This window comes from Prevotella sp. oral taxon 475, from assembly GCF_018127805.1.
Lineage (GTDB): Bacteria > Bacteroidota > Bacteroidia > Bacteroidales > Bacteroidaceae > Prevotella.
Window position 1 is genome coordinate 230686 of the sequence record NZ_CP072334.1, and the last position, 57671, is coordinate 288356.

General features: G+C 52.2%; 41 protein-coding genes. 25 read left to right on the forward strand and 16 right to left on the reverse strand.

All coding sequences use genetic code 11. The features are described from left to right. Nucleotides 1-227: 227 nt before the first annotated feature. The 7 genes from J5A66_RS00880 to J5A66_RS00910 all read left to right on the forward strand — a co-directional run bounded on the left by J5A66_RS00880 (nucleotide 228) and on the right by J5A66_RS00910 (nucleotide 12661). On the forward strand, nucleotides 228-1211 hold the full coding sequence (locus J5A66_RS00880) for a hypothetical protein (RefSeq protein WP_211790616.1): 984 nt from the start codon (nucleotides 228-230) through the stop codon (nucleotides 1209-1211). Nucleotides 1212-1374: 163 nt separating this feature from the next. Next, nucleotides 1375-4743 (forward strand): SusC/RagA family TonB-linked outer membrane protein, encoded by a 3369-nt coding sequence (locus tag J5A66_RS00885; protein WP_211790617.1) that lies wholly within the window; start codon nucleotides 1375-1377, stop codon nucleotides 4741-4743. 9 nt (nucleotides 4744-4752) lie between these two features. Next, complete coding sequence (locus J5A66_RS00890) at nucleotides 4753-6228, forward strand: RagB/SusD family nutrient uptake outer membrane protein (protein ID WP_211790618.1); 1476 nt, start codon at nucleotides 4753-4755, stop codon at nucleotides 6226-6228. A 14-nt stretch (nucleotides 6229-6242) separates the two neighbouring features. Continuing rightward, on the forward strand, nucleotides 6243-7517 hold the full coding sequence (locus J5A66_RS00895; protein ID WP_249109989.1) for a DUF4843 domain-containing protein: 1275 nt from the start codon (nucleotides 6243-6245) through the stop codon (nucleotides 7515-7517). Nucleotides 7518-7707: 190 nt separating this feature from the next. Beyond that, nucleotides 7708-9402, forward strand: coding sequence for a PKD-like family lipoprotein (locus tag J5A66_RS00900; protein ID WP_211790620.1), 1695 nt, complete (start codon nucleotides 7708-7710; stop codon nucleotides 9400-9402). 1 nt (nucleotide 9403) lies between these two features. Next, nucleotides 9404-10504, forward strand: a complete 1101-nt coding sequence (locus J5A66_RS00905) for a TlpA disulfide reductase family protein (protein ID WP_211790621.1) — start codon at nucleotides 9404-9406, stop codon at nucleotides 10502-10504. A gap of 90 nt (nucleotides 10505-10594) precedes the next feature. Continuing rightward, nucleotides 10595-12661 (forward strand): TlpA disulfide reductase family protein, encoded by a 2067-nt coding sequence (locus J5A66_RS00910; protein WP_211790622.1) that lies wholly within the window; start codon nucleotides 10595-10597, stop codon nucleotides 12659-12661. 187 nt (nucleotides 12662-12848) lie between these two features. Here the strand turns inward: J5A66_RS00910 and J5A66_RS00915 are convergent, their stop codons facing one another. Further along, on the reverse strand, nucleotides 12849-13691 hold the full coding sequence (locus J5A66_RS00915; protein WP_211790623.1) for a S1 RNA-binding domain-containing protein: 843 nt from the start codon (nucleotides 13689-13691) through the stop codon (nucleotides 12849-12851). 118 nt (nucleotides 13692-13809) lie between these two features. Between J5A66_RS00915 and J5A66_RS00920 the strand changes: the two genes are divergently transcribed. From J5A66_RS00920 to dprA, 4 genes are all read left to right on the forward strand, one after another. Then, complete coding sequence (locus tag J5A66_RS00920) at nucleotides 13810-15051, forward strand: uracil-xanthine permease family protein (protein WP_211790624.1); 1242 nt, start codon at nucleotides 13810-13812, stop codon at nucleotides 15049-15051. A gap of 305 nt (nucleotides 15052-15356) precedes the next feature. Then, entirely contained in the window at nucleotides 15357-16703 is a 1347-nt protein-coding gene (locus J5A66_RS00925) for a DUF2851 family protein (RefSeq protein WP_211790625.1), read from the forward strand. 22 nt (nucleotides 16704-16725) lie between these two features. Continuing rightward, nucleotides 16726-17124, forward strand: coding sequence for a thioesterase family protein (locus tag J5A66_RS00930; RefSeq protein ID WP_211790626.1), 399 nt, complete (start codon nucleotides 16726-16728; stop codon nucleotides 17122-17124). Nucleotides 17125-17206: 82 nt separating this feature from the next. Continuing rightward, on the forward strand, nucleotides 17207-18334 hold the full coding sequence (dprA, locus tag J5A66_RS00935) for a DNA-processing protein DprA (protein ID WP_211790627.1): 1128 nt from the start codon (nucleotides 17207-17209) through the stop codon (nucleotides 18332-18334). Between the two features lie 3 nt (nucleotides 18335-18337). On the opposite strand, the gene J5A66_RS00940 is transcribed toward dprA, so the two are convergent. The 6 genes from J5A66_RS00940 to J5A66_RS00965 all read right to left on the reverse strand — a co-directional run bounded on the left by J5A66_RS00940 (nucleotide 18338) and on the right by J5A66_RS00965 (nucleotide 26069). Then, nucleotides 18338-20374 (reverse strand): helix-hairpin-helix domain-containing protein, encoded by a 2037-nt coding sequence (locus J5A66_RS00940; RefSeq protein ID WP_211790628.1) that lies wholly within the window; start codon nucleotides 20372-20374, stop codon nucleotides 18338-18340. Nucleotides 20375-20595: 221 nt separating this feature from the next. After that, a complete protein-coding gene (radC, locus tag J5A66_RS00945) occupies nucleotides 20596-21276 on the reverse strand; it encodes a DNA repair protein RadC (RefSeq protein WP_211790629.1) in 681 nt (226 codons plus the stop codon). Nucleotides 21277-21289: 13 nt separating this feature from the next. After that, nucleotides 21290-22339, reverse strand: coding sequence for a glycosyltransferase family 2 protein (locus J5A66_RS00950; protein WP_211790630.1), 1050 nt, complete (start codon nucleotides 22337-22339; stop codon nucleotides 21290-21292). 172 nt (nucleotides 22340-22511) lie between these two features. Next, nucleotides 22512-23078 (reverse strand): elongation factor P, encoded by a 567-nt coding sequence (gene efp, locus J5A66_RS00955; RefSeq protein WP_211790631.1) that lies wholly within the window; start codon nucleotides 23076-23078, stop codon nucleotides 22512-22514. A gap of 172 nt (nucleotides 23079-23250) precedes the next feature. Next, complete coding sequence (locus J5A66_RS00960; RefSeq protein WP_211790632.1) at nucleotides 23251-23925, reverse strand: M15 family metallopeptidase; 675 nt, start codon at nucleotides 23923-23925, stop codon at nucleotides 23251-23253. After that, entirely contained in the window at nucleotides 23922-26069 is a 2148-nt protein-coding gene (locus tag J5A66_RS00965; protein ID WP_211790633.1) for a cation:proton antiporter, read from the reverse strand. The genes J5A66_RS00960 and J5A66_RS00965 overlap by 4 nt, the downstream gene beginning before the upstream one ends. A 144-nt stretch (nucleotides 26070-26213) precedes the next feature. Between J5A66_RS00965 and J5A66_RS00970 the strand changes: the two genes are divergently transcribed. The 4 genes from J5A66_RS00970 to J5A66_RS00985 all read left to right on the forward strand — a co-directional run bounded on the left by J5A66_RS00970 (nucleotide 26214) and on the right by J5A66_RS00985 (nucleotide 31596). Then, a complete protein-coding gene (locus J5A66_RS00970; RefSeq protein ID WP_211790634.1) occupies nucleotides 26214-27212 on the forward strand; it encodes an aspartate-semialdehyde dehydrogenase in 999 nt (332 codons plus the stop codon). 72 nt (nucleotides 27213-27284) lie between these two features. Further along, entirely contained in the window at nucleotides 27285-27938 is a 654-nt protein-coding gene (locus J5A66_RS00975; protein WP_211790635.1) for an ABC transporter ATP-binding protein, read from the forward strand. A gap of 440 nt (nucleotides 27939-28378) precedes the next feature. Then, nucleotides 28379-28603, forward strand: a complete 225-nt coding sequence (locus tag J5A66_RS00980) for a hypothetical protein (protein ID WP_211790636.1) — start codon at nucleotides 28379-28381, stop codon at nucleotides 28601-28603. Nucleotides 28604-28743: 140 nt separating this feature from the next. Next, nucleotides 28744-31596: a fimbrillin family protein gene (locus J5A66_RS00985; RefSeq protein ID WP_211790637.1), complete on the forward strand. Its 2853-nt coding sequence runs from the start codon at nucleotides 28744-28746 to the stop codon at nucleotides 31594-31596. A 522-nt stretch (nucleotides 31597-32118) separates the two neighbouring features. On the opposite strand, the gene J5A66_RS00990 is transcribed toward J5A66_RS00985, so the two are convergent. After that, nucleotides 32119-32265 (reverse strand): hypothetical protein, encoded by a 147-nt coding sequence (locus J5A66_RS00990; RefSeq protein WP_211790638.1) that lies wholly within the window; start codon nucleotides 32263-32265, stop codon nucleotides 32119-32121. Between the two features lie 189 nt (nucleotides 32266-32454). Continuing rightward, nucleotides 32455-34221 carry a GNAT family N-acetyltransferase gene (locus J5A66_RS00995; RefSeq protein ID WP_211790639.1) on the reverse strand — a complete coding sequence of 589 codons (1767 nt, stop codon included), beginning with the start codon at nucleotides 34219-34221 and terminating at the stop codon, nucleotides 32455-32457. 285 nt (nucleotides 34222-34506) lie between these two features. Between J5A66_RS00995 and pta the strand changes: the two genes are divergently transcribed. Both pta and J5A66_RS01005 read left to right on the forward strand, forming a co-directional pair. Beyond that, nucleotides 34507-35529 (forward strand): phosphate acetyltransferase, encoded by a 1023-nt coding sequence (gene pta / locus J5A66_RS01000; protein WP_211790640.1) that lies wholly within the window; start codon nucleotides 34507-34509, stop codon nucleotides 35527-35529. 45 nt (nucleotides 35530-35574) lie between these two features. Beyond that, nucleotides 35575-36777: an acetate kinase gene (locus tag J5A66_RS01005; protein ID WP_211790641.1), complete on the forward strand. Its 1203-nt coding sequence runs from the start codon at nucleotides 35575-35577 to the stop codon at nucleotides 36775-36777. Nucleotides 36778-37316: 539 nt separating this feature from the next. Here J5A66_RS01005 and rnr read toward each other — a convergent pair. Next, nucleotides 37317-39512 carry a ribonuclease R gene (rnr, locus tag J5A66_RS01010; protein WP_211790642.1) on the reverse strand — a complete coding sequence of 732 codons (2196 nt, stop codon included), beginning with the start codon at nucleotides 39510-39512 and terminating at the stop codon, nucleotides 37317-37319. A gap of 675 nt (nucleotides 39513-40187) precedes the next feature. Here rnr and rsmH point away from each other — a divergent pair. The 7 genes from rsmH to J5A66_RS01045 all read left to right on the forward strand — a co-directional run bounded on the left by rsmH (nucleotide 40188) and on the right by J5A66_RS01045 (nucleotide 50025). Continuing rightward, nucleotides 40188-41147, forward strand: coding sequence for a 16S rRNA (cytosine(1402)-N(4))-methyltransferase RsmH (gene rsmH, locus J5A66_RS01015; protein ID WP_211790643.1), 960 nt, complete (start codon nucleotides 40188-40190; stop codon nucleotides 41145-41147). Continuing rightward, complete coding sequence (locus J5A66_RS01020) at nucleotides 41144-41731, forward strand: FtsL-like putative cell division protein (RefSeq protein WP_211790644.1); 588 nt, start codon at nucleotides 41144-41146, stop codon at nucleotides 41729-41731. The genes rsmH and J5A66_RS01020 overlap by 4 nt, the downstream gene beginning before the upstream one ends. Before the next feature lie 84 nt (nucleotides 41732-41815). Next, the gene (locus tag J5A66_RS01025; protein ID WP_211790645.1) at nucleotides 41816-43981 is read left to right on the forward strand and encodes a penicillin-binding protein; all 2166 of its coding nucleotides are present in this window, start codon (nucleotides 41816-41818) and stop codon (nucleotides 43979-43981) included. Nucleotides 43982-44117: 136 nt separating this feature from the next. Continuing rightward, nucleotides 44118-45581 (forward strand): UDP-N-acetylmuramoyl-L-alanyl-D-glutamate--2,6-diaminopimelate ligase, encoded by a 1464-nt coding sequence (locus J5A66_RS01030; protein WP_211790646.1) that lies wholly within the window; start codon nucleotides 44118-44120, stop codon nucleotides 45579-45581. Nucleotides 45582-45929: 348 nt separating this feature from the next. Continuing rightward, entirely contained in the window at nucleotides 45930-47201 is a 1272-nt protein-coding gene (locus J5A66_RS01035; RefSeq protein ID WP_211790647.1) for a phospho-N-acetylmuramoyl-pentapeptide-transferase, read from the forward strand. A 107-nt stretch (nucleotides 47202-47308) separates the two neighbouring features. Continuing rightward, on the forward strand, nucleotides 47309-48640 hold the full coding sequence (murD, locus tag J5A66_RS01040; protein WP_211790648.1) for a UDP-N-acetylmuramoyl-L-alanine--D-glutamate ligase: 1332 nt from the start codon (nucleotides 47309-47311) through the stop codon (nucleotides 48638-48640). A 113-nt stretch (nucleotides 48641-48753) separates the two neighbouring features. Then, nucleotides 48754-50025, forward strand: a complete 1272-nt coding sequence (locus J5A66_RS01045; RefSeq protein WP_211790649.1) for an FtsW/RodA/SpoVE family cell cycle protein — start codon at nucleotides 48754-48756, stop codon at nucleotides 50023-50025. A gap of 80 nt (nucleotides 50026-50105) precedes the next feature. Here J5A66_RS01045 and J5A66_RS01050 read toward each other — a convergent pair whose 3' ends face one another. After that, on the reverse strand, nucleotides 50106-51017 hold the full coding sequence (locus tag J5A66_RS01050; protein WP_211790650.1) for a ComEA family DNA-binding protein: 912 nt from the start codon (nucleotides 51015-51017) through the stop codon (nucleotides 50106-50108). Nucleotides 51018-51301: 284 nt separating this feature from the next. Here J5A66_RS01050 and J5A66_RS01055 point away from each other — a divergent pair, with 284 nt between their 5' ends. After that, nucleotides 51302-51706: a VanZ family protein gene (locus tag J5A66_RS01055; protein ID WP_211790651.1), complete on the forward strand. Its 405-nt coding sequence runs from the start codon at nucleotides 51302-51304 to the stop codon at nucleotides 51704-51706. 106 nt (nucleotides 51707-51812) lie between these two features. Here the strand turns inward: J5A66_RS01055 and J5A66_RS01060 are convergent, their stop codons facing one another. From J5A66_RS01060 to J5A66_RS01080, 5 genes are all read right to left on the reverse strand, one after another. Further along, a complete protein-coding gene (locus J5A66_RS01060) occupies nucleotides 51813-52313 on the reverse strand; it encodes a CYTH domain-containing protein (RefSeq protein WP_211790652.1) in 501 nt (166 codons plus the stop codon). A 317-nt stretch (nucleotides 52314-52630) separates the two neighbouring features. After that, nucleotides 52631-52768, reverse strand: coding sequence for a hypothetical protein (locus J5A66_RS01065; protein ID WP_211790653.1), 138 nt, complete (start codon nucleotides 52766-52768; stop codon nucleotides 52631-52633). A gap of 125 nt (nucleotides 52769-52893) precedes the next feature. Continuing rightward, nucleotides 52894-54012, reverse strand: a complete 1119-nt coding sequence (gene prfB / locus J5A66_RS01070) for a peptide chain release factor 2 (RefSeq protein WP_211790654.1) — start codon at nucleotides 54010-54012, stop codon at nucleotides 52894-52896. A 99-nt stretch (nucleotides 54013-54111) separates the two neighbouring features. Beyond that, on the reverse strand, nucleotides 54112-55917 hold the full coding sequence (locus tag J5A66_RS01075) for a long-chain fatty acid--CoA ligase (RefSeq protein WP_211790655.1): 1806 nt from the start codon (nucleotides 55915-55917) through the stop codon (nucleotides 54112-54114). Nucleotides 55918-56133: 216 nt separating this feature from the next. Next, entirely contained in the window at nucleotides 56134-57345 is a 1212-nt protein-coding gene (locus tag J5A66_RS01080; RefSeq protein WP_211790656.1) for an ROK family transcriptional regulator, read from the reverse strand. Nucleotides 57346-57671: the final 326 nt, after the last annotated feature.

Here is a 57671-nt window from a genome sequence, read left to right on the forward strand (position 1 = left end):
ACACCTGTTTGAAATAGGAAGGGAAATATGTTATACAACATAAAGGCTTGATAATTAATATTTTTTAATACAAAAAGAAAACAACGAATGAATAAACATTGTAATTTTAGCCCGTCGATAAGAAATGCTTCTATTTGTTACCCTTGCAGGCCCTTGCTAAGAAAAGATGTCTGCAATTTGTGCAAAAGCATAATAAATAATCATTTTTCTGAACCCTTAAAACACGAATGATGACAAGAAAAAAGGTGTATCTTCTTTTGGGAATGTTGCTAAGCGGTGCGTTGACAAGCATCGCACAGGTGAAAACCACTTTGAGTGCAGAGGTCTATGGCTACCGTCGCGACATGGTTTATTTCGATTGCGTGCAGTCGCCGTTTTACAATGCGGAGTTTCATACCAACCCCGGCGACGAGCATTTGTATTCTTTCCAAACGCAAACCCCGGTGTGTATGCTCATCAATGGGCAGGCAGATGTGCTGCTCTTGCCGGGAGACAGCATCCATGCTGTGGTGAGATATGACGAGAAACGACTGTCGGAGGTGACGTTCGGCGGTAGTCCTCTGGCGGTGGCAGCTAATCGTTTGCTGCGCAGCATCGTGGAGTTGAAACAGCAGATGCGGTATAAAAACCAGTTGTTGGCCTGCATCGTGGTAGATGTGAAACCCCAACAACGCATTGAAGACTCAAGACAGCTGCTGGCCAAAGTGCAACAAATGGTAGAGAAAGAGAAACAGGCGCTCACACCCACGGCCGCCGATTATATCCTGGCCGGTGCCGAGGCGGCTGCCTATACCTCGTATATGGAATACCCGCAGATGTATGCCGAGACACGAAAAACGCCTGTTAAGGAACAGGGAATAGGAGATTACTGGAAGCTGATGGATGGCGTGAAGCTGCGCAAGAGCGAGGGTGCGTTGTGCCATCCGGAGTATGTGAGCTTCTTGATGCGTTATTGTTTCTACGAAAACGAGAAAAAAGCCGTGGCTAAGGGCCAGGCATACACCGTTCCGCAACAGTTGGAAGAGATGTATAAAGAGCTGGCTTCGTTTTACGATGGAGCCCAGAGAGATGCCGTGCTCTATCAGCTCTTGGTGAACTTTGTGCGCAATGGTAAAGAGTTGGAGCGCGTTACGCCTCTGTATGAGCTGTATAAAACAAAGTATTGTACTGACAAGACGCATCTGAACGTCCTGGACAAACTATTGCAATAGGCCGACATGGAGTGCCGACAGGAAGGCGTTCCAGGTTGCTCTCAGGCCTATTGGATAGGAAATCTATGAACCTTTCGAGCCGATGAACCCAACGATTTGTCTTTCGTTGGTGGAGGTTCGGTATTGAACAATCCGTCAATTTACCCTTCAAAAACCCTTATCAATGGAAAAACAAAACAACTGCTGCAAGAGTTTTGTCGCTTGTCTCGGTGTGCTTTGTGTCTTATGGCTGCTCGTCGGTCAGGCTCATGCACAGAATCAAGGCTTCGACGACTGGAAAAACACGCCCGTGACGCTGCGTGTAAGCAACGAACCACTCGGTGCGGTGCTTGAAAAAGTGGTGAAGAAAGCTGATGCCACCATCGAATTTCAAGAGGTGACACTCGTGGGAATCACCCGTCCTACAACGCTGAATGTGAAAGATGTTCCGCTGGATAAGGTTTTGGGCCAATTGATAGGCGACCAAAACGTGAGGATTCGCTATGAAGGCGGTCGCCATGTGGTGATTGCTGCCTACGAAAAAGAAGCCGACGAGAAGGATATGCTTCGCATTGGCGGTATTGTTACCGATGCTAAGACCCACGAAACACTGGTGGGGGCTACCGTGATGGTGACCGATGGCACGAAGACGGGCGGCACTAAGGGAAGCATCACCGACGTAAACGGTAAGTTTTCACTGCAGGTTCCACGCAAGGCCTCTATCAAAATATCGTATATGGGCTATGAGTCGACATCGCTGCAAATCACCCGTAGCAACCTCAATATGAAGGTGGCACTCAAGGCCGATGGGCAAATGGTGGACGAAGTGGTGGTGACGGGACTGAGCAAACGCAGCAAATCGAGCTTTACAGGCAATTATGTGTCGGTGAAAGGAGAAGACTTGCGCAAGCTGAATCCGAATAATATCCTGAAGAGTTTGCAGTTCTACGATCCCAGTTTTAAGGTGTTAGAAAACAATTCCCGTGGTTCCGACCCCAATGCTCAACCCGAATTCCTCATTCGCGGCGACCAAAACCTGGGTACAACGGCCTCGCTAAACAGCATGGATCTGCTGCTCGACAACGTCTCGAGCAGGCCCAATACACCGCTATTCGTGCTCGATGGATTCATCGTTTCGATGAGTAGGGTGCTTCAACTCGACCCCGAACGCATCGAAAATGTCACCATTCTCAAGGATGCCGCTGCTACGGCGATCTACGGTTCTCGGGCTTCTAACGGCGTAGTGGTCATCGAAACGAGGGTGGCTCCTGATGGTGTGCTGTCGGTTAGCTACAATGGGGGCATTACGGTTCAGGCTCCCGATCTTACCGATTATAAGCTGATGAATGCCCGGGAGAAGCTTCAGATGGAATGGGATGCGGGTGTCTACGATCCCAATAACGCCAAAAGCATGAACCGTTACAACCAACTGCTGCGCAATGTGCTGGCCGGTGTGGATACGTATTGGCTGAGTAAGCCGTTGAGAACGGCCGTGATGCATCGCCATTCGCTGTCGGCTGCGGGCGGAACAGAGGCCTTCCGCTACAGTCTCGACCTGAATGCAGCGTTCAATCCGGGCGTGATGAAAGGGTCGGAACAAAACACCAAGAGTCTAAACTTCAATATGACGTATCGCAAGGAGGATGTAACCATCGGGGCAAGTCTCAACTTGGCGGAGAGCGGAGGACATAACTCGCCTTACGGTTCGTTCTCGGAATATACGCGAGTGAACCCCTATTACCGTCCCACGAACGAGTTTGGAGAGTATCTCAGACAGCTTGATAACCACACAGGATCGGGCAGTGTGCCTATCGCTAACCCGCTTTACAATGCCAATGTGGGCATCAAAGATTTGACCAGTAACACCAATATCACAGCCAATCTCAATCTGGAGTACCGACTGTTGAAGAATCTTCGCATCACCGAAAGTCTGTCTTACCTGCGCGGTATGGCCCGAACGGAAAACTTTCTTCCGGCTAATCATACTTCGTTCTTGCCCGAACTGGACAAGACTTTACGAGGAAGCTACACCAAGAATACGGGAGAAATGATGTCGTGGTCGAGTAATTTGGGCATCAATTACAACCTGGCCATCAAGCAACATCTGCTGAGTGTGTTCGGAAACTGGACGCTTAGCGAAGACAGAAGCAACTATGTGAACCTCTCGGCAAAGGGCTATCCTGACCCACATATGGATGATTTCATCTTCGGAAACAAGATGATGACCAGTCCAAGCGGTTCGGAATCGATCTCCCGTTCGATGGGTTTGATCACGCAATTGTCCTATAGTTACGATAATAAATATTCGGTAGACGTGAACGTCAGCAGTGAAATTACTTCGCGTTATGCCGACCACAGTCTTACGCCTTTTTGGAGTGTGGGAGCCAGATGGAATGCTCATCGCGAGAAATGGCTGGCTGGAAGGGTATCCAACTTAGTGTTCAGAGCCACCTATGGCGTAACGGGTGCACAGAATTCGAGCCCTGCCGACGCAATAGAATACTACACTTTCAGTAGCACAATGCGGCCATATACCTCGTTTTCTACCCTCGGTGCGGTGCTCTCCAGACTCAATAACCCCGACATTAAGTGGACAAAGACCGATAATATGAGCTTGGGTGTAGATGTAGGAATGTGGAAAAATCGCATCAATCTCACCTTTAATTACTATAATAACATCAGCCGACAGCTGCTCACCAACTACGATTTGGCACCATCTACAGGCTTTGAGTCGCAGTATATCAATGCTGGCGAACTGCAAAACCGCGGTTTCGATGCTACATTGAACATCATAGCGTGGCAGAATCTCAGAAAACAATTCTACTGGACGCTGGCTGTGGGGATGAACCACAACCGCAATAAGATTCGTAAAATCTCGGATTATCTACGCAAGATGAACGAAGAACAGCTTCGATCGGCTTCCGCTCCGCTGCCCGTTTATCAAGAAGGCAAGTCGACGACAACCTATTATGCCGTTCGATCTCTTGGCATAGACCCGATGACAGGCAAAGAGGTTTTCCTCACAAAGAATGGAGAAAAGACCTTTGTTTGGAACTCAGCAGACAAGGTTCCGGTAGGAGACACGACACCGAAGGTGAGCGGAACAATCAGTTCTTCGGTGAATTGGCGCGACTTTTCGTGCACGCTCGGCTTCGTTTACAGGTGGGGAGGCATTGTATATAATCAAACCTTGGTAGACAAAATTGAGAACAGCAACATCGCTTACAACCTCGATCGCCGTGCGGCAGAAGACCGTTGGCGTCGTCCGGGGAACGTTGTCAGATATAAAAAGATAGACCTGAACGGTTCGCAAACGCCCGCATCGGATCGCTTTATTATGAAAGACAACGAGCTGAAGTTGGCCAGTCTCAACATCGGTTATCGTTTTAAGCAAACCGAATACAAGCTGTTGAGCCGGCTGAACATCGACGTGCTCTCGCTCAACTTCACCACCAACGACCTTCTTCGCTTCTCGACTGTCAAGATGGAGCGAGGCTTAGGCTATCCCTTCTCGCGTTCTTACTCTCTCTCTTTCTCTGTCATCTTTAAGTAATACAGCCCTATGAAACCATCGAATCTCTATACATTATTATATAGCACCTGCCGAATCGGCGTGTGCACGTTGGTCGTTTGCCTTTCGACAGCTTGTTCGGATTGGTTTGATACCAGTCCCAAGACCGACCTGACAGCCGAGAAACTCTTCTCCACCGAAGCTGGTTTCGAGAGTGCACTCACCGGAATCTACCTCTCGATGGTAGACGGAGGAGCTTATGGAGACAACATGTCGTTCGGCCTACTCGATCAGTTGGCGCAGCAATACGACTATATTCCCGACGGAGCCAACGACCGAGCCGCCATCTACAACTATGCAACGGCCACCTCGGACGGGTTCCGAACCAAGCAGAAAATCGCCCAGTCCTGGCTCAAGCTCTACAACATCATCGCCAATAGCAACAATCTTCTCAAGTGGCTCGACAAGAAAGGAGAATCCGTCGTGCGCAATGTCACCACCCGGAACACCTATCGTGCAGAGGCACTTGCAGTGCGTGCGTATTGTCATTTCGACCTGCTCAGAGCCTGGGGGCCCTGGAACTACCGCTCCGATGCAGCCGCTCCGAAAACGCTCAGCGTGCCTTACAGAACCGTGGCAGACAAATCCAAGCAGCCGCTTCTGCCCGCAAAAGAACTGATTGAGCATGTCTTGGCCGACCTGAAAGAAGCCAAAGAACTGCTCTCTGCCGAGAAAACGCTGCGTTTGGAAGGAAGCCAACGGCAGTATCGCTTCAACTATCACGCCGTGAACGCCCTTCTGGCGCGCGTCTATTGCTATGCCAACGATGCGCCGAACGCCATTGCCTGCGCGCAAGACGTCATCGATCATTGTGGGTTAGAACTCAGTTCCAACAACCTCGACGACCCTATTCTCTTCTCCGAGTGCCTCTGTGCTGTCAACATGTATCAGATGTCGAAAACCCTTTCCTCGCATTGGGCAGACGGAGAGAAGTACACCAGTCAGTACTTCATTCGTTCCGAGCGATTCAACAGCTACTTCGAAGTTTCGGGAAGTCGGCGTGAAGACATGCGCACAAAGAGCACAGCGTTCTACGAACACGCCGCCACGAAGATGGCCCTGTCGCGCAAATACAACACCAATGCCAAGGAAGTGATTCCCCTCATCCGTCTACCCGAGATGTATTACATCCTTTGTGAGATGACCGCCGACCTTAACCAAGCAGCCAAATACTTGAATGCCGTGCGCAATAAACGCGGCTATTCCAAGTCGCTCAACGAGCGATTCACCACCGAAGCCAGTCGTCTCACCACCTTAGACAAAGAGTTTCGCAAAGAGTTTTACGCCGAAGGGCAATACTGGTTCTTTCTGAAACGTCACGGCATCACCGCCCTTCCCTATGCCACCGACATCACCCTGTCGAAAGAACGCTACGTCTTCCCTCTCCCCGATGCCGAAAAAGAATATGGATGGACAGCCTCTCACGATGCGCAGAACGGGTCGAACACGCCGTCCTCCAACCCTTAAAACCGATGGTCAAGATGAAAAATAAAAAGATTTATGTTGCTGCGGCCGCACTGTGCTGCATGCTTTCGTTCTCCTGCAAGGAAGAAACCATAGGGGTATATGCCCCGAATAGCGATGGCGTCTACTTCAGTTATCCCACGAAAGAGGCCCTGAACGCCACCGTCAACTTTGCCGACTCGATACTCACGCAACCCCAAGAGATTGCTGTGACGCTGAAACTGAAACTCATGGGCTATGCTGCCGATCATCCCAGGAAGGTAGTTCTCAAGTCGAGAGCTGTGCAGGGCGTAGCCGAAGCCAAGGTTTTGTTCCCCGAGATCGTGTTCCAGCCCAACGAGTTCGACAAGGAAATTCGCGTCAAGGCCCAGCGTCCTACGCTGGTAGACTCCACCTTCCAGGCCCAGGTATACATTGACAGCGAAGATGCCGAGTCGCAAATCGGACCGGGCATCAAAGACTTTCAAACCTTCACCCTCCACGTCAAAGAGACCTATCGCAAGCCCGAGAGATGGGATCAGATGGCCTTGGGCTATTTAGGGCCTTGGTCGGCAGCGAAGCAAATCTTGATGGTGAGGCTCTCGGGTCGCAATGATTTCTACACCTCGCCCGACTATTACCAGTTTGTTCGTTGGAATTTGGCCGCCATAGACAGTCTTCGTCGCCAGCAAAAAGCCGCCCCGTCGACACCCATCACCATCGACATCCCCTTCACCAACGACAACACCTATGCCCAGCCCTGGTATTGGACATCGCTCCAAACCACCTATTTAGGCACCTATCAGAGTAGCGCTTTCGTGGGGTTGTGCAACGATTTAGACATTACCACCGCCAATGAATACGCGCAATTGGGTGGCGATGAGGCCTCGATGAAGGCCATGAACCTGCGTGCCGTGCACCAGATGATGTTGAAATACAACACCTATTACCAGGACGGATGGCGCGCTGGCAACTCCTATAAAGGCAGTTTCTACATCCCCATGCTGCCCCATACGGCCTACGAGCTGGTGCAACCGCAGGCCTGGAAAGACGAACAGGGTGGCAAAACGATGATCGAAAAGTATTACGGGCCCTATTCGGAGCAGAAATATAAGTTCATGATAGACGTCTGGCTCGAACATAAGGGGGCCGACTTCGTGCTCAATCAGCTCTTCCCCGTGATGAACGAGTGGGGCAATGTGCACTGGGACGACACCCTCGGAGGCGAAGATGCCATCAAAGCCTGCAACCAACTCTTCAGGCAAAAAGCCGCTCTGGGCAGCTATGATTTCAGCTTTCCGACGGTTCCATGAAAGAGTCTGACAATCAGAGGCTTACATAACGCCATGCAAAAGCTTAGCTTTCGCACATCAAAAGCTAAGAAAACGCACGGCGAAAGCTAAGAAAATGCATCGCAAAAGCTAAGAGACGGACAGGCGAAAGCCGAAAGACGCCTCGCCGAATCTCTCTCATCATCATTCATCCACATTAAAATCCATTCTTATGAACCGAAAGACGATATGCCTGCTGGCCCTCGTTGCCGCCCTCTCTTCTTGCTATGAAGATAAGGGGAACTACGATTACAACTTCAGTGGGATGAACTCTATCGACACGTTGGTTTTCTCTCCGGCGGCCGTCGAGATGCTCTCCGGGCCCACGATAGAGTTCACACAGGCCCTCACCGCTGCCGATACGCACAAGCGCATCGAAGTGCAAGTGGGGCAATCGCTGCAAAATAACCTTGAACAACTGGACTTCCGGTGGATCAAAATCTACCAGAAAGACAAGCAAACCATCCGCGATACCCTCACCACCAAGGGTTATCTCGACATCGAACTGCCGGTGGGTGCACCTGCCAGTTTCAGCATCCGTTTACAGGTGTACGATCGGACGACGGGTCTTTCGCGCTACGAGAACTTCACCGTGGCCACCCGTCCTATCTTCAAAAACAGCCTTTTCTTCCTTCACGGCAAGGCGGGCAGTGTGCGTTTGGGCAACATCGAGACCGTGGGTGCTCAGACCAACGTGCGCGGAGACGCCTATCGACTGGTGCATCCCGAAGAGGCCAATCCCTTTACGGATGCCTATCGGCTGATGTTTCAATATGGACTGGTGGCCGAGGGGCGCGATTTTGTCAAGACACACAACTTCATTGCGTTCATCAACAACGGCACAGCGAAGACGTATGACCCCTTCGGACTGAAGCCACGCTTCACGTCTTATAAAGATTTTGTGGTGCCCTTCAGTGCTCAAGGGGCATTTATTCCGGACAAAATGGGCATGGTGGGCGACCCCTCCAACCAGTCGGACTTCTACTATCTTTTAGCCAAAGACGGGCGTTTCATCACCGCCCGCACCATTCCCGCTTTCAAATTCCCGGCCACAGAGGGCTCCGTGGGGGGCTATCAGGTGACGGCTGCCGCCATCACCGCTGCCGAATTTGTGATGTGGGATGCTCGTAACAATCGCTTTCTGCACGTCAACAAAGACGACGGATACGGCATTTGGATGGAAAGACAAGCCTATGAGGCACAGCTCAACAACCCTGTTTTAGATGCGCATGTCGACTTTTCGGGGCTCAAAAACGGACTGTCGCCCGTGGGAAAGAAAGCTCTCTACGGTTTCATTCAGTATCGCGAAAACTATGAGAAGGCCACACCCTACTTCATTTTCTGCGATGCCGCCGAACAAAACTATTATCTCTACCAGCTCACCTCCACCGCATCAAGCGATGGAAAAGATGATGGCGGCAGCAGCGATGCCCCTGCCTACACCATCAAGGGGCAGCGGTTGGAGGGCTTTTCGCCTTCACTCAAGTCCACGATTTTGTATAATACGTGGTTCAGCACCAACTATGTGTTCTACGCTGATGGAGCGGATGTGGTGCGTTACAATGTGAACAATGGCGACAAAACCGTGCTTTACAGCGCTCCCGACGGCTATACCATCTCTTGTTTGAAATTCCGTTCGGACGACATCTTTATCTATTCGGCCGACCTGGGACGCTATCTCACCATCGGAATGAATAAAGGAGCAAACGGTGCCATTGCCGAAATCAAACTCAATACGGCCTCGGACGTGGACGAAAGCTTTGCCGCCACCTTCCACGATACCGACTCCGACGGGCAGAAACTGGGTCCTATCCTCGACGTTCAGTTTGTGCGCGAGTATTCTTATCAACTTCCACCACAACATTAAAATGAGAAAACAGCTTTTCATCTCACTGCTCCTGTTCCTCGTCGGTGTGGCTCATGCCCAGCAGACAGGTAGCATCGAAGGTCGAGTAGAGGGCCTTGCGGAAGGCCAATTGCATCTGTCCGTGCGCATCTCCGAGAGTCGTTGGGACACGCTTTGCACCGTTCCTTTCAACGCTTCGGGCTTTTCAATGCGGAATATCAAGGTCGACGAGCCGCTGCCAGCCTGTCTCTCGGTAGACGGTTATCAAGGAGGCTTCTTCTTTTTTATAGAACCTGGCACCGCCTATCGCGCCTTGTTGCGCGACGGTGAGGGGTGGTTTGTACGCGGAAAGGGGCTTCAAGACCGGCAAATGGCTTATCAACAAACCTGCAAAACCCTCTTGCAGGCCCAGGCAAAGCTGCAACATGTGGCCGACAGTCTTCAAAAAGCATTGCGCTATGGCAGTGCCAGCCGTGTCAACGACACCATTGCACAGCTGCGCAAAGAGCAAGAAAACCTGCGCCAACATTTCCTTTCTGCCAACGATAATCTTCTCTCGGCCCACCTGTTTTTACAGCAGGTTGAGGCCAAGGATGCCCCTTTGGCTGTTTGCCAACAGCTGTATGCACAGTTGGGCGATGGGGCAAAGCAAAGTCGTAGCGGCGTGATCTTGCAGCAACGCATCAACCGATTGTCGATGGTCAGCCAGGGAAGCCAGGCTCCAGACTTCACTTTGCCCACGCTTTCGGGTGGAGAATTCACGCTCAGTAAGATGAAGGGACGGGTGAAAATCGTCGATTTCTGGGCTTCATGGTGCGGTCCTTGCCGGCTCAACAACCCCGTTTTGCGGCAGCTTTACGCCGATTTTCATACGCAGGGGCTTGAAATCGTGAATGTGTCTCTCGATGAAAACCGAGGTCGTTGGGCAGAGGCCGTGAAGAAAGATGGGCTCAGTTGGACGCAGGTTTCTTCTCTGAAAGGTTGGAAAGACGAAGTGGCCAAACGCTATAGTGTCACCGCCATTCCCGCCATCTTTGTGCTCGATGCCGACAATCGCATTGTGGCCACGGGGCTACATGGCGAAAGTCTCAAGTCGTTCGTCACGTCTTTATTCAACAAATAAAACTTGATCGGTGGTGAAGAAGCCCGGCAGTGCGGGGCGATTCTTCACTGCTGGTTTGTGTAAACAGGAAAAAACAACAAACCATTTATAATGAAAAAAAATCTCTTACCTCTCTTTTTGTTCTGCTCTCTCTCTGCCATGGCGCAGCAGGAAGGAGCATTCGTGATTCGCGGAACCATGCAAATCGACTCGCTGCGCTACACTCCGCAGACGGTAAAGAAGGTGTATCTCACGCATGAAGTCAACGGACAGGAAGTCGTTGTCGACTCGGCCGTCGTTTCAGACAAGGGTTTTACCTTCACGGGAAAGGCTCCCGGCGTGCTCGCTCCCTATCATATTTCCGGCTTCGATAATGGTTCGATTCAATTGTTTCTTGAACCGGGAGACATCACCGTCTTACCTTTCAATGCCCGTTTCCCTGTCGGGGCGCGGGTGAAAGGCACGCCGACCAACGACCTTCTCTTGGCTTATCAGGAGCAGGAAGATGCCAATGCTCAGGTGGCCAAAGAACGAATGGAGAAGATGATGGCAGCTTTACCTGCCGAAGTGCGCAACAACGACAAGGCGTTCTATCCCTATCAGCGCGCCACTTATTATGTCAACAGTCTCTCGCATCGCACCTCTGCCATGCAGTTTGTCGACCAACACCTCGATTCTCCGTTGTCTCTCTACATCATTAAGTACGACCTTTTCCGCTTCTTCACCCCCAAAGTGCTCGAAGAACAATATTTAAAGGCCGTGCCCTCTGCCGTTCGCAAGCATCCCATGTATCGCGAACTGGTGAATCTTGTGCGAGCAGCCAACCTTCAAGTGGGTAAACCTGCACCCGATATCGAGGGCCTGACGCCCGACGGAAAGAACCTCAGTCTCTCCGATTTACGGGGGAAATACGTATTGATAGACTTCTGGGCATCGTGGTGTGCACCGTGTCGTCGCGAGTTTCCCGTCATCAAACAAGTGTTGGAAGAAATGCAAGGAAAAGTGCCTTTTGCCGTGTTGAGTTATTCGATAGACAGCAAAAAGCAGGAATGGACGGACTGCATACAGCGCAACGGCCTTGTGCATGCCGATTGGTTGCACATCTCCACCTTGAAAGGATGGGGTTCTCCGGCGGCCAAGCTCTACAATGTGGAGGCCGTTCCGCGGACGGTTCTCATCAGTCCCGAGGGTCAAATCGTAGCTTTCGACTTACGTGGCGAACAGCTCATCAGCACCATGCGGAAGATCGAAAACGGCGAAATGAAGTCTCAAAAGGCCGCCCCGTCATCTACGGCTTCAGCTTCCACCGCCGGACAACAGGGCAAACCGTCGGCCGACCGACAGGCAGAGCAAGCCGATCCGGCTCTTTACCGTCAGTATGTAGCCATCGACCGTGCGTGTGAAGAGCAGATCGAAGCCGCTCTTTCGCAGCTACGCAACACCAAAGGCAGTGCCTATCTCAACACCCTCGACGGGAAAACCGATGTCGAAAGCCTTCGTTGCGCCGCCGAGATTCGGCGAACCGCCATGCGTTTGAAGCTCCTTCTGGAGAACAACGCATCTCCGTTGATGCCCCTTTTGATGGAACGCGACCTGCTTCCGCTCTTCAACAAAGAGTATGGACGGCAGCTTGCAGCCTCTGTGGCACCGCAGATACAGTCGCATCCTTACGCCCGTTCGCTCGACAACAGCGTTAAATCGCTCAACCTGATGCAAGGCAACGACGTGCCTGACATCACTCTTCCATTGTCCGACAAAACCCAAACGCAACTGTACAACTGCCTGGGCAAGTATGTTTTGCTCACGTTCTGGGCCTCCTCCTGTCCCGATTGCCGACGCGAAATGCCCAAGCTGAAACAGCTTTATACCGACTCGCGTCAGTCGAAAGAGAAGTTTGTCATGGTGAGTTTCTCGCTGGATAAGGACGAAAAAGCTTGGCGCAAGGCTTTGAAAGAGATGGGGATCAACCGTGCCGACTGGTTGCAAGCCTGCGATTTTCAGGGCGCAGCCTCGCCGGCAGCCCGTCTTTTCGGAGTGCATGAAGTGCCGATGAACATTCTCATCGATCCCGAAGGAAAAGCCATCTCGTTCACATTGCGAGGCGACGAACTGTTGAGTCGGGTGCGTCAGATCCTCTCCGGCGACTTGTATTACCAAAAAGAGGCACCCCGAAAATAGCTTTTCTCTTGTGCATCCCGCAGACCTGCGGACCTGCAACACACGCTTACCCCACACAGCCTCTTCGCCTTTGCAAAGCAAAAGCTAAGAAAACGCAAGACAAAAGCTAAGAGATGGGGTTGCAAAAACTAAGAAAACGACGTGCGAAAGCTAAGCTTTTGCACGTCGTTTTGTAAGCGGCTGATTCTCAAGAATGTACCAACCGGATACCTTCGGGGGTGATTTCGATCAGCCGTCGGCGGTATAAATCGCCCACAGCCTTCTTATAAACCTTCTTACTCACGTGGAAACGACGTTTGATTTCCTCGGCATCGCTCTTGTCTCCGAGTGCGCAAAAGCCACCGTGAGCCTGGAGATCGTCGTAGAGCACCTTGGCAAAATCGACCGTTTGCTGTCTGCCCAGCGGCTGAAGGCTCACGTCTATCTTGCCGTCTTCCCGCACACCGAGGATGAAACCTTGCATACGGTCGCCAGGATGTACCTCTTTGAACACCTGATTCTGGTAAACCAGTCCCGGATAAGCGTTATCCACGATCACCTTAAAGCCCAAATCCGTTTGTTGCCACACCAATAAGTCCACCTCATCGCCTGTACGATAAGGCGGAAAGTCCTGTAAGAAGAAGCGTTCCACCTTTGCCGAGGCCACCAATCGATAGCTTTCCTCGTCTAAAAAGACGTAGACCGCATACCGTCGACCCATTTCCATGCGCTGTTTTTGTTCTCGGAAGGGGCAGAAGAGGTCTTTCATGAGGCCCCAATCAAGGAAAGCACCATACTCGTTCACCCAAGACACCTCCAGAAAGGCAAACTCTTCCACGCGTGCCAGCGGCTTTTCGGTGGTGGCCACGAGTCTTTCTTCCTGGTCGAGATAGATGAATACGTCCAATTCGTCGCCCGGCAGGCAGCCTTTCGGCACATATTTGGCGGGCAAAAGAATCTCTCCCTCGTCGCCGCCGTCGAGATAGAGTCCGAAATCTACCCTTCTGACAACGGTCAGTCGGTTGTTGTCTCCCAGTTTTATTCTTGTCATTTGAAACCTATTTGTGCATACAAAAATACGTAAAATGCAGCATATTTGTCGTAACTTTGCAAAGAAAACAACTTCAACCGGCCCGTTGTCATGCAGCCAGGGCCTCAAAAACAATTCTATGCAACCCATCCATCTATCCCCCGCCAAGCGCATTGTCGTAGGCGTTCAGTTTCTTTTTGTGGCTTTCGGAGCCACCGTTTTAGTTCCGCTTCTTGTGGGTCTCGATCCCTCTACCGCTCTTCTCACGGCCGGCCTGGGAACCTTCCTCTTTCATTTTGTCACGAAAGGTAAGGTTCCCATTTTCTTAGGGTCGAGCTTTGCCTTTATTGCGCCCATCCTCTCGGCCAGCAAACAGTGGGGTATGCCTGGCACATTGGCGGGCTTGTTGGGCGTTTCGCTGGTTTATTTTACGATGAGTGCGCTGGTGAAATGGCAGGGCCGGCGTTTGCTCAATCGTCTTTTCCCGCCTGTAGTCATCGGTCCGGTGATTATTTTAATCGGTCTTTCGCTCTCGTCGAGTGCTGTCGATATGGCGAAGAGCAACTGGCTACTGGCCTTCATCTCGCTCATTACCGCCATTTTGGTGCTCACTTTGGGGCGCGGACTGCTCAAATTGGTGCCCGTGGTATGTGGCATTGCCGCAGGATATGTTGTTGCCTGGCAGATAGGCGAGGTGGATTTCCGTCCTGTTCTGCAAGCCCCTTGGTTTGCGTTGCCAGCCTCTGTGGCTCATTTTTCTCTGCCGGAGTTCAGTTGGGAGCCGCTTCTCTTCATGATACCGGTGGCCATTGCCCCGGTCATCGAGCACATTGGCGATGTGTATGTGGTAGGAGCCGTAGCCGAAAAAGACTTCACCCAAGACCCCGGATTGCACCGAACGCTTCTGGGCGACGGCTTGGCGTGTTTGGCATCGGCCTTTTTGGCGGGGCCTCCGGTCACCACTTACTCTGAAGTGACTGGTGCAATGAGCATCACCAAGGTGACTTCGCCCGCTGTGATCCGCATTGCTGCAGTTACGGCTATCGTCTTTTCGGTGATCGGCAAATTGAGTGCGCTGCTCAGAAGCATTCCGCAGGCTGTTTTAGGCGGTATTATGCTGTTGCTTTTCGGTACGATCGCCAGTGTGGGACTTCTCAATCTGATGCGCCACAAGGTAGATCTCAATCAGACGCGGAACATCATTATCGTAGCCGTTACCCTGACAATGGGCATCGGCGGTGCGGTGTTGTCTTACGGAAACTTCGCCATCAGCGGCATCGGCTTGTCGGCCATCGTCGGTATCGTGCTGAATCTCTGCCTCCCGCAGGAGGAAAAGAAGGATAAGGAGGGGAGAAGTAAGGAGGATGTAGTAAAGGAGTAAGGAGAAAGTAGGAAAGGAGTAAGAAGGAATAAGGAAAGGAGTAAGTTTGAAAAGCTAAGAAAACGCATGCCAAAAGCTAAGAAAACGGTGTGCAAAAGCTAAGAAAACGCCCTGCAAAAGTTGAGCTTTTGCAGGGCGTTGTGTAAGTAATTGATAATCATCGGTTTATATATACAGTTTTGAAGAGAGGAGACCGACGAGGGAAATGGAAGAAAAGACGGTGCAGACTTTTTGTATCGAATGGTCGGTAAACCTCGGAAGTTCTTCGTAACTTTGCGTTTGTAACCCCTTTTATGCCAACGCCCATGGAACAACTGCTGCACTATGTGTGGAAACATCGGCTCTTTTCTCCACGCCCCCTCTTCACCACCCGGGGCGAACGGGTGGAGGTGGTCGACCCGGGGCTGCCCAATGCTAATGCAGGCCCCGACTTCTTCAACGCCAAAATCAAGATGGGCGGCATCATCTGGGCAGGCAATGTGGAGATTCACGACCTGGCTTCGCAGTGGCATTTGCATGGACACGACCAAGATGAACGCTACAACAACGTGGTGCTTCATGTGGTGGGCAAGGCCGATAGAGAAGTCGTCACGCAGGACGGGAAGACTTTGGCGCAGGTGGTGATGGAGATTCCGCCGGAGGTGCAACGCCATTTCGACGAACTGAGAACGGCCGATCGCTATCCGCCCTGTTACAAAATCGTTCCTCATCTGCCGGCATTGTTGGTGCACAGTTGGCTTTCGGCCTTGCAAACCGAGCGGCTCGAGCAGAAAACCGAAGCGGTGTTGCGGCGTGTAGAACGCTGCGGCGGCTCGTGGGAGGCGGCTTTCTTCGTGACGCTGGCGCGTAACTACGGGTTCGGAATCAACGGCGATGCCTTCGAGCAATGGGCCTACCGCATCCCCTTGTCTTGCGCCGAACGCTACAGAGACCAACCCCAGCAGGTGGAGGCCTTGCTGATGGGGCAGGCAGGTCTACTCGAGGAGGAAGCCATTCCGGTTAAATATCGGCAGGAAGCGGTTCAATCCGAATACTTCGGGCAGCTGAAAACGGCCTATCAACAGATGGCCCGCGAATACAATCTTCAACCCATGCAGGCCCATCTGTGGCTCTTTCTGCGACTCCGCCCGCAAAACTTCCCCCACATCCGCCTCTCTCAGTTGGCACAACTCTATGCTTCGCGACGGGCTTCACTGGAAAAAATCGTGGCGTGCAACGACATCGGGCAGCTGCGTACAGTCCTCTCAACGACTGTTTCGCCCTATTGGCAACGGCATTACGTCTTCGGCGGCGAGAGCAAAGCCAGCAAGAAAGCACTCTCTGTGGCTTCGCGCGATGTGCTGATTCTCAACACCGTGATCCCCGTTCTTTTTGCCTACGGTCGCCATCTGCACCGGGAGGAATGGTGCAACAGGGCTTTTCAGTTGCTGGAAGAGCTGAAAGCCGAGGACAACCACATTGTCAGGATGTGGCAAGCGTGTGGCTTAGCGGTGAGCCATGCCGGCGATACGCAGGCCTTGATACAACTGAAAAATGAATATTGTGACCGAAAGGGTTGCCTGAAATGCCGCATCGGCTATGCTTATCTCAAGAGAAAATCTGGCATGGAAGGCAGCCCGGAGAGGCCTTTGAGGCCGGTTCTGGCTCCCTAAAACAGATGGATTTGAAAAGGAAATGAACTATATTTTTGAAACAGAAATGGATGTTCGCGACTACGAATGCGACATCCAGGGCATTGTCAACAATGCCAATTATTTGCATTATGCCGAACATACGCGGCATCTCTTTTTGCAGAAAACAGGTCTGAGCTTTGCCGGTCTGCACGAAAAAGGGGTGGATGCCGTGGTGGCTCGCATGAATCTGCAATACAAAGTGCCGCTCCGGTGCGACGATGTCTTTGTATCGCGCCTGGCATTGAGCCGAGAAGGCATCCGATATGTGTTCCATCAAGACCTGTTTCGCAAGAGCGACGGTAAGCTGAGCTTTCGAGCCAGCGTGGAATTGGTATGTCTGGTGAACGGAAAACTGGCTCGCAGCGAAGAGATAGACGCTGCCTTCCAACCCTATCTCTAACGCTTCGCTCTGCCGAAAAGGAGGCCTCCCGGCTGCTTCGACAAGGCTTTCGGGCTGTCTCTCTCCTCAAAAGAAATACCTGATGAACGAAAATGAAAAACTGTATGCCATTGCACTGACTCGCCTCAACTACTTCAATCTGGCGGGTTTGGCAGAACTCTATCGTCGATTGGGCTCTGCTACGGCCGTGGTAGAACATCGACAAGACATCCGAGCGGTGTTGCCCAATGCCTCGCCAAGGCTTGTCGAGGCGATGAAAACAATCGATCGGCATCTGCGCCTCGCTGAAACCGAACTGGAATATAATGCCCGCAACGGCATTGAAACGCTCTGTATGGCCGACTCTCGCTATCCGCAGAGACTCAAAGAGTGTGATGATGCACCGCTGGTGCTCTTTTATAAGGGTACGGCCAACCTCAATGCGCCGCGTGTGGTCTGTGTGGTGGGCACACGGCGGTGCACTGTTTATGGGCAAGACCTTGTTCGGCGATTGATGCAAGACCTCCGGTCGCTTTGTCCAGAACTGCTCGTCGTCAGCGGTTTAGCTTATGGCGTGGATATCAATGCCCATCGTTGTGCCTTGCAAAATGGGTTTCCTACGGTGGGGATTCTGGCTCACGGACTGGATGATCTCTATCCTCCGAGACACCGACCAACGGCCGACGAGATGGTGAAAAATGGCGGACTGCTCACCGAATTCCTTACTAATACCAATGCCGATAAGCTGAACTTCGTGCGGAGAAACCGCATCGTGGCAGGTATCTCGGATGCTTGCATCGTGGTAGAGAGTGCTGCGCATGGCGGTGGACTGATCACTGCTTCTATTGCCAACAGCTATGGGCGCGACGTTTTTGCCTTTCCCGGTGCCGTAGGGGCTCCCTATAGCGAGGGTTGCAACCATCTGATACGTGACAATAAGGCCGCCTTGATCACTTCGGCCCTGGACTTTGTTCGGGCTATGAACTGGGAAGACGAACTGAGATGCCGACAGAAGGGACGACTGGCGGTGGAACGGCAACTCTTTCCCGACCTGTCTGCCGAGGAGCAACGCATTGTAGCTACACTTCAAAAACACAACGACTTGCAAATCAATATGCTCTCTGTGCAGGCCGGCATTCCCATTTCGCACCTCACTTCTCTGCTCTTTCAACTCGAAATGAAGGGCGTCATCAAGATGTTGGCTGGCGGGACCTACCACCTTTTGGGGTGATGGTTAGAACTTCCCAACCAATTGTAGGCTGGCATCCATTTTTGTTTTTCCGGTGATTGCAGACGGCGAAGTGGATGATTGCAATGGATGGGCGCGATGGGTGGTGCCTAATTTGGCGGTGAATTGTAGATGCTTGCCGATGTTTGCCCGGGCCATGAGGGTGCATCGCAATCCTTTACCGAAGAAAGAAGGGAAATAAAAACTATAACGCGGACTGCGTTCGTAGAGGTAAATACGGGTGGCGAAGTTGTCGGTATGGAAATATCCGGCCATGGCATCTAATCGCAGCCAGGCGTTTTGCCAGCCGCCACTGGCACTGAGCATCCATCCAAGGTTGGTTTGCTCTTTCCGGGTGCAGGAAAAATCGGTCTGTACCTTGCCAAACCATTGAGGCAGGGTATAGACGAAAACCATTCGTGCCCGATGCTCTGTCTTATTGACTTGTGTTCTCTGGTGTGCTGTCTTTGGAGACTTTCGTTCTGCGTCTTCTTGACGGAATCGGAGTCGGTAGCGAGCTTGTAACGAGAGGCGACCACGGCTGTAAACGGCCGAAAAGAGATGGTCCCAAGAATGGGATGAGGCGGAACAGCGAGGACGAGGAAGGGCGAAGTAGGCGTAATCGGTATAAGCCGAGAGGGCAATAGCGGGCAGAGGCTTCCAGTTGAAGCCGATGTAGAGTCCGCTTTCATTATTCACCTGTCCGCCATCGCTGAAACTCCGGGCGAAAAAGGCGTGATAACGATAGGAATAAAACCGCTGAAGCAGGAGTAAAGATAGCCGTTCGGTGCACTGCCAGCTCAGTTGGTTGAGGGTGGCCAGGGCTTGATGGGCACTCATGGCCGTCTCTCCAGTAATCGAGAAACGTCGACGGATATAGCCGTAATCAAGACTGAGATGATGAAACGACCGACCGGTCGGCGCGTTACGGCGGTAGATCTGTATGGAATCGGGCCGTAGCGGTTGGTCGAATGTAGTGCCCAGGACTGTGAAACCCGCATGGAATCCATTGCTCGAGAAGCCCAGATGTCCACCGAAGACCCGCTCCTCGGCGTTGTGTTTGCGGCTCAGTTCGTGGCGTGTGCGGTGATAGCCCGTTCGGTTGATAGTGCGGATGCCCGTGCTGTCAGCTGTCAGTGTGGCATCGATCTTACGGAAAGAAACAAAGGCGGTGAAGTCTGCACCCGGGAAAAGCTGAAGGGTGGCTGCCGCGCCTTGTAGAAATTGTCCCTCCGATCGTGACGAATGGGCGTGCAAAGAAGAGACCGTGCGACCCAGTGAGACGAGCATGGGGAGTTTCCCCAGCGAGTAACCGTTGTCGATCACCAATCCCATTCCGAAACGAAGTCGGTATCTTCCCACGGCTAAGGTTCGGATTGGACCGAGTTGGCGCAGAAGAAAATAGAAGGCATAGTTGTCGTAACCCATTCTATTGCGATTGGCAAAGAACGGCTCTCCGGCATCCTGCGCGGCGAGAAATCCCACTCTGAAGCGTTGACCCAGATGGAAATCGTAACGTAAAAAGTGGCGACAGTCATAGCCTAAGAATTTCTTCTTCTCGTTTTGCGTCGAAATAATGGGCAGACTGAGAGCCGCAACCACCTCATGACGGCCATACTTCAGTAGATTCTTCAACGAGGGAAACCTATCTCTTTTCTCTTCGCCCAGGTAGACAAAATACTGTAGGAGCAGGCGAGTGTCGGTATCGATCGACTCGATAAGAGCCAATTCGGCCAGTGTTTTCATCGGGGCGTAGTGATAAAGATAGTCGCAGAGGTCTTCGATTTGCTTCTCGGTAAGAAACGGCAATCGCTCCAAATCTTCGCGAGAGGCTGTATTCAGATTGATCGGATGCGCCTGAAGGTCGGCCAGTAGCTCGCAAGTCTCTTGCCAGGCACCGCTCTCCATCTCTTCCGCATTCCCCATTCGGGCATACAGTTCTTGCCACCCCTCGGGAGTTTGGGCGTGTGTAGACAAAGATAATAGGAGGCTAATAACAAACAAAAGCAGTGGATGCAGCTTGTTTGTACATCTTCTTTTCATGATGAGGAGATTCTCTCTCATGGTGGTATTCTTTTCAATTTTGGGTTAGTCTGATTACCGTCTTCACGGCAAAGATAGGTTTTATTCTGCTTTTCGTCAAGTTTTATTCATAGAAAAGCATCTGTTAAGAAGATCGTTCACGAGGAACATGTCAACGAGTTAACAAGAGACTCTGCTTGTTGAATCTCCCTTGTCAACTCGTCTGCCGGTTCACTTGTCAACTAAAGAATCCTTCCCTCCTCACGATAACTATAATACTGCCCGTCGGTGATGATGAGATGGTCGAGAAGATAGATGCGCAGAGTTTCGCAGGCGCGCTGAATGGCTTGCGTGAGGCGATCGTCCTGCGGGCTGGGTGTGGCGTTGTTGCTGGGGTGATTGTGGCAGAGCGCAATGATAGTGGCATGATTGAGCAGGGCCTCTCGCAGGAGGACGCGCACGTCGATGGCCGTCTCGGTGATACCGCCGTGGGAGAGAAGCAGGGGTTTGATGAGTTTGTAGTTGCGGTTGAGTAGAAGAGCCCAGGCCTCTTCTACGTCGAGGTCTTGCAGGCGTGGATGCATATAGTTGTAAATAGCGGTGGCAGAGCCAAGGTCGGCACGTTCTTCGGCGGTTTGGATTTGACGACGCTTGCCCAGTTCGCAGGCTGCAAGGATGAGAGAGGCTTTGGCTGGTCCGATGCCATGATAAGTGGTGAGGTCATGAAGGGTGAGTTTGCCCAGGGTGTTGAGATTGTTATTGCAGTCGGCGAGAATGCGTTTCATGAGGTCAACAGCGTTTTCTTGGTCGGAGCCAGAGCTGATGAGTAGAGCCAGCAGTTCGGCGTTGGTGAGGCGAGAAGCTCCGTAGCGTTCCATCTTCTCTCGTGGGCGGTCTTCAGGGGCCCAGTCGGTAATGTTCATGATTTTTATTCCTCTACTTATAAAACGTTTTCTCGAAGGCTGCAAATTCATCTTTTCCCAAGAGGCAACGTCTCCACCAGGCTGCCAAAAAGCCGAAGCCATAGCCCATGAGCTGAACAAAGGCGGCGACAATGCAAAGCAACGCGATACGAGGGCGGCGATAGACTCGAAGCGAGTCGATGAAGAGAGCACCGGAGTAGAGAACAATCGGTAAGAGGGCACTATTTATAAGCAGGAATCCCACACCGCGCTGCATGCCCTCCTGACCAAAAACCTGTAAGATGGCTCCCCATATCAATGTGAGGAAGAGAAAGATCACGCCCAAAGTAAAAAGCATTGGTAGGAGATGCACAGGTTTGAGCGATTGGGGATGACGTTTGTAGAGGTTGATGCGGGCGATGCCGCTGTTGTAGACTTGACGGAAGAATTTGCGGAAGTCGGTGCGCCGCTTGTGCCACACCCAGGCCTGGGGGAAGAGTCGGCAACGTAGTCCGGCTTGGAAGATGCGAAGGGAGAAGTCGATATCTTCGCCGAAACGCATTTTGGAGAATCCGCCGAGCTGTAGGTAAGCCTCCCGGCGCACACCCATATTGAAGGATCGGGGATAGAATCGGTCAAGCTTCTTCTTGCCGCCACGGATGCCGCCAGTGGTGAAGAAAGCAGTCATGGAGTAGGAGATGGCTTTCTGCGTGTCGGTAAAAGACGGATGAGCATTGTCGGGACCACCGAAAGCATCGGCAGGCAGGCGTTGGAGTTCGGCTTCTACGGCGTCGAGATAACCCTCGGGCAGTACCACGTCGCTATCTAAGATGATGACGTATTTGCCCCGGGCGCGATCTACACCGTAGTTGCGGCTCTGTCCGGGTCCGGAATTCTCCTTCATATAATAATGTAAGGAGAGTCGTGAGGCATACTTCTGGCAGACATCCTGGCAAGGCAGTGTCGACCCGTCTTCAACGACAATCACTTCAAAATCTTGCAGCTTCTGGTGCGTAAGACTTTCCAACAGTTCGTCCACTTCGTCAGGACGATTGAAAACAGGAATGATAAAGGAGTATTTCATAGCGGATGAGGTTTTTAGTTGATCAAGTTAACAAGGAGGCTTGTTCTTTTAAGTTGACGGGGGAACAAGTGGATGAGTGGATAAGGAAATGAGTTGGCGAGTGAACAGGAACATCCACTTGACTAATCTTCTTATCAACTCATCTCCTTGCCTACTCATCCACTGAAAAGACCTACTCTTTTACCCTTTGCAGATAGGAACCGTCGCGGGTGTCTACCTGGATGAGTTCGCCCTCGTTGATAAAGAGTGGAACGCGAACCACGACACCCGTCTCAAGCGTTGCCGGCTTGGTGGCATTGGTAGCGGTATCTCCTTTGATGCCAGGCTCGCTGTGCGTGATGCGGAGCACCGTCTTAACAGGCATCTCGGCGAAGAGCACAGAACCGTCTGTCGTGTCGGTCACCACCTCAACCACGTCGTTCTCCTTCATATATTCCACACCCGTTATGGCCTCTTTGGCAATGGGAGCCTGCTCGAAGGTCTCCTGATTCATAAAGATGAAATCCTCGCCATCTTGATAAAGATATTGATAAGGACGGCGTTCGATGCGTACATCCTCGAGCTTGAAACCCACCTGAAAAGTGCGATCGAGCACGCGCCCGGTGGTTACGTTTTTGAGTTTGGTGCGCATCACAGTGTTCCCCTTGCCGGGTTTCACGTGTTGGAAATCGATACAAGTGAAAATCTGATTGTCAAGACGGATGCAGGTTCCAATCTTGATCTCTTGCGAATTGATCATGAGTTGTCTATTTTTATATATGATATAATTATGTGCAAAGGTAATTATTTAATTCAGAAAACACAACAGCCCATCGCAATTGTTAGGCGACGTGAAAGACTGATTCTCGGCGGTTTTATTTCTAAAAAAGAGGCTTGAAGAGGGAGAGGACGATGCTTCCCTGGCTGACCCGTTATTCTATCACAGAGTAATGGAGTCTAGCCCTCGCGCGAGTGGTGTAGTTGAAGTGCCACCACTCGGTGCGCAACGGTTTGAAGCCCGCCCAGCGCATGACCTGTCGCAGAAGCCGTCGATTGCGTCGAGCGGAGGAGCTAATTTGGTGTTGTGCTACGAGTTGATCTTCGATGTCAATGTGAGCCCGTCGGCCCAGATAGTCAATGCGGGTGCCCATGTCAAGAGTGTCGCCTCGAAGGTCGCAGAGGGTGATGTCTACGGCGAGACCATAGTTGTGTAGTCCGCCGCCGTGTGCGGGATTGCTCACGTAGTTTTGCATCGGAGTGTTTTTCACCTTGTCCCACATACGCTGCTGGATGCGCATAGGACGAGCGGCATCGTAGACCTTGAGGCTTAGGTCGGGACGCAGTTGTTTCAAACGTCGCTGGGCACGCACTAATGCCGCTGCGGCGTGGGGATGGAGGTAGGCCCTGCGTAGATTTGTGTAGAGGGGAAAGCCCACGAAATTGTCGGCGCGAGCGTACATGAGCGAAACGAAGAGGGAGGTGTCGAGTTGTTGCACGTCGATATAACCATGATGTTCCAACTGTTGTTCGATGGGGCTTTTGGAGGGTTGCGCTCGGAGCGAGGACGTGGCCGTCAGTGCGAGGCAGAGAAGAAGAGAGAGAATCATTCTGGGTTGTTGAGCGTGTGAGAAGGAAGATTGGGACGGAGCTTTCGCATCCAGTGGCCCACAGTTTCATAGGCACTGGTCTCCTCCTGGTGTTGCGACTGCGAGAAGGTGAACTCTTCGCTGTTACCGCCATATTGGTCGGGAAAGACAATCATGAGGTTGGCCCCCGAGAAGTGTCGGGTGAGTTCTTCGGGTAGATGATCGAGAGCCGTTTTGTAACTCACTGTTCCCTTGCGGGCGGTGACGACAACGAAGAGATGGTCGGGGGCAATGGTTGCGGCCAGCGTGGGCAGTTCGTTCCAATGCGTCATGGCGATATACTCGGCGCGGAGCGTGGCATGTCGATTGCGAATATACTCGTTGATGAGCGTGAGCGTGTCTTGCCGTCCGTGGAAGAGGATGCGACACTCGAGGTTGTGCACCACTCGGGCCAGGCGTTCCAACCAACGATAAAAGCCGGGTTCGTATTGCGCACGCGAGGGTACGGCCACTTGTATACGACGGATCGTGCTGAGGGGTTGGTTGAGCCGAACCATGAGAATCTGCCGGTTCAGTCCGTTGAACAGGCTTTGATGAAACTGTCCCCAGAATTTGGGCGACACCTCCCGGTGGCTGTGTAGCCCGATGATGATTTCGGAGGCGTGGAACTCGTTGAAGGCATGTTTGATCCCATTGGCGATATTAGCCGCGATGCGCACCTGGGTTTGCATCTTCACGTCGGCCGAGGCTGCATATTTCGACACTTGGTCGAGGAGTTGCTGGCCGCGTTCTTGGTTGGCGCGCATGTTTTCATCGTCGTAGACAAGGTTAAGGGCGATGAGCCCGCGGTTGAGCTTAGGGTTGCGCATCATTAGGGCCAGAGAGACGAGGCGGTTGGCATACTCGGGGTATTTAACGGGCAAGAGAATGCTCTCATCGTCGTGCTCATGTTGGGGAGCGACGGAGAGATTTTTCTGTTGCAGAATAAAAGTCTTTGCAGCATGCTCGGTGACGACAGAGGAGATGATGCATGTGGCAAGAATCATGATGACGACGGCGTTGAGTAGGTTGTCGGTCATGAGAAACCGTCCTGGTGCCACTTCGAGCTGCATCCCCACCATCACGATGGCAATGGCTCCGGCAGCATGCGCCGAGGTAAGGCCGAACATCATGCTGCCCGAGGGGGATGGCATTTTGAAGCCTGCACTCACACTATAGGCAGCGATGGCCTTGCCCGCAGTGCCCACGAGAGTAATGGCGAGCACGGTCCAAAGGATGTCCGTGCCTTGGAAGAGCAAGCGGAGATTGATGAGCATGCCCACGCCGATGAGGAAGTAAGGGATGAAGATGGCGTTGCCGATGAACTCGATGCGGTTCATCAAGGGCGAGAGTCGGGGAATGTAGCGGTTGAGGACGAGCCCGGAGAGAAAGGCTCCAAAGATTCCTTCGAGACCGATGCCGGCCGAAAGGGAGGCACTTAGGAAGAGCACTGCCATGATGAAGATGAATTGCATCACGGCATCGCTATACCGACGGAGGAACCAACGTGTGATTCGCGGTAGGAAGAACATCAGTCCGCCGCAGAAGATCATTACTTTCAGGATAAACCAAAACCAAAAGATCAGCCCGCCCCCTTCGTGATGCGCAGCCACAATCATGGCCAGCATCACCAATGCCAAAAAGAGAGAAATCATCGCCGAACCCACGCTCAGGGCTACGCTGGGATTTCGTTGCAGTCCATACCGCCCCACGATGGGATAAGCGATCAATGTGCTTGAGGCCATCAAGCTGCCCAGCATCAATGCCGCCGCCGGAGAGAGAGACAGCACCCATACACCTAATATATAAATAAGGAGAAAAGGAAGGGCAAAGGTGGTCAGGCCGAATACCAAAAAACGATATTTGTTGCGCTTGAGACTACTGCTATCCATCTCGAGTGCGGCGAGGAACATGATGTAGTAGAGACCTACGCGCCCGAAGAGTTCGAAGGAGTCGTCCCTGTTGAGGATATTCAACCCGTACGGCCCCACGGCAACACCCGCCAAGACCATCCCGATGATGTGCGGAATGCGGAGTTTGCCCATCACAATGGGTGCCAAAAGGATCATCGTCATGACGAGGAAAAAGATGAGGGTGGGATCGGTGATGGGAAAGTTGGGTAGCATCGGCGTGACTTTTGATGACTGCAAAGATGCAAAAAAATATCGATTTGGCAGTAAGTAAGGGTGGAAAGTTGTACATTTGCAACCGATTGGGGGTGAGAGATTCACTCCTTATTGATTTCATCAACACGATAATTCCTCAAAACAATGAAAGTTGCAATCGTAGGCGCAAGCGGAGCGGTGGGACAAGAGTTCCTGCGCATCCTGGAAGAAAGAGCATTCCCGATAGACGAGCTTTTGCTCTTTGGGTCGGAACGTAGTGCTGGTAAGAAGTATGCCTTTAAGGGCAAGGAGCATGAGGTGAGACTGCTGCAACACAACGACGACTTCCGCGGAGTAGACTTCGCTTTCGTATCGGCTGGCGGCAGCACATCGAAAGCATTTGCCGAGACCATCACGAAGCACGGAGCTGTGATGATCGACAATTCCAGTGCATTCCGGATGGACGAGGATGTGCCCCTGGTTGTTCCCGAGTGTAATGCCGAGGATGCACTGGTGCGTCCAAAGGGCATTATCGCCAATCCCAACTGCACGACGATTATGATGGTCGTGGTGTTGCAGCCGCTTGAGCGGTTGTCGCATATTCGCCGTATCCGTGTGGCCAGCTATCAGAGTGCGAGCGGTGCCGGAGCTGCCGCCATGGCCGAGCTGGAAGAACAATACCGGCAACTCGTGGCGGGAGAAAAGCCTACGGTGGAGAAGTTTCCCCATCAATTGGCTTATAACGTGATTCCGCAAATCGATGTCTTCACCGACTCGGACTATACGAAGGAGGAAATGAAAATGTTCAACGAGACGCGGAAGATTATGCATACCGACGCTTGCTGCTCGGCTACCTGTGTACGGGTGAGCTCGCTCCGGTCGCACTCGGAGAGCGTCTGGATAGAGACGCAGCGGCCCATCTCCGTGGAAGAGGCACGGCGCGCCATTGCAGCTGCTCCAGGGTGCACGCTGAAAGACGATCCGGGACAGGGTATCTATCCCATGCCCCTCGAGACAGCCGGGCACGACGATATCTACGTGGGCCGCATCCGCAAAGACTTGGCTTGTGACAACGGACTCACCCTCTGGCTCAGCGGAGACCAAATTCGCAAAGGAGCCGCGCTCAATGCCGTGCAGATTGCCGAATACCTCATCTCGCACTAATCCTCTCCACGTTGCCCCGAGATGCTGAGCCGAATGTATGGCGAGCGGCTCGGGGCGCATTCGTAAAAGACTATGATCACGACAAAAAACATCACGAAGAGTTTCGGTTCGGTGCAGGTACTCAAAGGTATTGACTTACACATCGACAAGGGCGAAATTGTTAGCATCGTGGGTCCCAGCGGAGCCGGGAAGACCACGCTTCTGCAAATCCTCGGTACGCTCGATAGACCCGATGGTGGAGAGGTGAGGGTAGACGGTGTCGACGTGGCGGATCTTTCCACAGGACAGCTCAGCGAATTTCGCAATCGCCATCTCGGTTTCATCTTTCAGTTCCATCAGTTGTTGCCCGAGTTCACCGCCCTCGAAAACATCCTCATTCCGGCCTACATTGCGGGGACGACGAAGAGCCGGGCGCAGGAGCGGGCTCAAGAGTTGCTCCGTTTCCTCGACTTATCGCACCGAGCCCAGCACAAACCTGCTCAACTCTCAGGAGGTGAAAAACAACGAGTGGCCGTGGCGCGGGCGTTGATCAACCATCCGTCGGTGATTCTGGCCGACGAACCTTCGGGCAGTCTTGATTCGAAGAACAAAGCCGAGCTGCACCAGCTCTTCTTCTCTCTGCGTGAGAAGTTCGGGCAGACCTTCGTCATCGTTACACATGATGAAGAGTTGGCTCAACTCACTGACCGCACCATCCATTTGCGCGATGGCTTGGTGGAAAGATGATGAAAAGAGAGCGGAATTTGCCCATATCAAAAGATTGTGCTACCTTTGCCGCCGTGTTTTAGGTCATATCGCAAAGGATATATTATAATAATGTGTAGCGTACATCTCCATACAGGTATAACAACGGGGCAGAAAAGGGCGAACTTTTCTGCATCTTTTAACGCCCATTATTTGGTAGTGTCGCAGGAATTCGCTATCTTACACACACACACACACACACACACACACACACACACACACACACACAATGTTCGCACCTATTGTAGTGTAACACTTTTTAGCTTTCTCTTACGCGCGCGCGAAGCGAGCGCAACCCCCATTAGCAAAGGGCTCTTCGGAGTTCCCTTTGCTTCTCTTTTCGTGCCTGCTACCCGCAGTGATGAAAGAAGAATGAATCGCATTTTTCCCCATATGTTTTATCTATAAATTTTAATTGTGTTATGAAAAGAAATCAAGTCAGCAGTCGAGCCTACAGCTCGCCCCAAATTCAAATCATTTGTTTGCAACAGGAGGTCGGCCTCCTGGCCGCCAGTCCCCAGGTGCAGCCCGGAGGGGGCGGCAGCGGTAACATCGGTGTCAAACCCTTAGACCCCGACGAAGAGGAAGTGGCCGGTGCCAAACCCTGGAGCGGATGGCTCTGGGAAGAGGAGACGATTGAGAAGTAAGTAGTAAAGGTACTAAAGTAGTAAAGTAGTAGCTTCACGCCCTCTCCGCTAACAACCGCGGATCATCACCGTCGATCACAACCGTGTAGCGGTGAGATGTCTTAGAGCAAAGCGCGCTACTCCAATAAAGAATAACAACAATGAAACATTCCTATTCCATTCTTCATCGATGCCTTGCCGCCATGCTGGCCGGCATCGCCTGTCTGTCCATCGGCTCTTGTGCCGACGACAATATCAGTAGCCAACAAGAGCAGGGCGATCTCGGTGCCACCGTCTCCTTCGATGTGAGCACCGCGCAGGAAAACCGACTGTCCCAGCCGCAGAATGCCCCCGCCACGCGTGCCGCCATCGCCGCGCGTCTGAGCACAGAGGGCCTCACCTTAGCAGACCTCGCACCGCGCCGCCACGCCGTCAAAGGCCTGACCGAGGCTTGCATCGTAGAGACCACCCTTGAGGGCGTCACCCCCGTGCTGCCCCAACCCGGCACACGCGCCAACGTCAAGACGGCCATCGACGCCCGCTTCACCTCGTCGGCCTGCCGCAGCAACACCCAAGGCGATACCCAAGGCAAGCCCGAATGGTTCGACAATCGACCCACCAACGCCACCGGTAGCCTCGTCACGCCCCTGCAATGGGCCTGGTCGCAACGCTATGCCCGCTTCTATTCCGTTTTTCCTGAGGCCACCACAGCTAATGGCATCGCCATGACCGACGGCACCCATGCCGGCGCACCCCAGGTGACCTTCCAGGTAAAGGAGAACGTCAAAGACCAGGTCGACCTGATGACGGCTTGCTCGGGCGAGGTGGAGTATACCACACGCCACCAGGCCCCCAACACGAGCCTTGAGTTCCGCCATGCCCTCACGGCCGTACAGTTTGCCGTGGGCCAAGACCTCTCGTGGAACAAACGCATCACCAAGGTAGAGATCAAGAACGCCTATAGCAAGGGTGTCTACACCTTGCCTGCCGACAAGAACACGGACGGAAGCTGGGATGACGGCAGCCTGACCGAGAGGAAAGACTTCGCCCTCGACCTCTCGGCCTCGCCCATCGATGTGAACAAAGCCCCCAACACGGTGTTGATGGGTAACACAGGCGACAACTACACCTTTTATATGATACCGCAGAGCCTGGCCGGCGTCTCTATTGTCATCACGTTGGAGAACACCAGCGGCAGCACCCATCCTAACAACACCATCACGCTGAACTTCACCGGAGGAAAATGGAAACCCGGAACGACGAAGCTCTACAAGCTGAGTCAAACCTCGAGCAACTGGAGCTATGACATCACCGTGACGAAGCGACCCGCCGCGGCAGCTTACAACGAAAACAAGAGCGGTACCTACGGCATCACCAGCATCCGCACGGCACCCGACGGCACCCAGCGGTCGGCTCCCTGGCGGGTGAAGGAGTATAGCTTTGATGGCGGCCTGACGTGGGTGACGACGATCCCTGCGGGCCACTGGTTCAAGGGATTAGACAAGACTGAGGGCGGTACTAACTTTACCACCGTGGGCGAGGAACAAGGTCAGGCCACGTTAGAGACAGGCAACCTTAAAGACCTACTCAAAGAGCGCAACGACGCCCTTAAACTTAACCCTAAAGGCACTTCCTCCGCCTATTACGACCTTTCGATGCACGACATCAAGGGCAACACCCGGGCTGCGCGCAGCACGGCCAACTGCTATGTCATCTCTCATCCGGGCTTCTACAAACTGCCCTTGGTGTATGGCAACGCCATTACCAACGGAACGAGCAATACAGCGTCTTACACCGGCACTCCCACTGTAGTGAAATACAACAATACTGATGTTATTTTACACAACTTTAAAGACCACAACGGTACTAATATTGATAACCCATGGATTGAAAAGACGAACGGCGGGGCTAATAGCGGTATCGACGGTGCTCAGATTGTTTGGGAAGACGAGAAAGATTTGGTCCAGAACCTCGCTATCGATCACGATGCCGCAGGTGATGGTTACCTCCAGTTTGAAGTAAAAGCCGAGCATATCAAAAACGGCAATGCCGTGGTGGCGGTCAAGAAAGGCAATACCATTGTCTGGTCTTGGCACCTATGGTTTGCGCCTGACTATGTGCTCGATCCTATTCCCGTGGTCAACCGCACTACGCCCACAGCCTACACTTATAAATTCTCTACTGAAAACCTCGGTTGGAAATATACCTCTTGGAACGGTTCTGCCTATCAGCAGCCGCGGAGCGTGAAGGTGCGCGTAGAGCAGTTGGGCGGGCCTAAGAAGCAGGCAGAGTTCACCATCACGCAGAATCCCGGCAGCACAAAAGCGGGCAGCAACACGCTCTATCAGTGGGGTCGTAAGGATGCCTTCCCCGGCGGACTGACTGGAAACACGGAGCCAGTGCTCTATCCCTCCGGAACTCACTTATTCAACAAGAACGCGGGCGACAATAACATCTCTATCCCAAGTTTTATCCAGAACCCAGGAAGCTTCTACGTTTGGGGAAGCGGTGCGCATTGGTATCCTCAGAGCTATGGTGATCCCGCGGGTTACTCTTATTACAACCTATGGTCTGCCAACAATACCACTAAGCAGATGCCCAATACCGGTAACGATCTTCCTGTGGTCAAAACGGTTTACGACCCCAGCCCTGTGGGCTTCCACCTGCCTGCCAACAACGCCTTTACGCGGTTCACCACCACGGGACTCAGATCCACTAAAGTAGAAGAGATAAATGTGCAGGGCACGAAGGATTGGAACAATTTCAGTGCCAACTTTGGTTGGAACTTCTGGACAGACGGCAGCAATATCTCCACGGTCTACTTCCCCGCTTCGGGCATGCGCAACAGTGCCAATGGTTCGCCCGCCGGCGTGAGGTTCGGCACTGTCGGTTGGTCGGCCGTTCCGAGCGGCGTGGACGGCGGTCTCTCCCTGAACTTCGGCTCGGGCTACGTGTATCCGCTGGACGATCTCCGTCGGGCTGAGGGCTGCACCGTGCGGCCCGTGACGGAATAAAACACAAAAACGGCCTATAACCATCATCTAAAATAGCAGAGGTGACTTCCCGCACATCGGGAGGTCACCTCTTGCGTATCGGGAGATCACCTCTCATACATCAGGAGATCACCTCCCATGAATCGTGAGGTCATCTGCTATATTCTGAAATCGTATTTGCCACCTATTGGGAACACTGTGTGTAAACAACCCCAACGGGGTTGATCCGTTGGTAGAGCAGGGTTGGCGAGTGAAGCGAGCCTACCCTGTTTAAGCGGCCCCCACCCATAACAACCCCAACGGGGTTGGTCTGTTTTCATAAAAAAGTCCTCTAACTCAGGAGATCAAAATAATCCCTCCAACCCCTTAACTTAAGGGATCTAAACAGACCAAGACCTACGGCCTTGTTTTCTCTTTTCACGCCGTAAACAGGGTAGGCTCGCTTCACTCGCCAACCCTGCTCTACCAACAGACCAACCGCTATGCGGTTGTTGGCGTGAGGGATGTTTGGTATCTATTCTGAATAAGTTGCCAATGGGTTAATCACGATGCGGTAGGGGAGAGACCAAGACCTACGGCCTTGTTTTCTCTTTGTACGTCGTAGACAGGGTAGGCTCGTTTCACTCGCCAACCCTGCTCTACCAACAGACCAACCGCTACGCGGTTGTTAGTGTGAGGGATGTTGGGCATCTGTTCCGAATAGGTTGTTAATAGATCAACCGCTGTGCATTTATTCTGAATCAGTTGTCCAGTTGATGAGTGAATAAGTTGACGAAATAACGAGGCGATTTGCTTTTAAGTTGACGAGTTGGCAGGAAGGAAACTTCCTTCTTCACTCGTCAACTTAAAAACAGTTGGGTGGAACGTTAGAGCAGAACCTCAGTTGAGCATAAGGCACATTTCGGGCTCTTCGGTGGCAAAGAGAAAGTTGGGGAGCTCTTCGATGCGCAGTCGGCGGGCGTTGACATCGGGTTCGTCGGTCTTTTTGACGCGTCCGTTTTTGAGGATGTAATAAGCGTTGTTCATCGGGATGTCGTGGTCGTCTTGCACCCGTAGCACGCAGTGAGCTTCGGGATGGTGTTGCGCATAAAGGCACAGGGCCTTGTGAGCGTTGATGACGCGAATCATGCCCTGTATGGGTTGGGTGGCAGGATGATAGTGGGGGCCGGCCAGTCGGATGTCTTCTTGAACGATGTCGAAGTTATTGCGGGTGTGCAAAAGGACGCAGGACTTGGTGCGTTGCGCTTGATCGAAGTCCTCGAACGATAACCTCTCAATGTCTGCCGGCGGCGGAGTGCAGGTGATTTGGGGGGCATATCCGCAGCGAGCATACCAGGCATAGAGCCATTCTTGGGCTGGGATGAGTTCGGCAAAGACCACCTCTTTGTAATAGAGTGAGAAGTGAGCCTGACGCATCAGATTGTCGGCCACGCCCTGTTGGCGGTAGTCGGGGTGGGTGCTCACGCCGCTGATGTAGGCTGTATGCACCTCGGAGCCGTGGTAGAGTAGGGTGTAAGGAAGGGTTTGCAGGGCGGCTACAACCTGCCGATCGAGCTGACAGACAATGTTATATCGGGGATGATAAACACGGTTGAAGTAGAGATCGATAAACGCATCTGAATCGTTGAAGACGAGTTTCCACAGCGCGCGCGTCTCGCTTTTGATGCGATCCTGGTCCTCGAAGTCGGCCAGGGGATATTTTTCCATCACCACATTCTTCTCAAGAAGGATGTCGGGGTGATAGGATTCCTTGGCTCTTCGCAGACCTTCGTCGCCCAAATCCTCTTCGCGATTGATGTAATAATACTGTTCGGGCAGGTGTTTGACGAACTCCTGGTTGATGATTGCAAAGGCTCCTTCATAGCCCACGTCAGCCTTCTCTACACAAACGTCGAAAGTGGTTTGATTGATGGGACAGCCGAAGCTGAAAGCCACGAGCCGATCGTCTATCCAAATGCTGCCACCTACAAGGCCGATGCGCTCCCAGCGGTTGAAAGCCCGCGTCATCGACCGCAGCTCTTCCGACAGACTTTCGTCTAAGTCGGCCTCGTCGGTATCGTCTTTCGACACCCTGCGCCACTGCTTTTCCAACTCCAAACACTGTGGGATGAGTTCGGGTGTGAGCTCCCGATACTCGTAATTGGGATAAAGACTCTTGAACTTATTGATGTGATTCCGCTTGCTTTGCAACTTCTTTCCCGAGAGGTTCACCAGTTTTTCGCGGGTGTAGATATAGTCGGCAAAGTCGCGATTAGGCTTGATGTCGAACGTGTCGGGGAAGCGTTGTTCCAGCAAATCGCGCATATAATGGCACACACCCATCATCAAGAAGGGATGCCCCATGGCGATAGCGTCGTCTCGAATCTGGCGTATCACGTCGATAGAACACTCGTCGCAGGGTTTCACCTTCCACGTACCGTCGCCCTGGGGCTGTGGTTTGGCCACGGGCATCATGTAAGCCAGGTGGCGGTGATAGTGGAAACGGAAGACGAGATAGTCGTCTACGATGGCGAATTGTGTGTTATAAAGATATTTCCAACTGATGAGATTGGCAAATGAGAGGTCACAGTTTTGCCGTTCGCCCCAAAGCGTATAGCTTTGAATGAGGGGGCGGTCGTCGGTCATCAAGTCTTTAAATTGAATCATAGCTGGGTTCTTGGGGTTGGTGAAACATTCTTTGCTCGCTTTTCGAAAAGGGCGTTCCCGAGTTCATCCGTCTGAAAGACGAGCTCCTGTCGCATCCTTTTCAATAGGAAATAGCAACACTCTCCACACTCGAAGACCGATAAACGCGCAAACTTCTACTACAAAATTATCAACTTTTATCTGATAAACAAAGTCCATGCAGTTTATTTTTCTTACTTTTGCAAAGTAGAAATAGCATTCCGGCTACTTGAAACAACGCATTAAAAACCAATTCAACATCAAAAAATGGACTTATTACAGCAAATCATAGAGCGTGCCAAGAGCGACAAACAACGCATCGTTCTGCCCGAAGCAACGGAAGAACGCACGCTGAGAGCGGCCGACCGCATATTGGCAGACGACATTGCCGACCTCATTCTCATCGGTAATCCTGCCGAAATTCATAAGTTGGCCGAGGCAAGAGGCCTTTCTCATATCGACAAAGCCACCATCATCGACCCGCAGAATAACCCCAGGAGCGAAGAGTATGCTACTCTCTTGGCCGAGTTGCGTAAAAAGAAAGGTATGACTTTGGAGCAAGCTCGCGAACTGGTGAAGAACAATCTCTATCTCGGTTGCATGATTATTAAGACCGAAGGGGCTGACGGACAAATCTCGGGAGCCCTCAGCACCACTGGCGACACCTTACGGCCAGCCCTGCAAATCATCAAGTGTGCGCCGGGCGTGACTTGCGTCAGCGGAGCCATGTTGCTGGTAACCGATCAGAAACAGTATGGCGAGAACGGCGTGATTGTGATGGGCGACGTGGCCGTTACCCCCATGCCCGATGCCGCACAGCTGGCTCAGATCGCCGTATGTACGGCTGTAACGGCGCGCTGCGTGGCCAATTTCGACGACCCGCGTGTAGCTATGCTCAGCTTTTCTACCAAAGGCAGCGCGAGCCACGAGGTAGTAGACAAGGTGGTGGAGGCCACCAGACTGGCTAAAGCCATGGCCCCCGACTTGCGTATCGACGGCGAGTTGCAGGCCGATGCGGCTTTGGTGCCCTCTGTAGGTCAGAAGAAAGCTCCGGGAAGTGCGATCGCTGGCAATGCCAATGTGCTCGTTGTGCCCAACCTCGAGGTAGGAAACATCGGTTACAAACTGGTGCAACGCTTGGGCAACGCTATCGCCATCGGGCCGATTCTGCAAGGCATCGCCCGCCCTGTGAACGATCTTAGCCGTGGCTGCTCTGTGGAAGACATCTATTATATGGTGGCCATCACAGCCTGTCAGGCACAAGATGCCAAGAAATGTCACCATGCCTAACCGCCTACTTCATCGACTTAAGCATTCAATAACTTATCGACGTATATGAAAATCTTAGTATTAAACTGCGGAAGTTCGTCTATTAAGTACAAGCTCTACGACATGAACGACCGCTCAGTGCTTGCCGCCGGCGGCGTAGAACGTATTGGTCTGGACGAGGCTTTCTTGAAAGTGACGTTGCCCAATGGCGAAAAACGTGTCATCATGCACGACATGCCCGACCACAAAGAGGGTGTGAACTTCGTGTTTCAAACCCTGCTCGATAGTGAGATCGGGGCCATCGGCAGTTTGGAAGAGATCGATGCCGTGGGTCATCGCATCGTGCAAGGTGGCGACAAATTCAACGATAGCTGTATCGTTACGCCCGAGGTGGAACAAGGAATAGAAGACCTTTGCGACCTGGCACCCGTCCACAACGCCGGTCATCTGCGCGGAATACGAGCTGTAGACGCGCTGATGCCCACCACGCCGCAGGTCGTTGTCTTCGATAACGCTTTCCACAGCACGATGCCCGAGCATGCTTTCCTTTACGCCGTGCCCTACGAATTCTACGAGAAATACCACGTGCGTCGCTACGGTTTTCATGGCACCAGTCATCGTTATGTGTCGCAACGCGTGTGCGAATATCTGGGGCGCGACATCAAAACCCAGCGCATCATCACCTGCCACATCGGCAATGGAGCCAGCATGGCAGCCATTCAATTCGGCAAATGTGTAGACACCTCGATGGGACTCACCCCGCTTGAAGGATTGATGATGGGTTCGCGGTCGGGCGATATCGACCCCTCGGCTGTTACCTATTTGATGGAAAAGACGGGAAAGAAACCCCAAGAGATGGCCGACTTCCTCAATAAACAGAGCGGTGTGTTGGGTATCACGGGCATTTCGTCGGACATGCGCGAGATCGAAAGTGCTGCTGCAGAGGGCAATCAGCGTGCCCGACTGGCACTCGACATGTACAACTATCGCATCAAAAAGTACATTGGAGCCTATGCTGCGGCTATGGGTGGCGTAGATATCATCGTCTGGACGGCCGGCGTTGGCGAGAATCAGGTGGGTACACGCTTAGAGGCTTGCAGCAATTTAGAGTTCCTCGGCATTAAGATAGATGCCGAAGCCAACAGGGCTCGCGGCAAAGAGACCATCATTTCTACCCCCGATTCGAAGGTCACCGTCTGCGTTATTCCCACCGATGAAGAACTGGTGATCGCCTGCGACACGATGAAACTCGTTGAGAAGAAAAAGTAGGAAGGAGAGAAGGAGTAAGGAGTCAGAGGGGGAGGAATAAGAAGGAAGTAGAGAAGGAGGGAGACAGCACAACCGCAACAAGACGACTCTGTCTGTTCCCAGCTGCTTCTGTTCGGTCTCAAAGTCCGCTCGTCTCCATCTCTATTACGCCAACTTGGATCAAAAATCCCGCAAGAGCAGAACGCTCTTGCGGGATTTTTTATGCTCGATCAAGCCTCCTTCTCTTCCCCCTTCCTTAGCCCAACTTACCCGTTTGATGCAAACTGCAGCAAACAAAGCGCACATCCCATTTCATGGGCAACCGATCTTGGTAGCCTGTTATGAAGAAAATGTTTTACAAACGCCGACTTTTCGTTTTTCCATCTCTTAGCTTTTGGCGTGCAAAAGCTAAGAGAACGCCAGTCAAAAGCTAAGGAAACGCAGGGCGAAAGCTTAGCTTTTGCAACGCAGTTTTCTAACAGGCTGATGATGAGCGAGATAGAAAGACGTTTGAGGGGCGATCTTTACCTGTTTTACTGAGAAAGCAGAGGCCTTCGGAATCAAGGAGCAACGGTAAAGTCGAGCTGCTTTTTCTCGAGGTTGGCGCGTGCCACTTGGATGCGGATCGGGTCGCCCAGTTGGTATTTTTTGTGACGTCTGCGACCCACGAGGCAATAGTTTTTCTCGTCGAAGTCGTAGTAGTCGTCATCCAAATCGCGCATGGGCACCATCCCTTCGCAGTGGTTTTCGTCGATTTCGCAGTAGATGCCATAGCTGGCAATGCCGCTGATGTGAGCGTCATAGACCTCGCCCAGATGCTCGCCCATCAACTCCACCATCTTATATTTAATCGAGTCGCGTTCTGCATTCTGGGCAATCTGTTCCATATCCGAGGCATGTTGGCACAGTTCTTCGTAGTGTTCTTTGTTGGCACTGCGACCACCTGCGGCGTAACGGGTGAGCAGGCGGTGCACCATTGTGTCGGGATAGCGACGGATGGGACTGGTGAAATGCGTGTAATAGTCGAACGCCAGTCCGAAATGCCCGATGTTATGGATGCTGTACCGAGCCTTCATCATGGCGCGTAGAGCCACCGTCTGGATCACATTTTGCTCGCGTTTGCCCTCCACATCGTCCATGAGTTTGTTGAGCGAGCGGGCCGTTTCGCCTTTCGTTCCGGCCGTTTTGAGTTTATAACCGAACTTCACGATAAACTCTCTCAGCGTTTCCAGCTTCTGCGGGTCGGGATTGTCGTGGATGCGATAAGGCAAAGTTTTGGCCGACTGCCCTCTCTTCGTCTTACCGATGCTCTCGGCCACCGTTTTATTGGCCAGCAACATAAACTCCTCGATCAGTTTGTTGGCATCTTTAGAGCGTTTGAAATAAGCACGGATAGGCTTTCCCTTGTCGTCGATATCGAAGTGGAGCTCCTCCCGATCGAACTTCACCGCTCCGTTTTTGAACCGCTTTTCGCGCAACTGTTTGGCCAATCGGTCAAGCATTATCAGGTTCTCGGCATTCTCACCTCTATATCCACCCTTCGGCGCAGGCGGTGCAGGAGTACCCGTTCCGTCGACAACGCCATTGTCTTCCAGCAGCTGTTGCATCTCCTCATAGGCATAACGGCGATCGCTCCGGATAACGGTATGCACGATGCGGAAGGCCTTGATGTCGGCATTTTCGTCCATATTGAAGATGACACTGTAGGCCAACTTCTCTTCATTAGGCCTGAGCGAACAGATGAAATTACAGAGACGCTCGGGCAGCATCGGGATGGTTCGGTCGACCAAATAGACACTTGTGGCGCGCTTCACGGCCTCTTTGTCGATGATACTGCCCTCGGTGACGTAATGACTCACGTCTGCAATGTGTACGCCCACCTGCCAAAGGCCCTTGTCGAGTTGGCGGATGGAGAGCGCATCGTCGAAGTCTTTGGCATCCTTAGGGTCGATGGTGCAAGTAAAAACCTCGCGAAAGTCTTCGCGCTCGGCCAAGTCTTGCTCGGTGATGTCGCCCGAAATCTTCTCCGCGGCCTCTTCAACGGCTTTTGGATAAGTGTAAGGCAAGCCGTATTGGGCCAGAATGGTGTTCATCTCCACATCGTTATCGCCTGTCGGTCCCAGCACATCTACCACCTCGCCAAGCAGGTTTTTGTGGTCGGCATCGGGCCATTGGGTAATTTTCACCACGGCTTTGTCGCCCGATTGGCCGCCTTTGAGTCGGCGTTTAGGGATGATGATGTCGTGCACATAGAGGCTTTCGGGCGTCACGAGGAAGGCCATATCGCGTTCCACCCGCAACCGTCCTACCACTTGATCCTTAGCGCGCTGAAGGATCTCGATGACCTGTGCCTCCTTCATGTGTCGCTGTCGACGGGCCAGAAGCTGCACCCGCACGCGGTCGCCGTTGAGTGCCCAGGCCGAATTACGTTCGCTCACGAAGACGGGCGTAGAGCCATCGTCGGGCAGGAACGAGTTTTTGCCGTTGGCTTTCCTCACAAAACGCCCCTCGAGCACCTGGCTCATCTGGTTGAGACGATAGGAACTGTCGCTGACCTTGGTCAAGAAATCGTCCCAGGCCATCTCTTCCATCACATCGATGGCCAGCATTTTGAGCGGATGCGTATCGAACTTGAGTTGCTTAAAAATCTCTTTGAAGCTGAATGTCTTTCCCGGCTGCGTGCTGAAGAAGTCGTGCAGGCGTTCTGCCACCTGTCGCTTCGTCATCCGCTTGCCGCCTTTTTTACCTTTTGCCATAACGTTTTTAGTTGCTAACCCGCCCACAAAAAGCCCTCTCACCCTGGCGTTTTGGTCCATAGAGACGTAGAAAGGCAACCTCGCAAGGCGAGCCATCCCAACAAGGGTAGACGTCTTTGAAGGTGGGTTGATTCTCTCGCAAAGTAACGAAAATTATGTGATAAAACCGCATCGCCCCGTGTTTAAAAAGCAAAAAGAGGCCCCTATGCGGGGTTGTGAATGGTTTGAATTAACGGATTCCTCCCCTCCTTACCCCTTACTACTTCTCTCTTTACTCCCTATTACTTCCCTCCTTACTACTTATTACTTTCCTCCTTACTACTCCTTCTCTTAGCTTTCGCATGGCATTCTCTTAGTTTTTAGCTTGCGTTTTCTTAGCTTTTGCACCTCATTTTCTTAGCTTTTGAAACTCGGCTGGTAAACGATTGATATTCAACAAGATGGAACGGCGATCAAAGTCGGTGCTTTGAAGGGAGAGAAAGAAGCGTATACGCTGCGTGTGAGTTATTCTTAGGCGAGGTCAATCGAAGAAGATGGAGACGGAAAACACCGGCAGAGCGCATGCGGTTTCAGGGCATTCTGCAAGAAAATTGTGCAGAAAGGTAGGGAGCAATGGGGAAATTTGCGTAACTTTGGCGGTGGTATGTCTATAAAAAATAAGGAAAAAGAACGCCGATGAACACGGAGACGACGAAGACGGCAGAGGGCTATCACGTGCCGGTGCTGCTCGGTGAGAGCGTCGACGGCCTTCATATCACCCCTGGTGGCATCTATGTAGACGTCACATTCGGCGGCGGTGGGCATTCGCGAGAGATACTTTCGCGGATGGACAGCTCGGCGCATCTGTTCGGATTCGATCAAGATGCCGATGCTGAAAACAACCTGCAAAGACCTGGAACGGATGGAAGTGCACCGCTGAAGGAAGACAAACGACTGACGTTTGTGCGCTCCAACTTCAGATATTTGCGCAACTGGATGCGCTATTATGGGGTGGAAGAGGTGGACGGAGTGCTGGCAGACCTGGGTGTTTCGTCGCATCACTTCGACGATGAGACCCGCGGATTCTCTTTCCGCTTTGAGGCTCCGCTGGACATGCGCATGAACAAACGTGCTGCCAAGACGGCGGCCGATGTGGTGAACGGATATGAGGAGGAACGTCTTTCGGATGTGTTCTACCTCTATGGAGAGCTGAAAAACGCGCGGCGACTGGCGTCTGCCTTGGTCAAAGCTCGTCAGGGGCAGCCGATCCTCACCACAACCGACCTGCTGAAGGCCGTGGAACCGCTCTTCCACCGCGAGCGGGAGAAGAAGGATATGGCCAAACTCTTTCAGGCATTACGCATCGAGGTGAACCGCGAAATGGACGCCTTGAAAGAGCTTTTGCAAGGAGCGGCGGCGTGTTTGAAGAAAGGCGGGCGCCTCTCGGTGATCACTTATCACAGCTTGGAAGACCGTATCGTGAAAAATTTCATGAAGACGGGCAATGTGGAAGGGAAGCGGCAACAAGACTTTTTCGGACGCATCGAGACGCCTTTTGCTCTAATTAATAATAAGGTGATCGTGCCTTCGACTGCCGAACAGGAGGAAAATCCGCGCAGCCGAAGTGCTAAACTAAGAATAGCTGAAAAGAAATGAGGCCACAAGAGAAGGAAGGGGATGAGACTTACCGACTGACGGTGGAGCCGATTCCGAACACGGAGATGCCCGAGAAAACCACGAACCGGGCGGCGGGTAGAACCGATTCGCCTACCGAGAAGGCTGCCGTAAAGGGCCCGAGCGGGGCAAAGACAGAACCGAAAACTGCGGCGACGCCCACGGATATGGGGGCAACAGAAAAGCCTACGCTTAAAGAAATTATCTTAGAACAGGCCACGGAAGACGAGGCTCCGCTCAATCCTTCGCGCACATTGCGCAAGATTCTGGGCGGCGACATCCTCAATACCTCTACCATCCGGCGGCAGATTTGGCTCTTTATGCTCATCACGCTCTTCTTGTTCGTCTATATCTCCAATCGCTACAGTTGCCAAAAACATTTGATAGAAATCGACCAACTGACGAAAGAATTGCAGGACGTGAAGTATAAATCGCTCTCGAGCAATAGTCAGTTTACCGAAAAAAGCCGTGAGAGCAATGTGCTCCGACTGCTGCGCAACAATAAAGACACGACGTTGCGCATGGCCGATCAGCCCCCTTATATGGTGAATGTGCCCGAAGAATAGGGAGGCAAGGAGAAAGGAAGACAGGAAGGAAAGGTGGTCAGTAGGAAGAAAGAAGGAGAAGAGGAAATAAGTGGAAGAAAGAAAATGAGTAAGTTCGACCATAAGAAAATCATGCCGCGCTACAGCTTTATCGCTATTCTGATGACGCTGATAGCCGTTGTCGTGATTGGCAAAACGTTGTATCTCATGACGGCCAAACGCGACTACTGGATGAATGTGGCCGCCCGACAGAAGCGAGACAGCGTGAGCGTGAAGCCCATGCGTGGCAATATTCTTAGCTGCGACGAACAGTTGATGGCTTCGTCTCTGCCCGAATTTAAACTCTATATGGACTTCAACGCGCTGCACGAGGCCAAAAACGACTCGCTCTGGGAGGAGAAACTCGACTCGATTTGCCAGGGGTTGCATGCCATTTTCCCGGAGAAGTCGGCTGCATCGTTCAGACGTCACCTCGAAGAAGGGCGCAACCGGCAAAGCCGCCATTGGGCGTTGTGGAACAAACGGGTAGACTACAACACATATTCGGAGGTGAGGCAGTTGCCTGTTTTTAGTCTGTCGAAATATAAAAGCGGCTTCCACACCGAGGAGTTCAACGCCCGACAACGGCCGTACGGGTCGTTGGCAGGTCGCACGGTGGGCGATATGTTCGGGGCAAAAGATACGGCCCGCTGCGGATTGGAGCTGTCTTACGACTCGATTCTGAGAGGCAGCAACGGACTGATTCACCGCCGAAAGGTGCTCAACAGGTTTCTCGACATCATGGATACGCCGCCCATCGATGGGGCGGACATCGTCACCACCATCGATGTGGGCATGCAAGACCTGGCCGAACGGGCCGTTATCGAACAGTTGAAAGAAATTAACGGAAACGTGGGCGTGGCCATCGTGATGGAGGTTTCCACGGGAGACGTGAAGGCTATTGTGAACATGCAGAAGTGTGTGGATGGCGAATACCGCGAAATCAAGAACCATGCCGTGAGCGACTTGTTAGAGCCTGGATCGGTGTTCAAGGTGGCTTCCATCATGACGGCTTTGGACGACGGATTCGTAGACACAACTTACATGGTGAATACGGGCGGCGGAACCTGGCCAATGTACGGACGAGAGATGCGCGACCACAACTGGCGGCGCGGCGGATATGGCGTGATTTCGCTGCCACGGACGCTGGAAGTGAGTTCTAACATCGGGGTGAGTCGCATCATCGACCAGTTCTATCACAACGACCCGGAGAAGTTTGTGCGTGGCATTTACCGCCGAGGCTTGGCCCTGGACTTCAGAATTCCGCTCGTGGGCTCTTCCTCGGCGAAGATTCGAATGCCACGAAAGGCTCCCAACGGGCAGTGGCTCAACTGGAGCAATACGGCCCTTCCGTGGATGAGCATCGGCTATGAAACGCAGATTCCGCCCATCTCCACGCTCGCCTTTTATAACGCCATTGCCAACAACGGCTGCATGATGCGTCCGCGATTTGTGAAAAAGGTGATGAAGAACGGCGAGACGCTCATGGAGTTTCCACCCGAGGTGATGAAAGGTTATGAGCAGATTTGCAAGCCGAAAACGCTCAAAGAGATACAGACAATCTTGGAACATGTGGTGAGTCAGGGCCTGGGAAAGAAGGCCGGTTCGGCTTCTTTCAAAGTGTCGGGAAAGACCGGTACGGCGCAGATGTCGAAGGGAGCAGCGGGATATAAGTCGGGTACGACCGACTATCTGCTCAGCTTTGCCGGTTATTTTCCTTCGGAGGCACCGCGCTATAGCTGTATCGTCTGCATACAGAAGTCGGGCTTGCCGGCTTCGGGCGGCGGGATGTGCGGTCCGGTGTTTCATCAGATAGCCGAGGGAATCATGGCCCAAAATCTGAAACTCGATGTGCGCGACGCTCGCGATTCGACTTCGATTCTCTCTCCCGAGGTGAAAAATGGCAATATCCTTGCGGCCGACTACGTGCTCACACACTTGGGTATCGGCACTCGGGCGGAGTGGACCGGCTCGTATGCCACGGGACATCCGGTGTGGGGACGGGCAGAGCGTGCTAAGGATGAGACCGTTCTGCTGCGGCGCGCCAAGCAGTTCATCCGTTCGCAAATGCCCAATGTGGTGGGTATGGGAGCACGCGATGCGGTGTTCCTCATCGAGAGTCGTGGCGTGAAAACCCGTCTCTCGGGACGCGGAAAGGTGATGCGACAGAGTATCGTTCCTGGAACAAAACTGAAGAAAGGTATGCGGTGCGAACTGGAATTGAGTAGTTAGCAGGAAAAACTCGTCCCCTCTCCACCTTATCAACTCATCCCTTCATCACCTTGTCCACTGGTCAAACCGTCACCTTGTCCACTCATCCACCTTGTCACCTCGTCAACTGGTCCACTCGTCAACTAAAAAAATAACTATGATACTGCAAGAGATTTTAAAGAATGTCAAGCCGCTTTGCATCATCGGCGATGCAGAGGTGGACGTAACGGGAGTGAATATCGATTCCCGTCGGATAGAGAACGGTCACCTCTTCGTGGCCATCAAAGGTACGCAGGTGGACGGACACCGGTTCATCGGCAAGGCCATCGAACAAGGAGCGCGCGCTGTGCTCTGCGAAGATCTTCCCCAAGAGCGCACCGCCGGTGTAACTTACGTGCAGGTGGAATCCACCGAAGATGCTGTGGGAAAAGTGGCTACGCTCTTCTACGGCGACCCCTCCCGACGACTAAAATTGGTGGGAGTGACCGGCACCAATGGGAAAACGACCGTGGCTACGTTGCTCTTTCACTTGTTTCGCAAGTTCGGTCATCGTTGCGGATTGCTTTCTACCGTCTGCAATTACATCGAAGACGAAGCCATCCCGGCCGACCATACCACCCCCGACGCTATCGCTCTCAATGATCTGTTGCATCGAATGGTGGAGGCCCACTGTGAGTATGTCTTCATGGAATGCAGTTCGCACGCCATTGCGCAGAAGCGAATCGGCGGTCTTGCCTTTGCTGGCGGTATCTTTACCAATCTTACGCGCGATCATTTGGACTACCACAAAACTTTCGAAAACTACCGCAACGCCAAAAAAGCCTTCTTCGATCAGTTGCCCCGTCAGGCCTTTGCCATCGTCAACGCCGACGACAAGAACGGGCAGGTGATGGTGCAGAACACCCGAGCCACGGTAAAAACCTACTCTCTGCGGACGATGGCCGACTTCAGAGCGAAGATTCTCGAGTGCCATTTCGAAGGGATGTATCTCGAAGTGAATGGTGCCGAGGTAGGTGTGCAGTTCATCGGTAAGTTCAACGTGAGCAATCTACTGGCCGTTTACGGTACGGCGGTGATGCTGGGCAAGCAGTCGGCCGACATCTTGCTCCTGATGAGCACACTGCACAGCGTGAGCGGAAGGCTTCAGCCCATTGCCTCGCCCGACGGTTTTACGGCTATCGTCGACTATGCTCACACGCCCGACGCACTGGCCAATGTTCTTTCGGCCATCCATGAAGTACTGGACGGAAAGGGACGCGTTATTACCGTTTGTGGAGCAGGTGGCAATCGCGATAAAGGCAAACGTCCGCTCATGGCGCAAGAGGCTCTTCGGCAGAGCGACCGTGTGGTGATTACCAGCGACAATCCCCGTTTTGAAGACCCCCAAGCCATCATCGCCGACATGCTGGCCGGACTTTCTGCGCAACAAATGAAAAAGGTGCTCACCATCACTGACCGGCGAGAAGCCATCCGGGCAGCCTGTATGATGGCACAACGGGGCGACGTGGTGCTCGTAGCCGGTAAGGGACACGAAGACTATCAGGAAGTGCAGGGCGTGAAGCACCACTTCGACGATCGGGAGGAGATAGAACGCTGCTTCGCTCCCGCTTCGCCAACATAACGAATTGTGAAAGAACTTCGCCCGTACTTTCTGTTAATGACAGAACGGCCGCTGACACCCAGGGAAGCTTCTGAAATGTTCAGAACGGCCGCTGACACCCAGGGATGCTTTCTGAAATGTTCAGAACGGCCGCTGACACCCAGGGATGCTTTCTGAAATGTTCAGAACGGCCGCTGGCACCCAGGGATGCTTTCTGAAATGTTCAGAACGACCGCGGAGACTCCCTGATGCTTCTGCACATTTCAGAACCGACATCTGGAGAGAACGAATAGCAACAAGACATTCGTCTTCACTCCCTTTCACTCCTCCACTCCTTTCACTCCTAAAAAGAAACCATACCTAAAAGAAATGTTATACTATCTCTTCCGATTCTTAGAGCAGTTCAGCATCTCGGGAGCCCATATCTGGGGCTACATCTCGTTCCGCTCATTGCTGGCAATGATTCTATCGCTGGTGATCTCCGCCTGGTTTGGCGAAAAATTCATCCGGTTTCTCAAGCGCAAACAAATCACCGAAGTGCAACGCGATAAAAGCATCGACCCCTTCGGAGTGAACAAAATCGGTGTTCCCTCGATGGGCGGCATCATTATCATCGTGGCCATCCTTGTGCCCGTGTTGTTGTTGGGCCGTCTGCGCAACGTCTATCTGCTGTTGATGATTGCCACGACGGTGTGGTTGGGATTCCTCGGCGGGATGGACGACTTTATCAAAATCTTCCGTCACAACAAAGAAGGCCTCAAAGGGAAATATAAAATCGTGGGACAGGTGGGCCTCGGACTTATCGTGGGACTGGTACTTTGGGCTTCGCCCGACGTGAAAATCAACGAAAACCTCACCGTCAAACGCGAAAATCGCACCGAAATGGTGGTCAAACACAGGAGTCAGGCTCGCAAATCGCTCAAGACCACCATCCCTTTCGTCAAGGGACATAACTTGGATTACTCGCGCCTCACCGCCTTTATGGGCCCCTATAAAACGGCGGCCGGATGGATTCTCTTTGTAGTGATGACCATTGTCGTAGTGACGGCTGTGAGTAACGGGGCCAACCTCAATGACGGAATGGATGGGATGTGCGCCGGCAACTCGGCCATCATCGGCGTAGTGCTGGGCATTCTGGCCTACGTCAGTTCGCATGTGCAGTTTGCCGCCTACCTTAATATTATGTATATCCCCGGCTCTCAGGAACTGGTGGTGTTTTTCTGCGCCTTCATCGGCGCGCTGATCGGTTTTCTATGGTACAATGCCTATCCCGCACAGGTGTTTATGGGCGACACAGGATCGCTCACCATTGGTGGCATTATCGCCGTAGGAGCCATCATCATTCATAAAGAATTGTTGTTGCCCATCCTCTGTGGCATCTTCTTCGTGGAAAGTTTGAGCGTCATCCTTCAGGTGTATTACTACAAATTGGGGAAACGCCACGGCGTGAAACAGCGCATCTTCAAACGCACTCCCATCCACGACAACTTCCGAACACAAGACAGTCAGCTCGATCCCGATTGCCGATACGTCTTTCGGAAGCCCAAAGGAGCCGTGCACGAATCGAAGATTACCATCCGGTTTTGGATCGTTACCATCATCCTTGCCGCACTCACCATTATCACATTGAAAATAAGGTAAGGAGTAAGGGAATCAGTGGTAAGGAGAGAAAGGAGGAGAACCAAACCGATCTTCTTCACTTCTTACCACTTACTCTCTTGCACTTCCCTCCTAAATCCCCAAGAAAGATGAAAAGAATCGTTGTTTTAGGTGCAGCCGAGAGCGGAGTCGGTGCTGCCGTATTGGCTAAGAAACAAGGTTTCGATGTATTCGTTTCGGATATGTCGACCATTCAAGAGAAGTATAAAATGATGCTCGACGAACGGCAGGTAGAGTGGGAAGAAGGACAACACTCGGAAGAAAAAATCCTGACGGCCGACGAAATCATCAAGAGTCCCGGCATTCCCAAAGAAGCTCCCATGGTGCGAAAAGCCGTCGAACGTGGTATTCCCATCATCAGCGAGATCGAATTTGCCGGTCGATATACCGATGCACAGATGGTCTGTATCACCGGAAGCAATGGGAAAACCACCACGACCTCGCTCATCTATCACCTCTTCAAGACGGCCGGTTACGACGTAGGACTGGCCGGAAACATCGGAAACAGCTTGGCTCTGCAAGTGGCCGAGACGCCGCACGCATGGTATGTCATCGAACTGAGCAGCTTTCAGCTCGACGATATGTATCGCTTTCGTGCCAACATCGCCATCTTACTCAATATCACCCCCGACCATCTCGACCGCTACGAACACTGTATGCAGCATTACGTCGATGCCAAAATGCGCATCCTACAGAATCAAACGCCCACCGATAGCTTTATCTTCTGGAACGACGACCCCATCCTTCGTCGCGAACTGGCCAAGCGTTGCGTTCCGTCTGCCGTCTATCCCTTTGCCGAACGGAAAGAACCCGGCTGCACGGCCTATGTCGAAAGCGGGCGTTTGGTTGTAGAAAAGCCCTCCGTCTTCGCCATGCCGCAAGGCGAACTGAGCCTGACCGGCCGACATAATCTCTACAATTCGCTCGCCGCTGCTCAGGCAGCACATCTCGCCGGCATCCCCACAGATGTCATCCGGCGGGGCCTCTCCGACTTTCCCGGCGTGGAACACCGCATGGAACGTGTGGCCATCGTAGACGGTGTGCAGTATATCAACGATTCGAAAGCCACCAATGTCGATGCCTGCCATTATGCACTCGAAGCCATGACCGCGCCCACCGTGCTTATCATTGGTGGCAAAGATAAGGGCAACGACTACGAGCCCATTAAGCCACTCGTACAACAGAAGTGCGCTGCGCTGGTCTATCTCGGAGCCGACAACGCCAAACTTCATGCCACTTTCGATGCCCTGGGCCTCCCCGTTCGCGATACACACAGCATGAAAGCCTGCGTTCAGGCTTGTCGAGAATTGGCTAAGCCCGGCTACACGGTGCTGCTTAGTCCCTGTTGTGCCAGCTTCGACCTCTTTAAAAATATGGAAGACCGAGGCGAACAGTTCAAACAATTGGTAATTGAAAATTGACCATGGAGAATTGACAGTGATGATTTTTCGACGAAACATCGTCAAATCCCCTCTCTCCATTTCCAATATTCCATTTCCAATTCTCAATCCTCAATTCCAATTGTCAATTAAAAATGGCTCTCAACAAAACATTAGGCAACATATTTAAGGGCGACAAAGTGATTTGGATGATCTTTTTCTTCCTCTGCATCATCAGTGCCGTCGAAGTCTTCTCCGCCTCCTCGGCCCTCACCTACAAAGGAGGCAGCTACCTATCGCCCATCTCCAAACACGTAGGCATCCTGTTGTTGGGCATCGTCGCCATGCTTGTCACACTCAACATACAGTGTCGATACTTCAAGATTCTCACGCCCTTTCTCATCTTCTTCTCGCTCATCACACTCATATGGGTGCTTGTAGCAGGGCAGTCCACCAACGGAGCGCAACGTTGGGTCAGTTTGTTGGGCATTCAGTTTCAGCCTTCCGAGATCGCCAAAGGTACCCTTGTACTTGCCGTAGCCCAGATCTTGAGTGCCCTACAAACCGATAAAGGAGCCGACCGCCGAGCTTTCAAATACATCCTCATCGTGGGTGGTATCATCGTCTTTTTTATTATGCTCGAAAATCTCTCCACGGCCATGCTCCTCTGCCTGGTCATCTATATGATGATGATTCTCGGTCGTGTGCCCATTGGGCAACTGGGCAAGCTCTTAGGCATCGTCACCATTGTAGCGACGAGCGGCATCGCGTTCATCCTCATCTTCGGACATGCGCAGAAAACCGAGAACCCCGACCGCGTACTCACCGAGCAAGTGGAGAACAAAAAGAAAGACGAGGGCATTTTCGCAAAAGTCTTTCACCGGGCCGACACGTGGAAATCGCGTATCTACAAGTTTATGAACAGCGAGGAAGTGCCACCCGAGAAGTTCGATTTGGATAAAGACGCGCAGGTGGGACACGCCAATATCGCCATCGCATCGTCTAATATCGTGGGGCGCGGGCCCGGCAATTCGGTCGAGCGCGACTTCCTTTCGCAAGCCTTTTCCGACTTTATCTACGCCGTCATCATCGAAGAGATGGGCATCATTGGAGCCGTTGTCGTAGCCATGCTCTACATCATTCTCCTCTTCCGCACAGGCATTATCGCCAACCGATGCGAAAACACCTTTCCCGCTTTTCTGGCTATGGGACTGGCGTTGCTTCTCGTCACGCAAGCCCTTTTCAATATGTGCGTGGCGGTGGGTTTAGCTCCCGTCACCGGTCAGCCCCTTCCGTTGGTGAGCAAAGGCGGTACCTCTACCATCATCAACTGCGTGTATGTGGGTGCCATACTCAGTGTGAGTCGCTCGGCCAAGAAGAAAACCTCTGATACACCTTCCTCCGCTGTCCATCCGGCAACAGCCTAACGAAACCTATATTGCATCGACAGCCGACGACAAAGATCAGAATCGGTCTTTCCTTTGCTTGAGAAGCGGGAGCGAAAGAATCAGAACTCGACGTAGGGTTCCAGCTGTTTGATTTTCTCAGGGGTGAACTCTTTGAGCAGTTTCAGCTCGTCAAGACTGTGCAGAGGGCCGCGCAAACGTCGATAGTCCACAATGGCCCGCGCCATGTAGAAGTTGATGTAAGGATGGCGTTTCAGTTCGTTCAGGGTGAGTCGATTTAGATTCAGTCGGCGAATTTTGCCCATTTCATCGGTAGAAAGTTGAAAATAGGGTAGGGCGTCGACGGGAAAATCGTCGATTTCGACCAACTGATTCACCTGCGAAAATCCACCCAGTCGGTTGCGATAGAGCACAATCTGACGGGCAAAATAGCTCCCGATGCCCGGCACCTTCTTCAGCATTGACGTGTCGGCAGAGTTCAACAGCACGTGCATACCCTCTTTTATTTTGACGGGAAACTTCACCGTATCACGTACATAAGTCTCTTTTCTCTCTCTTCCGGTAAAGAGTTCGGCCGCCGGACGATAGTCTGCCGAGATTCGGATATAAGGTTCCAACAGCCGATACTGCTTTTGGGTGAGCCCATAAAGTCGGGCAAAGTCTTCCGGTTGACGGAAAACGCCCCCCCTGGCACGATATTTCAGCAAACAACGCACCTGCCATCGCTGCAAGCCCAAGGCCAAAAGCTGCCGAGCATCGGCTGTATTCGGATCGAAGGGGCCCAGTTGAGGCTGTGGCTGAACTTCCTCGTCAAAATCCCATTCCGGAGACTCTTCTCTCGATGAAAAGGGCATTTTTTCTTTCCTTTCCTCCGCTTTTTGAGGTGAAGACGGAGCGATGGGCAAGTTGCGGGCCACGCGGATGCCGACGATCACTGCCGCGATGAAGAGCAAAAGAAAGACGAGTGCTTTGCGGTCTGACTTTGGAAAATAGAAAAACTCTTTGAAAAACATGGCAAAAGGATTGAAGTAGATGATGTGTCAAACAGTTTTGAACTGACCCATGACTGTCTTAGTAAGAGCGGAAGAACGTTGACAAGACAACAGAGACAGGGCGTATGGGGTCCTTTCTGTCGGAGCATTGTTAACCCATTCCTTACTGCAAAAATATAAAAAAATATCTGCTTTTGCAGCGGAAAAGCACGTTTCCCGAGAAGAATCAAAATAAAACAAAGGTATTTTCGTTTTCATCACAGTGAAGTAAAGTCTTTTTTAAGATCTCCTCAACACCTGCAACCATGCGATATATCCATTATTTAGTCAGAACCTATCCCCTTTCCTGCTGTTTAGCAGCAGGCATTTGGGTGCTTTGTTTGATGCCCGTTCCCGAAACGCCGCTCAGTCATGTCACGTTGGCAGACAAGTGGGCGCACATGTCGATGTATGCTGTCATGTGTCTTTTGGCGTGGACGGAATACCTGCGAGGGCACACCGTATTGCGCAAAAAACGCCTTTTCATCGGTGCTTGGTTAGCACCCGTTCTCATGAGTGGGCTCATTGAGATAGCACAAGCCACGTGTACGGGCGGCCGTCGAAGTGGCGACTGGCTGGACTTTGCTGCCAATGCCGCAGGGGCCACCCTGGGTTTACTGATCGGCATCACACTGACCCAGTGGTTGGGTTGGCCTCCTCGAAAGCCTTGATCTCAGGTTCCTCTTTCTCTAAGGAGCAAACAAAAACGCTCACCAACCGCATTCCCTTTGGGAAAACGCGTGTTTGTGCGGTTTGAATCTACAGAAAGGGCCCATTTCATCGATATTCTTTAGGCAGAGAGTCTTTCCATATCCGGAAAGGGTAGCCCAGCAGGTGGGCATTGTAGAACCGTCGGTCACCCGTCACCTCTTTGCCGATGAAATGGGGCTTTTCAAACGTTTCGTCCTCATTATGCAGTTCAACCTCGGCTAACAGCAGGCCCTCGTTGTCGCCATAAAACTCGTCTATCTCGAAGATATGGCTGCCGCTTTTCACCAAATAACGTCGTTTGTCGATCACGCCGCCCCGACAAAGCCGCATCAACTCTTCGGCTTCGTCTAAGGCAATCTCTTTTTCAAACTCATAACGACTCATCCCGCCGTTGGTCGATCGCCCCTTAATGGTGAGAAAAGCCTTCTCGTCGCGTATGCGTATGCGCACGGTAGCCCCCTCGCAGGGGATGTATCCCTGTTTGATGCGACTGCTGCTGTAGGCCGCTTCCTTAAAGGAAGAGCCTTTCTTAACCAAAAATTTACGTTCAATCTCCAGTCCGCTCATCTTCTTCAGTTTGTTTTTCTGTTCCGGGTGGGAGGCAAGTCGTTTTGCCTTTGTACGGCCTTGATATTGGGCATATCCGTCTTCCGCATTCTCGTCTCTTAGCTTTTAGCGTGTAAAAGCTAAGAAAACGCCATGCGAAAGCTCAACTTTTGAAGCGTAAAAGCTTAGCTTTTGGAAATCGTTTTCTAAGTTACTGATTTTCAGAAGGATATGAAGAAGGCGAGCACCCCTTTCTTTCTCGAATCTCGAAAACGCTTTTCCTCCCTCTTGAGCATGCTTTCCAAAGGTCTTTTCTTGGACACCCCTCTGTCGGAGGGCTACATACTCATGTAGAGAAGTAACATAACCAATGCCAGAAAAACCAGCACGCCGATGAGCCACCCAATGATGGTGTTGGCTTGTTTCTCTTGTTGCGCCTGTCGTTTGGCACGACGCATTTTGCTTTTCTCATTCATAGATTTCTCAGTTTAGGGCCCTTTCTTTTCCCCGAGAAGCGGGAAGGAGAAGGGCGGGGTTGATATAATTAGATGGTTTTTTCGTTTTGTCAAGGAGAGGTTGGTGGGTGTAGAACGGGAGAAACCTACTCATCCGTCACGGGAAACTCCATGAGATAAGCCTTGATAAAGTCGTCAATCTTACCGTCCATCACGCCGTCTACATCTGCCGTCTGATAGTTGGTGCGGTGATCTTTCACGCGGCGGTCGTCGAAGACGTAGCTTCTGATTTGGCTTCCCCATTCAATTTTTTTCTTTCCGGCCTCGATTTTGGCCTGTGCCTCCAAGCGTTTCTTCATCGCCCGGTCGTAGAGTTGCGACTTAAGCAGGCGCATGGCGTTGTTACGGTTCTCCAATTGCTTACGACTCTCGGTATTTTCGATGAGGATTTCCTCCTCTTCGCCCGTATCGGGGTCGGTATATTGGTAGCGCAGACGCACACCCGTCTCCACCTTATTGACGTTTTGTCCACCTGCACCGCCGCTTCTAAACAAGTCCCAAGACACCTTAGCGGGGTCTACATACACCTCGATGGTGTCGTCTACCAAGGGCGACACGAAGACGCTGGCAAAGCTCGTCATCCGTTTTCCCTGAGCGTTGTAGGGCGAAACGCGCACCAGTCGGTGCACGCCATTTTCGCTTTTAAGATAGCCATAGGCATATTCTCCGCCCTCGATTTCCATCGTTACGCTCTTGATTCCGGCCTCGTCGCCTTCCTGAAGGTTACTCACCGACACGCGATGTCCATGAGCTTCGGCCCAGCGCATATACATTCGCATGAGCATCTGCGCCCAATCCTGACTCTCTGTGCCGCCTGCGCCCGAATTGATTTTAAGCACACAGTCCATCGGGTCTTCTTTTTGACGCAACATATTCATGAGTTCCAGGCTCTCGATAGCCTCGATGGCCTTTCGATAATCGTCGTCAACCTCTTCCTCCGTCACCATTTCGTCTTTGTAGAAGTCGAAAGCCAACTGCAATTCGTCGGTTGCTTGGCGCACATTTCGATAGCCTGTAATCCATTTTTCGATGCCCTTCACCTTCTTCATTTGCTCTTGTGCGCGGGCAGGGTCATCCCAAAAGTCGGGTGCTTGAGTGCGCAGTTGCTCCTCTTCGAGCTCCACCTTCTTCTTGTCAATATCCAGATAGCGATGCAAAGCCTCTGCTCGCTCCTGTATGTTTTTGAGTTGTTCTGCTGTAATCATTGTTGAATGGACCTTTGAAAACAGACCGTCGGGAGCAGGAAACGAGCCATAGACCGATGTAAAATCCGGCCCTCTACCGTTTCGTTTCTTCCCGATGTCCTATTCATACATCTTTTCTATCACCTCTTTATAGTTGGCCTGAATCACCCGACGGCGCAGTTTCAGCGTGTTGGTAAGCTCTCCGTTCTCCATACTAAAGTGGTGAGCGATGAGCGTAATGCGCTTAATCTGCTCGTAGGGAGCCAGCTGTTGCACGAGCGTATGGATGCGATCGAGCATCATATCGTGAATTTGGTGGTTGGCACAGAGGTCTTCGCGGCAGTTGAAGGCAATGCCCTTGTCGCGGGCATAGTCTTCCAACAGGCGGAATTCGGGTACCACCAGTGCCGAGACAAACTGCCTTTCGTCGGCCACAACGGCCACTTGGTCGATGTATTTATCCACCAGTAGCAACGCCTCTATCATCTGCGGAGCGATGTATTTGCCGTTAGACGTCTTGTATAAGTCCTTGATGCGATCGGTGAGAAACAGTTCTCCGTTCTTGATATAGCCAGCATCGCCGGTACGGAAGAAGCCTTCTGCATCGAAAATGCTGGCATTCAACGACTCGCGTTGATAGTAACCCTTCGTGATGGTAGGCCCTTTGAGCAGCACTTCGTTGTTCTCTCCGATCTTCACCTGTAGTCCGTTGATGATTCTTCCCACAGAACCCACGGTGAAAGGTTGGCCTTTATGGTCGCATGAAACGGTGGCCAGGCTCTCCGTTAGGCCGTAACCCACAATCATATTGATGCCCACCGAGTGAACAAACTCTTCCACTCCGGGCGACACTGTGGCCCCTGCTGTGGGGAAGATATTGCCGTTTTCCAGGCCCAACTGTTTGCGAACCAGGCTCAGCACCGTTCGGTTGAGCAACTGATATTCGAGTTTTAGCGTCAGCGGAGGTCGTTTTCCGTGACTCAGATAGTCGATATTATGCTTTTTGCCTACGGCCAAAGCATGCAAGAACAGCTTGCGTTGCATCGCGCTGGCATTGTCCATTCGTTCCTTCACCCCGGTGTAAACCTTCTCCCAGAATCTTGGAACCGACGACATACACGTGGGATGTGTCTGGCGCATCGACTCCTGAATCTCTCGCGGGTAGGTATTGATGATGAGCTGTGCGCCCTCCGAAAGCGAGAGATAAGACCACGCTCGCTCGAAGATATGGGTGAAAGGCAGAAAGCTGATCACCCGGTCTGCCTCGCCCACGTCCACGCATTCGTCGTTGGCCTTCAAGGCAGCGTGATACTGACCGTAAGTGAGCATCACCCCTTTGCTATCGCCTGTGGTGCCGCTGGTGTAGAGAATATTGCACAGATCCTCCTCATTGGCCTCGGCCCAGAGCTTTTCCACCTCGCTTTGACGTGGCAGATGTTCGCCCAGTTTCAAGAAATCGTCGAAGTAAAGAGCGTTAGGATCGTGCGTACTGATGCGCACACTGCGGTCGAAAACGATGATGCGTTCCAGCGAATGACAAAGGGCGAAGATGCGATGAGCCTTGTCATACTGCTCCTGTTCTCCTACAAAGAGGAATCTAATCTGAGCATCGTTCACCACATATTGCAGCTGTTGTTCGCTGCTGGTGGCATAGAAAGGGATAGACACGGCCCGAATGCCATACGCACCGAAGTCGGTATAGAGATAATGAATGCAGTTTTGCGAGAAGATGCCGATGTTTTCCTGGGTTTTAACGCCGAGGTTGAGCAAGGCATTGCTCACCTGTTTTACTTGCACAGAGAAGTGATTCCACGACACAGTTTTCCATTGTTCGGCTCCAAAGTCCTTGAAAGTCAGCACCGGAGCATCGCCATACTTCTTGGCTTGCTCGTGAATCAATAGCGAAAGATGGCATTTTGTCTGCATAAGCCTACACTTGATGATGGATGCAAAGATACGATAAATCTCTTGAAAACAAAGCAGCCCCGTTGCCTTTAATTTCTATCTGGCAGACGGGGCGTGCGTGTTGGGTGGGCATCACCCCTCCCTTTGCTTGGCAAACGGGTGGGAGAGGCTTCGGCAGCAAGGAGGAAACAGTTGATCGGCGCGATGACAACAGGTCGGCAACTGTGGGAAAAAGCGTTAGCCGAAATGGAAAAGGCTCTTCCTTGCCAGCAGACATGCGCCCGTCACACCGGCTTTTCCTTGCAGTTTGGAGAGCACGATGGCCGAGTCTCGGTTCACCATATTGAGCGAATATTTCCGCACAGCACTCTTCACGGGTTGAAGAATCGAGTCGCCTGTTTGGGCCAAGGTGCCGCCGAGAATCACCATTTCGGGATTCAGCAGGTTGATGAGTCCCGCCAGGTAGCGGCCCAATTTCTGTCCGATCTCTTCCACGAGCTCGATGCAAAGCAAGTCTTCCCGATTGGTTGCATCGACGATATCTTCCAAGCTGAGCGAGGTTTCGTCTTTAAGAATCTTCTTCGATAGCAGCGTCTGCCGACCTTCCTTCACGCATTGCAGCAGATTGCGGTGCAGAGCCAGTCCGGAAATCTCCGTCTCTAAGCAGCCCCGTTTGCCGCAATGGCACAGCAGTTCGTTGTCGAAAGCAGGGAAATGGCCCAGTTCACCCGAGAATCCCGACTTTCCCATAAAAAGCTCTCCGCCGATGATGAGGCCGCAACCGATGCCCCAACTCAGATTGACGAAAATCACATCTTTCTCTCCTTTCACCACGCCTTTGTTCATTTCGCCGTATGTCATCGACCGTGTGTCGTTGTCGATGTAGACCCTACAGCCCGTTTTCTCGGCCATAATATCTACCAAGGGGCGTTCGTCGAAGTTGAAAAGACTGAAACTATGGCCAATCTCCGGGTTCACACGCCCGGCGATGTTGACGCCGATACAGAGCACACGATCTGTGGCTACGTCGAGATGACTCATGAAGTCGCTGATCAAGAGGCAGAGTCGGTCGAGCCCTTGTTGTGTATTCTCATACCGATAAGGCACGTCCATGTCCAGTTTCACCATCTCTCCGTTGAAGTTCATCAGGCCGATGTTGAGTCCATCTTTCTTCATGTCCACCCCAACGAAGTAGCCCGAGTCGGGCGAGAGACCGTAGATGGCCGGCGAACGGCCCTTCCCCGTGTCCATCTTGCCATAGCCCATGATGAAGCCTCCCTCGCACATCTCGGCCACCACTTTGGCAATAGTGGGCACGCTAAGGTTGAGTTCTTTGGAGAGTTCGGGGATGGTGGTCGACCCATTGTTCATAAAGTGAGCGATGATGCGGCGATGAGTTGCCGTCGTTTTCGATCCCTTTAAAAGTTCATCGAGTAGCATCTGTGCCATAGTTTCTCTTTTTTTGGTGAAACGCCAGTTGATACAGGCTTTTGCAAATATACGGAAATATTTTGAAACAAATGATCGATGATCACTTAAAAACAGACCCACCTCGATGGGGCTGAATAAAGGAGAGACCGTTTAAGCAGGGTGAGCGCGCTTCGCTTGCCAGCCCTGCTTGACCCACAACCCCATCTTGATAGGCTTGTTGGTCGTCTGAATGAATACGCCTTTTCTTCTCTTTCTCCTCATTGCTTTCTTCCTTCCTACTTACTACTCCCCTCCTTACTCCTTCCTACTTTTCTCCTTCCTACTTATTACTTCCCTTCTTCCTA

Excerpts from the sequence above, each read along its gene's own strand:
- J5A66_RS00880 (WP_211790616.1), top strand. The coding sequence starts at position 228 with ATGATGACAAGAAAAAAGGTGTATCTTCTTTTGGGAATGTTGCTAAGC.
- J5A66_RS00885 (WP_211790617.1), top strand. The coding sequence starts at position 1,375 with ATGGAAAAACAAAACAACTGCTGCAAGAGTTTTGTCGCTTGTCTCGGT.
- J5A66_RS00890 (WP_211790618.1), top strand. The coding sequence starts at position 4,753 with ATGAAACCATCGAATCTCTATACATTATTATATAGCACCTGCCGAATC.
- J5A66_RS00895 (WP_249109989.1), top strand. The coding sequence starts at position 6,243 with ATGAAAAATAAAAAGATTTATGTTGCTGCGGCCGCACTGTGCTGCATG.
- J5A66_RS00900 (WP_211790620.1), top strand. The coding sequence starts at position 7,708 with ATGAACCGAAAGACGATATGCCTGCTGGCCCTCGTTGCCGCCCTCTCT.
- J5A66_RS00905 (WP_211790621.1), top strand. The coding sequence starts at position 9,404 with ATGAGAAAACAGCTTTTCATCTCACTGCTCCTGTTCCTCGTCGGTGTG.
- J5A66_RS00910 (WP_211790622.1), top strand. The coding sequence starts at position 10,595 with ATGAAAAAAAATCTCTTACCTCTCTTTTTGTTCTGCTCTCTCTCTGCC.
- J5A66_RS00915 (WP_211790623.1), bottom strand. The coding sequence starts at position 13,691 with ATGACAAGAATAAAACTGGGAGACAACAACCGACTGACCGTTGTCAGA.
- J5A66_RS00920 (WP_211790624.1), top strand. The coding sequence starts at position 13,810 with ATGCAACCCATCCATCTATCCCCCGCCAAGCGCATTGTCGTAGGCGTT.
- J5A66_RS00925 (WP_211790625.1), top strand. The coding sequence starts at position 15,357 with ATGGAACAACTGCTGCACTATGTGTGGAAACATCGGCTCTTTTCTCCA.
- J5A66_RS00930 (WP_211790626.1), top strand. The coding sequence starts at position 16,726 with ATGAACTATATTTTTGAAACAGAAATGGATGTTCGCGACTACGAATGC.
- dprA (WP_211790627.1), top strand. The coding sequence starts at position 17,207 with ATGAACGAAAATGAAAAACTGTATGCCATTGCACTGACTCGCCTCAAC.
- J5A66_RS00940 (WP_211790628.1), bottom strand. The coding sequence starts at position 20,374 with ATGAAAAGAAGATGTACAAACAAGCTGCATCCACTGCTTTTGTTTGTT.
- radC (WP_211790629.1), bottom strand. The coding sequence starts at position 21,276 with ATGAACATTACCGACTGGGCCCCTGAAGACCGCCCACGAGAGAAGATG.
- J5A66_RS00950 (WP_211790630.1), bottom strand. The coding sequence starts at position 22,339 with ATGAAATACTCCTTTATCATTCCTGTTTTCAATCGTCCTGACGAAGTG.
- efp (WP_211790631.1), bottom strand. The coding sequence starts at position 23,078 with ATGATCAATTCGCAAGAGATCAAGATTGGAACCTGCATCCGTCTTGAC.
- J5A66_RS00960 (WP_211790632.1), bottom strand. The coding sequence starts at position 23,925 with ATGATTCTCTCTCTTCTTCTCTGCCTCGCACTGACGGCCACGTCCTCG.
- J5A66_RS00965 (WP_211790633.1), bottom strand. The coding sequence starts at position 26,069 with ATGCTACCCAACTTTCCCATCACCGATCCCACCCTCATCTTTTTCCTC.
- J5A66_RS00970 (WP_211790634.1), top strand. The coding sequence starts at position 26,214 with ATGAAAGTTGCAATCGTAGGCGCAAGCGGAGCGGTGGGACAAGAGTTC.
- J5A66_RS00975 (WP_211790635.1), top strand. The coding sequence starts at position 27,285 with ATGATCACGACAAAAAACATCACGAAGAGTTTCGGTTCGGTGCAGGTA.
- J5A66_RS00980 (WP_211790636.1), top strand. The coding sequence starts at position 28,379 with ATGAAAAGAAATCAAGTCAGCAGTCGAGCCTACAGCTCGCCCCAAATT.
- J5A66_RS00985 (WP_211790637.1), top strand. The coding sequence starts at position 28,744 with ATGAAACATTCCTATTCCATTCTTCATCGATGCCTTGCCGCCATGCTG.
- J5A66_RS00990 (WP_211790638.1), bottom strand. The coding sequence starts at position 32,265 with ATGCCCAACATCCCTCACACTAACAACCGCGTAGCGGTTGGTCTGTTG.
- J5A66_RS00995 (WP_211790639.1), bottom strand. The coding sequence starts at position 34,221 with ATGATTCAATTTAAAGACTTGATGACCGACGACCGCCCCCTCATTCAA.
- pta (WP_211790640.1), top strand. The coding sequence starts at position 34,507 with ATGGACTTATTACAGCAAATCATAGAGCGTGCCAAGAGCGACAAACAA.
- J5A66_RS01005 (WP_211790641.1), top strand. The coding sequence starts at position 35,575 with ATGAAAATCTTAGTATTAAACTGCGGAAGTTCGTCTATTAAGTACAAG.
- rnr (WP_211790642.1), bottom strand. The coding sequence starts at position 39,512 with ATGGCAAAAGGTAAAAAAGGCGGCAAGCGGATGACGAAGCGACAGGTG.
- rsmH (WP_211790643.1), top strand. The coding sequence starts at position 40,188 with ATGAACACGGAGACGACGAAGACGGCAGAGGGCTATCACGTGCCGGTG.
- J5A66_RS01020 (WP_211790644.1), top strand. The coding sequence starts at position 41,144 with ATGAGGCCACAAGAGAAGGAAGGGGATGAGACTTACCGACTGACGGTG.
- J5A66_RS01025 (WP_211790645.1), top strand. The coding sequence starts at position 41,816 with ATGAGTAAGTTCGACCATAAGAAAATCATGCCGCGCTACAGCTTTATC.
- J5A66_RS01030 (WP_211790646.1), top strand. The coding sequence starts at position 44,118 with ATGATACTGCAAGAGATTTTAAAGAATGTCAAGCCGCTTTGCATCATC.
- J5A66_RS01035 (WP_211790647.1), top strand. The coding sequence starts at position 45,930 with ATGTTATACTATCTCTTCCGATTCTTAGAGCAGTTCAGCATCTCGGGA.
- murD (WP_211790648.1), top strand. The coding sequence starts at position 47,309 with ATGAAAAGAATCGTTGTTTTAGGTGCAGCCGAGAGCGGAGTCGGTGCT.
- J5A66_RS01045 (WP_211790649.1), top strand. The coding sequence starts at position 48,754 with ATGGCTCTCAACAAAACATTAGGCAACATATTTAAGGGCGACAAAGTG.
- J5A66_RS01050 (WP_211790650.1), bottom strand. The coding sequence starts at position 51,017 with ATGTTTTTCAAAGAGTTTTTCTATTTTCCAAAGTCAGACCGCAAAGCA.
- J5A66_RS01055 (WP_211790651.1), top strand. The coding sequence starts at position 51,302 with ATGCGATATATCCATTATTTAGTCAGAACCTATCCCCTTTCCTGCTGT.
- J5A66_RS01060 (WP_211790652.1), bottom strand. The coding sequence starts at position 52,313 with ATGAGCGGACTGGAGATTGAACGTAAATTTTTGGTTAAGAAAGGCTCT.
- J5A66_RS01065 (WP_211790653.1), bottom strand. The coding sequence starts at position 52,768 with ATGAATGAGAAAAGCAAAATGCGTCGTGCCAAACGACAGGCGCAACAA.
- prfB (WP_211790654.1), bottom strand. The coding sequence starts at position 54,012 with ATGATTACAGCAGAACAACTCAAAAACATACAGGAGCGAGCAGAGGCT.
- J5A66_RS01075 (WP_211790655.1), bottom strand. The coding sequence starts at position 55,917 with ATGCAGACAAAATGCCATCTTTCGCTATTGATTCACGAGCAAGCCAAG.
- J5A66_RS01080 (WP_211790656.1), bottom strand. The coding sequence starts at position 57,345 with ATGGCACAGATGCTACTCGATGAACTTTTAAAGGGATCGAAAACGACG.